Source organism: Methylobacterium sp. 092160098-2, from assembly GCF_028920805.1.
Classification (GTDB): Bacteria; Pseudomonadota; Alphaproteobacteria; order Rhizobiales; family Beijerinckiaceae; genus Methylobacterium; species Methylobacterium fujisawaense.
In genome coordinates, this window is the sequence record NZ_JAQPZJ010000001.1 from 3,428,506 (window position 1) to 3,484,305 (window position 55,800).

53 protein-coding genes, 1 tRNA gene and 1 pseudogene (2 of these 55 cut by a window edge) are annotated in these 55,800 nt (G+C 68.2%); 28 read left to right on the plus strand and 27 right to left on the minus strand.

Going from position 1 to position 55,800, the window contains the following annotated elements; genetic code table 11:
• The 4 genes from PQI07_RS16095 to PQI07_RS16110 form a co-directional block, all read left to right on the plus strand.
• Positions 1-631, plus strand: the 3' portion of a protein-coding gene (locus PQI07_RS16095; protein WP_274926963.1) for a transporter substrate-binding domain-containing protein. 167 nt of this gene lie to the left of the window's left edge; only the last 631 of its 798 coding nucleotides appear in the window; its start codon lies off the left edge, out of view; its stop codon occupies positions 629-631.
• Between the two features lie 71 nt (positions 632-702).
• On the plus strand, positions 703-1,383 hold the full coding sequence (locus PQI07_RS16100; protein ID WP_053610065.1) for a GntR family transcriptional regulator: 681 nt from the start codon (positions 703-705) through the stop codon (positions 1,381-1,383).
• A 26-nt stretch (positions 1,384-1,409) separates the two neighbouring features.
• Positions 1,410-2,576 carry a M24 family metallopeptidase gene (locus tag PQI07_RS16105; RefSeq protein WP_274926964.1) on the plus strand — a complete coding sequence of 389 codons (1,167 nt, stop codon included), beginning with the start codon at positions 1,410-1,412 and terminating at the stop codon, positions 2,574-2,576.
• A 543-nt stretch (positions 2,577-3,119) separates the two neighbouring features.
• Entirely contained in the window at positions 3,120-3,257 is a 138-nt protein-coding gene (locus tag PQI07_RS16110) for a hypothetical protein (RefSeq protein WP_170867468.1), read from the plus strand.
• Positions 3,258-3,653: 396 nt separating this feature from the next.
• Here the strand turns inward: PQI07_RS16110 and PQI07_RS16115 are convergent, their stop codons facing one another.
• The 5 genes from PQI07_RS16115 to PQI07_RS37870 all read right to left on the minus strand — a co-directional run bounded on the left by PQI07_RS16115 (position 3,654) and on the right by PQI07_RS37870 (position 8,250).
• On the minus strand, positions 3,654-3,836 hold the full coding sequence (locus PQI07_RS16115) for a hypothetical protein (protein WP_043347259.1): 183 nt from the start codon (positions 3,834-3,836) through the stop codon (positions 3,654-3,656).
• A gap of 27 nt (positions 3,837-3,863) precedes the next feature.
• A complete protein-coding gene (locus tag PQI07_RS16120) occupies positions 3,864-4,565 on the minus strand; it encodes a GntR family transcriptional regulator (protein ID WP_274926965.1) in 702 nt (233 codons plus the stop codon).
• A gap of 288 nt (positions 4,566-4,853) precedes the next feature.
• Positions 4,854-6,155 carry an oxalate/formate MFS antiporter gene (gene oxlT / locus PQI07_RS16125; protein WP_051044668.1) on the minus strand — a complete coding sequence of 434 codons (1,302 nt, stop codon included), beginning with the start codon at positions 6,153-6,155 and terminating at the stop codon, positions 4,854-4,856.
• 64 nt (positions 6,156-6,219) lie between these two features.
• Positions 6,220-7,500 (minus strand): IS66 family transposase, encoded by a 1,281-nt coding sequence (gene tnpC, locus PQI07_RS16130; protein ID WP_043387809.1) that lies wholly within the window; start codon positions 7,498-7,500, stop codon positions 6,220-6,222.
• A 12-nt stretch (positions 7,501-7,512) separates the two neighbouring features.
• Positions 7,513-8,250, minus strand: a complete 738-nt coding sequence (locus PQI07_RS37870; protein WP_446720956.1) for a pirin family protein — start codon at positions 8,248-8,250, stop codon at positions 7,513-7,515.
• 213 nt (positions 8,251-8,463) lie between these two features.
• On the opposite strand from PQI07_RS37870, the gene PQI07_RS16140 reads away from it, so the two are divergent.
• On the plus strand, positions 8,464-9,099 hold the full coding sequence (locus tag PQI07_RS16140; protein ID WP_274926966.1) for an NAD(P)-dependent oxidoreductase: 636 nt from the start codon (positions 8,464-8,466) through the stop codon (positions 9,097-9,099).
• Between the two features lie 99 nt (positions 9,100-9,198).
• Positions 9,199-10,629: an 8'-apo-carotenoid 13,14-cleaving dioxygenase gene (locus PQI07_RS16145; RefSeq protein WP_043758600.1), complete on the plus strand. Its 1,431-nt coding sequence runs from the start codon at positions 9,199-9,201 to the stop codon at positions 10,627-10,629.
• A gap of 253 nt (positions 10,630-10,882) precedes the next feature.
• Here the strand turns inward: PQI07_RS16145 and PQI07_RS16150 are convergent, their stop codons facing one another.
• Together PQI07_RS16150 and PQI07_RS16155 are read right to left on the minus strand one after the other, a co-directional pair.
• Positions 10,883-11,611, minus strand: a complete 729-nt coding sequence (locus tag PQI07_RS16150) for an SDR family NAD(P)-dependent oxidoreductase (RefSeq protein ID WP_043758599.1) — start codon at positions 11,609-11,611, stop codon at positions 10,883-10,885.
• Complete coding sequence (locus PQI07_RS16155; RefSeq protein ID WP_043347239.1) at positions 11,608-12,243, minus strand: DUF938 domain-containing protein; 636 nt, start codon at positions 12,241-12,243, stop codon at positions 11,608-11,610. Before PQI07_RS16155 ends, PQI07_RS16150 begins: the two co-directional genes overlap by 4 nt.
• 456 nt (positions 12,244-12,699) lie before the next feature.
• Between PQI07_RS16155 and PQI07_RS16160 the strand changes: the two genes are divergently transcribed.
• Entirely contained in the window at positions 12,700-13,707 is a 1,008-nt protein-coding gene (locus tag PQI07_RS16160; RefSeq protein ID WP_053610063.1) for a formylglycine-generating enzyme family protein, read from the plus strand.
• Positions 13,704-16,235, plus strand: coding sequence for an arylsulfatase (locus PQI07_RS16165; protein ID WP_274926968.1), 2,532 nt, complete (start codon positions 13,704-13,706; stop codon positions 16,233-16,235). The genes PQI07_RS16160 and PQI07_RS16165 overlap by 4 nt, the downstream gene beginning before the upstream one ends.
• Before the next feature lie 467 nt (positions 16,236-16,702).
• On the opposite strand, the gene PQI07_RS16170 is transcribed toward PQI07_RS16165, so the two are convergent.
• The 9 genes from PQI07_RS16170 to PQI07_RS16210 all read right to left on the minus strand — a co-directional run bounded on the left by PQI07_RS16170 (position 16,703) and on the right by PQI07_RS16210 (position 25,104).
• On the minus strand, positions 16,703-17,716 hold the full coding sequence (locus PQI07_RS16170; protein WP_446720980.1) for a SphA family protein: 1,014 nt from the start codon (positions 17,714-17,716) through the stop codon (positions 16,703-16,705).
• Positions 17,717-18,116: 400 nt separating this feature from the next.
• Positions 18,117-19,385, minus strand: coding sequence for an MSMEG_0569 family flavin-dependent oxidoreductase (locus tag PQI07_RS16175; protein WP_274926970.1), 1,269 nt, complete (start codon positions 19,383-19,385; stop codon positions 18,117-18,119).
• Positions 19,386-19,422: 37 nt separating this feature from the next.
• A complete protein-coding gene (locus PQI07_RS16180) occupies positions 19,423-19,704 on the minus strand; it encodes an MSMEG_0570 family nitrogen starvation response protein (RefSeq protein ID WP_274926971.1) in 282 nt (93 codons plus the stop codon).
• Complete coding sequence (locus tag PQI07_RS16185) at positions 19,697-20,872, minus strand: MSMEG_0565 family glycosyltransferase (RefSeq protein WP_274926972.1); 1,176 nt, start codon at positions 20,870-20,872, stop codon at positions 19,697-19,699. Before PQI07_RS16185 ends, PQI07_RS16180 begins: the two co-directional genes overlap by 8 nt.
• Entirely contained in the window at positions 20,869-21,864 is a 996-nt protein-coding gene (locus PQI07_RS16190; protein ID WP_274926973.1) for a sll0787 family AIR synthase-like protein, read from the minus strand. Before PQI07_RS16190 ends, PQI07_RS16185 begins: the two co-directional genes overlap by 4 nt.
• Complete coding sequence (locus PQI07_RS16195) at positions 21,864-22,409, minus strand: MSMEG_0567/Sll0786 family nitrogen starvation N-acetyltransferase (RefSeq protein ID WP_111473721.1); 546 nt, start codon at positions 22,407-22,409, stop codon at positions 21,864-21,866. Before PQI07_RS16195 ends, PQI07_RS16190 begins: the two co-directional genes overlap by 1 nt.
• Positions 22,406-23,509, minus strand: a complete 1,104-nt coding sequence (locus PQI07_RS16200) for an MSMEG_0568 family radical SAM protein (RefSeq protein WP_043758590.1) — start codon at positions 23,507-23,509, stop codon at positions 22,406-22,408. Before PQI07_RS16200 ends, PQI07_RS16195 begins: the two co-directional genes overlap by 4 nt.
• The gene (locus tag PQI07_RS16205) at positions 23,463-24,539 is read right to left on the minus strand and encodes a Nit6803 family nitrilase (protein WP_274926974.1); all 1,077 of its coding nucleotides are present in this window, start codon (positions 24,537-24,539) and stop codon (positions 23,463-23,465) included. Before PQI07_RS16205 ends, PQI07_RS16200 begins: the two co-directional genes overlap by 47 nt.
• A gap of 82 nt (positions 24,540-24,621) precedes the next feature.
• Positions 24,622-25,104, minus strand: a complete 483-nt coding sequence (locus tag PQI07_RS16210) for an MSMEG_0572/Sll0783 family nitrogen starvation response protein (RefSeq protein ID WP_012317268.1) — start codon at positions 25,102-25,104, stop codon at positions 24,622-24,624.
• Between the two features lie 356 nt (positions 25,105-25,460).
• On the opposite strand from PQI07_RS16210, the gene PQI07_RS16215 reads away from it, so the two are divergent.
• Both PQI07_RS16215 and PQI07_RS16220 read left to right on the plus strand, forming a co-directional pair.
• Complete coding sequence (locus PQI07_RS16215; RefSeq protein ID WP_179696936.1) at positions 25,461-26,900, plus strand: aminotransferase-like domain-containing protein; 1,440 nt, start codon at positions 25,461-25,463, stop codon at positions 26,898-26,900.
• 93 nt (positions 26,901-26,993) lie between these two features.
• Positions 26,994-27,113: pseudogene (locus PQI07_RS16220) on the plus strand (IS3 family transposase); the annotation flags it as partial.
• Positions 27,114-27,968: 855 nt separating this feature from the next.
• Here PQI07_RS16220 and PQI07_RS16225 read toward each other — a convergent pair.
• Positions 27,969-28,046, minus strand: a tRNA-Gly gene (locus PQI07_RS16225).
• A 130-nt stretch (positions 28,047-28,176) separates the two neighbouring features.
• Between PQI07_RS16225 and PQI07_RS16230 the strand changes: the two genes are divergently transcribed.
• Together PQI07_RS16230 and PQI07_RS16235 are read left to right on the plus strand one after the other, a co-directional pair.
• Complete coding sequence (locus tag PQI07_RS16230; protein ID WP_274926975.1) at positions 28,177-29,634, plus strand: tyrosine-type recombinase/integrase; 1,458 nt, start codon at positions 28,177-28,179, stop codon at positions 29,632-29,634.
• A gap of 142 nt (positions 29,635-29,776) precedes the next feature.
• Positions 29,777-30,322, plus strand: a complete 546-nt coding sequence (locus PQI07_RS16235) for a metallophosphoesterase family protein (RefSeq protein WP_274926976.1) — start codon at positions 29,777-29,779, stop codon at positions 30,320-30,322.
• Here PQI07_RS16235 and PQI07_RS16240 read toward each other — a convergent pair.
• From PQI07_RS16240 to PQI07_RS16270, 7 genes are all read right to left on the minus strand, one after another.
• The gene (locus PQI07_RS16240) at positions 30,300-30,659 is read right to left on the minus strand and encodes a hypothetical protein (RefSeq protein ID WP_274926977.1); all 360 of its coding nucleotides are present in this window, start codon (positions 30,657-30,659) and stop codon (positions 30,300-30,302) included. The two genes, PQI07_RS16235 and PQI07_RS16240, sit on opposite strands and share 23 nt — an antisense overlap.
• Positions 30,660-30,954: 295 nt before the next feature.
• Entirely contained in the window at positions 30,955-31,797 is an 843-nt protein-coding gene (locus tag PQI07_RS16245; protein ID WP_274926978.1) for an HIRAN domain-containing protein, read from the minus strand.
• Positions 31,787-32,314, minus strand: a complete 528-nt coding sequence (locus PQI07_RS16250; RefSeq protein WP_274926979.1) for a hypothetical protein — start codon at positions 32,312-32,314, stop codon at positions 31,787-31,789. Before PQI07_RS16250 ends, PQI07_RS16245 begins: the two co-directional genes overlap by 11 nt.
• A 14-nt stretch (positions 32,315-32,328) precedes the next feature.
• The gene (locus PQI07_RS16255; RefSeq protein ID WP_274926980.1) at positions 32,329-32,856 is read right to left on the minus strand and encodes a hypothetical protein; all 528 of its coding nucleotides are present in this window, start codon (positions 32,854-32,856) and stop codon (positions 32,329-32,331) included.
• Positions 32,853-33,059, minus strand: coding sequence for a hypothetical protein (locus tag PQI07_RS16260; protein WP_274926981.1), 207 nt, complete (start codon positions 33,057-33,059; stop codon positions 32,853-32,855). The genes PQI07_RS16255 and PQI07_RS16260 overlap by 4 nt, the downstream gene beginning before the upstream one ends.
• On the minus strand, positions 33,056-33,313 hold the full coding sequence (locus PQI07_RS16265) for a helix-turn-helix domain-containing protein (protein ID WP_274926982.1): 258 nt from the start codon (positions 33,311-33,313) through the stop codon (positions 33,056-33,058). The genes PQI07_RS16260 and PQI07_RS16265 overlap by 4 nt, the downstream gene beginning before the upstream one ends.
• A complete protein-coding gene (locus PQI07_RS16270; RefSeq protein WP_274926983.1) occupies positions 33,310-33,663 on the minus strand; it encodes a hypothetical protein in 354 nt (117 codons plus the stop codon). Before PQI07_RS16270 ends, PQI07_RS16265 begins: the two co-directional genes overlap by 4 nt.
• Positions 33,664-33,932: 269 nt before the next feature.
• On the opposite strand from PQI07_RS16270, the gene PQI07_RS16275 reads away from it, so the two are divergent.
• Together PQI07_RS16275 and PQI07_RS16280 are read left to right on the plus strand one after the other, a co-directional pair.
• Positions 33,933-34,832: a hypothetical protein gene (locus PQI07_RS16275; protein WP_274926984.1), complete on the plus strand. Its 900-nt coding sequence runs from the start codon at positions 33,933-33,935 to the stop codon at positions 34,830-34,832.
• Positions 34,833-34,888: 56 nt separating this feature from the next.
• Positions 34,889-35,470, plus strand: coding sequence for a hypothetical protein (locus PQI07_RS16280; protein WP_274926985.1), 582 nt, complete (start codon positions 34,889-34,891; stop codon positions 35,468-35,470).
• A gap of 142 nt (positions 35,471-35,612) precedes the next feature.
• Here the strand turns inward: PQI07_RS16280 and PQI07_RS16285 are convergent, their stop codons facing one another.
• Positions 35,613-35,900, minus strand: coding sequence for a hypothetical protein (locus PQI07_RS16285; RefSeq protein WP_274926986.1), 288 nt, complete (start codon positions 35,898-35,900; stop codon positions 35,613-35,615).
• A gap of 807 nt (positions 35,901-36,707) precedes the next feature.
• Here PQI07_RS16285 and PQI07_RS16290 point away from each other — a divergent pair.
• The 9 genes from PQI07_RS16290 to PQI07_RS16330 all read left to right on the plus strand — a co-directional run bounded on the left by PQI07_RS16290 (position 36,708) and on the right by PQI07_RS16330 (position 47,920).
• The gene (locus PQI07_RS16290; protein WP_179698149.1) at positions 36,708-38,099 is read left to right on the plus strand and encodes a sodium:solute symporter family protein; all 1,392 of its coding nucleotides are present in this window, start codon (positions 36,708-36,710) and stop codon (positions 38,097-38,099) included.
• Between the two features lie 60 nt (positions 38,100-38,159).
• Positions 38,160-39,017: a helix-turn-helix transcriptional regulator gene (locus tag PQI07_RS16295; RefSeq protein WP_029357547.1), complete on the plus strand. Its 858-nt coding sequence runs from the start codon at positions 38,160-38,162 to the stop codon at positions 39,015-39,017.
• Positions 39,018-39,145: 128 nt separating this feature from the next.
• Entirely contained in the window at positions 39,146-42,121 is a 2,976-nt protein-coding gene (locus tag PQI07_RS16300; RefSeq protein ID WP_274926987.1) for a xanthine dehydrogenase family protein molybdopterin-binding subunit, read from the plus strand.
• On the plus strand, positions 42,118-42,981 hold the full coding sequence (locus PQI07_RS16305; protein ID WP_070999602.1) for an FAD binding domain-containing protein: 864 nt from the start codon (positions 42,118-42,120) through the stop codon (positions 42,979-42,981). Before PQI07_RS16300 ends, PQI07_RS16305 begins: the two co-directional genes overlap by 4 nt.
• The gene (locus PQI07_RS16310; RefSeq protein ID WP_029357551.1) at positions 42,969-43,502 is read left to right on the plus strand and encodes a (2Fe-2S)-binding protein; all 534 of its coding nucleotides are present in this window, start codon (positions 42,969-42,971) and stop codon (positions 43,500-43,502) included. Before PQI07_RS16305 ends, PQI07_RS16310 begins: the two co-directional genes overlap by 13 nt.
• A complete protein-coding gene (locus tag PQI07_RS16315; protein ID WP_274926988.1) occupies positions 43,495-45,054 on the plus strand; it encodes an AMP-binding protein in 1,560 nt (519 codons plus the stop codon). Before PQI07_RS16310 ends, PQI07_RS16315 begins: the two co-directional genes overlap by 8 nt.
• A 35-nt stretch (positions 45,055-45,089) precedes the next feature.
• Positions 45,090-45,896, plus strand: a complete 807-nt coding sequence (locus PQI07_RS16320; protein ID WP_029357553.1) for an enoyl-CoA hydratase/isomerase family protein — start codon at positions 45,090-45,092, stop codon at positions 45,894-45,896.
• Positions 45,897-46,071: 175 nt separating this feature from the next.
• Positions 46,072-47,421 (plus strand): MFS transporter, encoded by a 1,350-nt coding sequence (locus tag PQI07_RS16325; protein WP_274926989.1) that lies wholly within the window; start codon positions 46,072-46,074, stop codon positions 47,419-47,421.
• 31 nt (positions 47,422-47,452) lie between these two features.
• Positions 47,453-47,920, plus strand: coding sequence for a TIGR02444 family protein (locus PQI07_RS16330; RefSeq protein WP_029357555.1), 468 nt, complete (start codon positions 47,453-47,455; stop codon positions 47,918-47,920).
• 7 nt (positions 47,921-47,927) lie between these two features.
• Here PQI07_RS16330 and PQI07_RS16335 read toward each other — a convergent pair whose 3' ends face one another.
• On the minus strand, positions 47,928-48,500 hold the full coding sequence (locus PQI07_RS16335) for a UbiX family flavin prenyltransferase (protein ID WP_029357556.1): 573 nt from the start codon (positions 48,498-48,500) through the stop codon (positions 47,928-47,930).
• Positions 48,501-48,608: 108 nt separating this feature from the next.
• Positions 48,609-49,532, minus strand: coding sequence for a LysR family transcriptional regulator (locus tag PQI07_RS16340; protein ID WP_091861411.1), 924 nt, complete (start codon positions 49,530-49,532; stop codon positions 48,609-48,611).
• Positions 49,533-49,708: 176 nt separating this feature from the next.
• On the opposite strand from PQI07_RS16340, the gene PQI07_RS16345 reads away from it, so the two are divergent.
• The 5 genes from PQI07_RS16345 to PQI07_RS16365 form a co-directional block, all read left to right on the plus strand.
• Positions 49,709-51,094 (plus strand): UbiD family decarboxylase, encoded by a 1,386-nt coding sequence (locus PQI07_RS16345; protein ID WP_029357558.1) that lies wholly within the window; start codon positions 49,709-49,711, stop codon positions 51,092-51,094.
• Between the two features lie 4 nt (positions 51,095-51,098).
• Entirely contained in the window at positions 51,099-52,805 is a 1,707-nt protein-coding gene (locus PQI07_RS16350) for a GMC family oxidoreductase (protein ID WP_274926990.1), read from the plus strand.
• On the plus strand, positions 52,802-53,596 hold the full coding sequence (locus PQI07_RS16355; protein ID WP_274926991.1) for an alpha/beta fold hydrolase: 795 nt from the start codon (positions 52,802-52,804) through the stop codon (positions 53,594-53,596). Before PQI07_RS16350 ends, PQI07_RS16355 begins: the two co-directional genes overlap by 4 nt.
• Before the next feature lie 577 nt (positions 53,597-54,173).
• Positions 54,174-54,788 carry a 2,3-bisphosphoglycerate-dependent phosphoglycerate mutase gene (locus PQI07_RS16360; protein ID WP_274927735.1) on the plus strand — a complete coding sequence of 205 codons (615 nt, stop codon included), beginning with the start codon at positions 54,174-54,176 and terminating at the stop codon, positions 54,786-54,788.
• Between the two features lie 183 nt (positions 54,789-54,971).
• Positions 54,972-55,800 carry the 5' portion of a YeiH family protein gene (locus tag PQI07_RS16365; protein ID WP_029358182.1) on the plus strand. Its footprint extends 233 nt past the window's final position, so only the first 829 of its 1,062 coding nucleotides appear in the window; its start codon is at positions 54,972-54,974; its stop codon lies off the right edge, out of view.

Below are 55,800 nucleotides of genomic sequence, written 5' to 3' on the forward strand. Positions count from 1 at the left end.
GCTCGACGGGCTGGAAGTCCGGGTGATGCGCGAGGTCTGCCGCCGGCTCGGGCTCGCGTACAGTCCGGTCAACATCAAGTTCGATGCCCTGCTGGTGGGCCTGATGGCCGATCAGTACGACATCACCAGCGAATCGATGGACATCACTCCCACCCGGCAGAAGCAGGTCGCCTTCGCGGACGGCTGGCTCGAATCCGGCGCGCGGATCGTCACCCGCAAGGATACCGGCATCAAGGGGCCGGAGGATCTCAAGGGCCGCAATGTCGGCGCGCTCTCGGCCTCGACCTTCGGCAAGCTCGCCGAGGAGCACGGCGCCACCCTGAAGAGCTACAAGACCGCCGCGGACGCCATGCAGGACCTCGTCGGCGGCAACATCGACGCGGTGATCAACGATGCGGTGGCCGGCAACTACGCCATCAAGGCGCGCAAGCTGCCCCTGGTGATGATCGAGACCCCGCTCAGCACGGTCCAGAAGGGCTTCGCTATCAAGAAGGGCAAGCCGAACCTGCACGCTGCGGTCAACAAGGCCCTGGCCGAGATGGTCGCCGACGGTACCTACGCCAAGCTCATCACGCCGTTGATCGGCTATGACCCGGCCCCGAAGGCGCCGATCCGCACGCCCGCCATGTAGGCGGGCGCGAGGTCGGCGCCGGAGAAAAAGAAAACGGGGAGCAGCCTGGCCGGCTGCTCCGGGAGGACACGATGAAAACCCTCGACGCCGCGTCGTACACGACGGCGCTCAATGCCCGGCGCGAGCAGAGCCTCGGCCAGATGGCCTACGACCGGCTGCTCGACATGCTCGTCCGCCGCGACCTTCCGGCCGGCACCGTGCTGCACGAGCGCCGCCTCGCTGAGATGCTCGACATCTCCCGGACCCCGACCCGCGAGGCGATGTCACGGCTGGAGACCGAGGGGCTGATCGAACGGCAGCCCGGGGGGATGCTCGTGGTCAAGGAATTCTCCCTGCGCGAACTGGTGGAGATCCTGCATGTCCGCCGTCTGCTGGAGCGGGAGAGCGTCATGCTGGCCACCGGCCGGATCGCCGACGCGGTGCTGGCGGATCTGCAGCGGCAGATGGAGGCGCTGCTGACGGCGGGCGACCCGGACGCGCCGGGCAACTGGGAGGTCGACCGGCGCTTCCACGACCTGATCGCGGATCACAGCCACAACGCGATCCTCGCCAAGACGATCAAGGATCTGCGGCTCAAGACGCAGATGTTCAACCTGAGCCGGATGCCTGAGCGGTTCGAGGCGGTCCATCGCGAACATCTCGCGGTGGTTGCCGCCCTGCGGGCGAGGGACGCGGCGGCGGCGGCGGACGCCATCGCGGCCCATCTCGAGAATTTCAAGCAGGGCATCATCCGTCGCCTGAGCGAAGTCTGAGCGGAGTTTGGGGCGAGGGCGGCGCGATGCACGAATTCACAGGCCTGCGCGGCCGCGAGGCGGCCTTCCCGGAGGCGGAGTTCGCCGCCCGGCAGGCGGCGGCCCGGGCCGCCATCGCGGCGGCCGGCCACGACGCCCTTGTGGTGACCGGCCCGGAGACGATCTACTGGCTGACCGGCCGCCAGACGGCGGGCTACTTCGCCTTCCAGGCCCTCCTCGTACCGGTAGAGGGGAACCCGGCCCTCCTGGTCCGGCAGCTCGAACTGCCGGGCGCGGCCGCCAACACTTGGCTCGACGACATCCAGGCCTATCCGGACGGCGCCGACCCGGCCGAGGCCCTGGCGGCCCTCGTGCGCGGGCGCGGGCTCACCCGGCCGGCCCTGGAGCGGGACGGCTGGTTCGTCTCGCCCTTGCTCGCGGGGCGGATCGACGCCGCGCTCGGAAGCGGGCCGCTGCTCGACGGCTCCGGCCTCCTCGCCCCCTTGCGGGCGGTGAAGTCGGCGGCTGAGCTGGAGGCGATCCGGGCCGCCGCCCGATACGCGCAGGCCGGGCTCGCCGCAGGACTCGACGCCTGCGCGGCGGGCACCGACGAGAATGCCGTCGCCGCCGCCATGCTGGGGGCCGCGATCGCAGCCGGGTCCGAAGCCGTGGCGATGGAGCCCCTGGTCGCGTCGGGCCCGCCCAGCGGGCTGCCGCACATGACGTGGAGGCGCCGCCGGCTGGAGCCGGGCGACGCCGTCTTCCTCGAACTCGCCGGCAGTCACGCCCGGTACCACGCAGCGCTGATGCGCAGCGTCTGGATCGGTCCGCCGCCGGCCGAGGCGTTGCGGATGATGGATTGCGCCCTGCGCGCCCTCGACGCGGCGCTCTCGGCGATCCGCCCAGGCCATCCCTGCGCCGCCCCGCACGCGGCGGCACAGGCCATCATCGATGCGGCGGGCTACGGCCCGGCCTTCCGCAAGCGGATCGGCTACTCCATGGGTGTCGCCTTCGCCCCGGACTGGGGGGAGGGCGGCCTGCTCTCGCTCTTCACCGGACAGGACCGGCCCATCGAGCCCGGCATGGTTTTCCACCTGCCGGCGACCCTGCGCTCTTACGGCGCCTGGACGGTCGGCGCCTCGGAGACGGTGATCGTCACCGCCAACGGGGTCGAGCCCCTGTCCGACCTCCCCCGCACCCTGTCGCTGCGGTGAGGCTCACCCCATCATCGCTTTCTGTAAGGGCATGACGTGAGGTCGGACCGTCTGCAGCGTCAGCGACCGAACTGATCCTGATCCAGCAGGGCGTAGGCTGGCCGAACGTGTAACGGCCGCTTCGGAGAAGACCGGTCGAAAAGGCGGGCAACCTCCTATCAATCCATGCCGGCCGCGCAGACTGCCGCGAACAGGTTCCGAAATTGGCTGTCCGTCGGCCGTTCTGCAACGTCGACTTGGGGTAGATTGGTACGAAAAGCCCGCGTGTTATACTTTCACAGTGATGCGACTGACCGCCAAGTGAGGCGGGAATGAAAGCAGATGATCCGATTATCGCAAAGCGAATAGAGCTCCTGTTGTCGCCTCGACGGGCCGCCTTAGCGTCACCCCGACTTGACGCTTCGCATGAAGTCACTCGGCAGACACCTGTCATCCCGATCTGCTCATGCAATCTCTGCATATCGGGTTTGAGGTATGTGGCATACCAGAAAGTGCGTGCAGTGCGATATCGCTTCTTGCGCACCGCACAACAGGACGCCGCCGATGACCTTGCTCGCCGCTCTCGCTCTCCTCCCCGTTGCCGCCATCGCCAACTTCGCAGTCGTGGTCGCGCTCGCCAATCACTTCGATGGCGACAAGCCGGCCGCGGGCTTCACCGGCCCGGTCCCGACCCTAGCCTGAGCCATGACGGGCCGCGTCACGCGGCCTCGCTTGAGGATGTCCCGGAGTTCGGTTCGGCCGGCAGGTGAGGCTCCGGGATTCATTCGCCCGCCTGCGTGACCACCTCAGCGAATGCCTGGGGCGTCAACGGACGAGAGGCTGCCCGTGCACGGAAGCCGCTTCGATCCTGGCCGTTCGCGTTTGTCCCCGACGAAGCACCGTTGGTCTCCACAGGAGGCGCGGAGACGCCGTCCGCTTCAGGGCATGTCTGTCCCGAAAGCGGTGTAACGGACATCTCACTCCGCAGACGCCGGAAGGCCCTTCAGACGTATCGGGAGCAGACTGATCGACCGTCGGAGGCACTGGGCTGGTTCGCTGCCGCACGCGAAGAGGCCGATCCTGCTTGCGCTGTGTCTGTCATTCGGCGAGCACGAAGGCGAGGCCGAGGATCGCCACAAGCACCGCTCCGCCCGCGAGTTCCTCACGCGGCTCTTCTGCAAAACGCGGCGACCGGCTTGCGCTGGCAACGCCCGCTCCGACGAGTCCGATGATCAGGAAGCCGAGGCCGAGCAGGTCGGTGGTCTGAACGGACGGTAGCATGGGTCGATCCTCCGTCAGAGATGTCCCTTATTCTTCTGGCCACGCCCAATGTGCTTCGACGTGGGCGATCAAACCAAGTGCATGATCGCGAACGAGGACCGCAGCCTGATCGGCGTCGCGTTCCTGCAGCGCGGTGATGATGGCGGCATGCTCGCGCATCGAGACTTCATACCGCCCCGACCGATGGAGGAAGGCTGATCGAACCGCCCGCATGTGGATGAACAGGTTGGTCGTCATCTCGACCATCAATCCACAGCCGCCGAGACGAATGATCATCTGGTGAAAATCGAGGTTGGCTTCCTCATAAGCGGTCAAATGAACAGGCAATGCCGAGGGATCGAAATCCTGGAAGACTTTGCTCAGGTCGCGGAGATCGGCGTCCGTGGCGTGCGTGGCGGCGGCATGAGCTGCCGAGCCCTCCAGCGCGGCCCAGACCCTGATCATCTCGATGACTTCGCGCTTGGTCTTGCGCGTCACGAAGAGTCCGCGGCGTGGCACCGTGCACACGAAGCCCTCCCGTTCCAGAAGCGTCAGGGCTTCTCGGACTGGCGTCCGGCTGATGCCGAGATCTTGCGCAATTTGGTGTTCGTTCAGCCGGATCTGTGCCGATCCGTCGTAGAGATCCATCGCGAGGATCGATCGCTTGATGCGGTCGTAGGCCTGCTCACGCAGGCTCACGGTCTGTCCGATCGAGATTAGACCCAAAGAGGTCTCAGGTGGCTGCAGCACAGTCGAGCTCCGAGAGCGCCGAAAAATCAATCTTGGCATCAAATCCGAGGAACGCGCCGGAGCGCACCTGGGAGGTCGCTTGAAAATGGGGGGCCTGGAAAGCGGTGCCTGACGCGATGGTGGCTGGAGGCCCGAGTGTTCCGGGCTGTCTGCGACGCGCATGCGTCCCGGAGATGCGATAGGCATGCGGATGTCGCAACTTGGCCGGTCAGCACGACCCCGGCTCCGGAATTCCGGAGCCGGGGCCTTGCGGCTTTCGCCGGGCCTCGGCGTGGCCGAGCCCGACGTTCAGGCGTGAGCCAGCGCCAGCTTGGGAGCCGCCGCGTCGTTGTTTGCCTTGTGGTGCTGCTTGAGCATCGGCCGCAGCACCGCGATCGCCAGCAAGGCGGCGATCAGGTCCATGCTCGCCACCGTATACAGGACCGTGGCCCAGGTGCCGGTCGCCTGCATGATCAGGTTGCCCACCGGCACGAACAGCGCCGCGAAGCCTTTGGCGCAGTAGAGCACGCCGTAGATTTTGCCGATGTGCTTGGAGCCGAACGTGTCGGCAGCGGTGGCGCTGAACAGCGAGTAGACCTCGCCCCAGGCCAGGAACACCACCCCGGACAGGATGACGAAGGCCCACGGATTGGAACCGAAATAGCCCAGTGCCACGATGCCGATACCCTCCATCGCGAACGCGATGAACATGGTCTTCTCCCGTCCGATCCGGTCCGAGATGAAGCCGAAGAGCGGGCGCGAGATGCCGTTCATGATCCGGTCGAGCATCAGCGCAAAGGGCAGCGCCGCCATGGCAAAGAAGTACAGGTTGACCTGGAAGTTCTTCACCCCGAGATCCTGCGCGATCACGCCGAGCTGGGCCACCGCCATCAGGCCGCCCGTCACCGTGCAGGTGAACATCAGCAGCATCACATAGAAGACGGGGGTGCGCAGCGCCTCGGCCAGCGTGTAGTCGCGCCGCGACTGAAGGACCTTGGTGGAGAATGGCACCTGGTTCTTGAGTGGCGCGCGCATGGCGATGGCGGCGGCCATGATGATCGCGCCCTGGATCAGACCGAAGATGAAGAAGGCCTGGGCGTAATTGCCGCCGTCGATCATCTTGGCGATCGGCAGGATGGTGAGTGCGGAGCCGGCGCCGTAGCCGCCCGCCGTGAGGCCGACCGCCAGGCCGCGCTTGTCGGGGAACCACTTGAGCGCGTTGTTGACGCAGGTGGCGTAGACGCAGCCGACGCCGATACCGCCGGCCACGGAGCCGAGATAGAAGCCGCTCAAGCTCGTGGCGTAGGAGTTGATGACCCAGGCCAGGCCCGTCATCAGACCGCCGAACATGACGACGCGGCTGGGACCGTACTTGTCGATGAAGTACCCCTCGATCGGGGTCAGCCAGGTCTGGACGACGACGAAGATCGTGAAGGCGACCTGGATCGCGGCGCGGTCCCAGTTGAAGGTCTTCTGGATCTCTGGGACGAACAGCGTCCAGGCATACTGGATGTTGGCCGCTGCAACCATGCAGATCACGCCAAGCACAATTTGTAGCCATCGATTGGTATTGGGCGTTGCCGTACCCGGCACGGCATCTGGCATGGCCATGAGCTTCCTCCCTCGTCCCTGCGCTGACATTCGGCGTAATTACCCAGGCCTGTGATGGCTGGGCTCAGGCGCCGATGGTTTTGAGGATGGCGCCGAAGGGACTGCTGCCTGTGAGGCGCGCGGTGTCGACGACGGTGCGAATGGCGGCCTCGCCCTCGGCCGCCCACATGGCCCGGTAGCCGTTGGTGACCTTCCGCTGCACGACAGCCGGACGCAGCAGCCGCTCGGAGCCGTTGTTGGTCGGCTCGACCTTTCCGGGATAGGCGAGGAAGACCAGGAGCTGATCGCGGGCGCGGCTGATCTTGGCCTGCAGGTCGCGGCTCAGATCACAGCGGCTCGACGTGGCGAGGATGGCACCCAGTTGCCGATCCAGGCTGCGGCGCTTGGCCGAGAGCGTCGCGGCAGCCAAGTCGGTGACGCGCTCGGCCAGGGCGAACACGCGCTGCAACCAGAGTTGCAGGCGCCAGGGCACGGGATCGTCGCTGGCCTCGACGCCATAGGCGACATCGCGGGCCAGATGCGCCAGGCAGGTCTGGTGCTCATCCGCGTGGCCCTGTTGGGCGGTGTAGCGGTCGGAGATCCACACCGCCGGTCGGTGCCCGTCCATCATCTCGCGCACCACGACAGCGCCGCGCGTCGGGGAGGCGGTGTGCACCACGGCTTGCGCCGAGTGGAACAGCCAGTGGTAAGCGTTCGAGCCCTCGATGCGCACGCCAGTCTCGTCGCAGGCGACGACCTCAGCCTTGCGCAGGGTCGCGATGGCCGCGTCGCGACCGGCACGGAAGCGGTCCTGCGCGCGCCGGAGCAGGTTCATCAGCCCGCCCTGGCTGAGGGTGAGGCCGAACAGATCGGAGAGCGCCGCCTGCAGCCGTTCGTACGAGAGCGCCTGAAAGGTCTTGAGGTACGTCGCCACCGCATGCAGCCGCGGACCGAAGGGCGTGCCGCGCGCCGCTTCGGGCGGTGGCGCGATCACGCGCGTCCCGCAGCTCGGACAACAAACGGCAAGGCGCTGGTGCTGCGTCACAATCGGCGCCACCTCAGGCAGCTCGATTTGCTCAGAGACGCTGACGATCTCTGCCGGAAGTGCGGCGTGCAGGCTGGCGCCGCAGCACGCGCACGCCTCGGGACGATGCTGGACGATCGTATCGGGATCATCGCTCAGCACCCGGCTGTGACCCTCGTGACCGGGCTTGGCGCCGCCGGGCTTAGAATGCTCCCGCTGCTCCTTGCGATCCGTCGCGGGCGGCTTGGATGAGGTGCGCGAGGTCTTCTCTGGCCGCTGCAGCCGCAGCACCAGCTCGATCAGCTCCTCGCGGCTCAGCCGTTCCAGTTCGCTGCGGCCCATCCCGCCAGGGAATCAGCGAAATCCGACCCGCGCAAGAGGCAAGCTCGTCCCGGCAAGCGGCGCAGCCGCGGGCGTTCCGCCGCCGACCGATCCACCCCGTGGGTAATTACCATTCGGCGACGTGCTGTAGTATTGGCGTGCACGTCGGCGGGTTGCTTGCCCGTGCCGGAACCATCTCGCGGGTTCCGAGATTGACTTGGCGGCATGCATTATTCTGTGTGCCAGGATCATATGGCAAGCGAAATAATTCATTTTTTGTTGTAGAAAGCGCGGGATGAAAAGTCGGTTCTGCGCGTGCATCCCGATCGGCGGTGGCGGCTCGTCAGCGTGACACGCGAAGGTCGACGCCGCGTCTTCGTGGCTCTCCGGCAGAGCGAACCCAGTCCGGATCCCGAACAGGCTGTTCGGCTTGCCGCGCGCCGTCGCCGTAATGCGCTCCGAATGGGCGACTCCGCGGCCCGCGACCATCCAGTCCAATGCGCTCGGACGGATGACTCGATCGGCCCCGGGGCGGGTCCGGCGATGGACGTCGCCGCGGCAGAGGCCGGTCACGGTGGTGAGAGCGATCTGCGGATGCGGCCAGACATCGATACCCTGGCCCGTCAGACGTGCGGCGGGGCCGGCTTGGTGGAAGACACTGCATGGCGGGACCGTGCGGCGATCCGGTGCCGGCACGGCGCGTCGAATCTCGAAGCCGCCGCGATCCCTTGCACGGAGACTGATGAGCGTCTCGGTCGCGTCGACGCCCACCCCATTGTGGCAACGCGGTTCCAGAGCTTGCTCCCGCTCATGGCGTCATACTCTCGGTCTGGTTCGGCCGCCCACGATCGTTGCCAAAGGCCTGTGAACAAGCGCGATCCCCCTTCGGGCCACTCAGACCCGACAGGCCCCGGTCAAGGGGCCACATAGCGCGGCTTCCCGCCATGCGGTCTTGTCGAACACCACGGTGGTGAGGAACCAAGCATGGCACATGTTCTCGTCATAGGCGCTAGCAAGGGCATCGGCCTGGAGACCACAAAGGCGGCTCTGGCGGCCGGGCACCGTGTTCGCGCCTTCGCGCGGTCCGCAGCCGGCATCGGTCTGTCGGATCCGAGCTTGGAACGGTTTACGGGCGACGCGGTGAATGCGGCCGATGTCGCCGCCGCCCTCGATGGCGTGGATGTCGTGGTGCAGGCGCTGGGCGTACCGACCAGGGATCTCATCAGGCCCGTCCGCTTGTTCTCTGAAGCGACCAACCTTCTCGTGCCCGCAATGGAGACCGCCGGGGTGAAACGGCTGATCGCCGTCACCGGTTTCGGTGCGGGCGACAGCCGGGATGCGATCGGACTTCTCCAGCAACTGCCATTCCGTTTGATGTTCGGACGCGCCTACGACGACAAGGACGCGCAGGAGATGCGCATCCGCAGGAGCAGCCTCGATTGGACGCTCGTCAGGCCCGGCGTCCTGACGCCCGGCGCCGCGACAGGCCGCTACAAGGTCCTGACCGAGCCCGCGTCCTGGCGAAACGGCCTGATCTCTCGAGCCGACGTGGCAGGGTACATCGTCGCCCAGATCGACCATCCGTCCCACGAGCGGAAAGCCGTCGTCCTGGTCCGGTAGGCCGGAGGTCGCAGACTTACCCGCTCCGCATCGTCGGAGCCGGGTCGCCCTCGACATGAGGGCATCTCTGCCCATGACGCACCCAAGGGATTGCTCCCGATGCCAAATCCCATTCGATCCGCCGTCCGCGCTGTCCTCGAAGGCGGCGTCGAACTGGTGGCTGCCTACAACCGGGCGCGGCTGCCAAAGACTCCGAACCCCTTCGTGATCGGCATCCACGAGCCGATGCGGGAGGAACTGACGCTGCAGGATCTCGCCGTGATCGGCTCGATACCGACCCAGCTCGACGGTCGGTACCTCAAGATGGGCGCGAACCCCGTGCGGCCCGCGTCGGGCGGTCACAACTGGTTTCTCGGCGACGGCATGGTGCACGGTCTCGCCATCAAGGATGGCAAAGCCTTGTGGTACCGCAATCGGTGGATCGGCTCGCGCACGGCCGCCGCCGCCCTCGGTCGGCCCGCCGCACCCGGCCCGCGTCGGGGCGCAAACGACACCGTCAACACCAACGTCGTCGATATCGGGGGCCGCGCCTTCGCGGTCGTCGAAGCAGGCAGCTTCCCTGTCGAACTCTCCGACACCCTGGAGACGCAACGCTACAATCCGTTCGAGGGCACGCTCGCCGGATCCTTCACCGGTCATCCGCACCGCGATCCGATCACTGGCGAGACCCACGCCATCGCCTATGACGGGCGTGTCTGGGACGCCATCCGCCACGTCGTCGTCTCGGCGGCCGGCAAGGTGGTCCGCGACGTACCGATCGCGGTCCAGCACGGTCCCTGCGTCCACGACTGCGCGATCACGGCACGCTTCGTGATCGTGCTCGACCTTCCCGTCACCTTCTCGATGCGGGCCGTGCTCGCCGGCCACCGCTTCCCGTTCCGCTGGAACAGCGCTCACCGCGCCCGGGTCGGGCTGCTTCCACGGCACGGGCGCGCCACCGACATCGTGTGGTGCGACGTCGAGCCGTGCTTCGTCTTCCATGCCGTCAACGCCTTCGACGGTGAGGATGGGCGCGTGATCCTCGACGTGATCGCCTATCCGACGATGTTCGCCTCGGAGGGCGGCGAACTCGACACGCTGGGTCGGCTTGAGCGCTGGACCCTGGACCCCACGACGCAACGCGTCGAGCGTCGCGTGCTCGACCAAGCCGCGCAGGAGTTTCCCCGCATCGACGAGCGCCGCTTCGGGCAGAGATATCGGTATGCCTACACGGTGTCCGTACCCGCAGACGGCAATCCGCAGCTTGCCGGCGCGACGACGCTCTACAAGCATGATCTTGAGACGGGTGAGCGCCGCGTGCACCCGTTCGGCGAGCATCACGTCCCGGGCGAGTTCGTCTTCGTGCCTGCAAGCGAAGGTGCTGGTGAGGACGAAGGCTGGCTGATGGGCTTCGTGATCGACACGGCGCATGAAACGACGGACTTTGCGATCCTCGATGCTCGCTCGTTCGAGGCGCCCCCCATGGCGATTGTCCGGCTCGGGCACCGGATCCCGCCAGGTTTCCACGGAAACTGGTTTCCGATGCCCTGAGCCGGACAGGCCGCACACAGGCAAGGCTTGCAGGTCCGACCGACGGCGCGAGCCGGCGTCCATGTCCCCAGACGAGACAGTGCCGACGACAACCGAGGGACCCCGGCCGCTTCAGGGTCCGAAGGAGTTCGCCTCACAAAACCGAAAGGGGCACAATCTGGAGGCGAATATGCTGGCAACACGAAGACCAGACTTCGGCGTCTGCTGATCCCCCCGGGATAAACCGTATGACGCGCGTCAGCGGGTGCCGCGCCTAGGCTGGGATACGCGTGCCGTCCCAAGCGAAGACGCCTCCGGTATCCTTCACTTCGAGGTCGCCGAGCACGCGCAGGAGATGAGCCGCACTCTCTTCGGGCTGAAAGACACCCTCGGCACTCGGGTCGGGCCGGAAGGGCCGCGACAGGTTGGAGGCGACTGTGCCCGGATGCAGGCCGACGACGATTGCGTCCGGTCGGCTGCGGGCCACCTCGATCGAGAGGGTCCGTAGGATCTGGTTCAAAGCCGCCTTCGAGGCGCGATAGGCGTACCAGCCCCCGAGCCGATTATCTTCGATGGATCCGACCCGCGCCGACAACGCCGCGAACACGCACCGTCCCTCCCGCGCCAGCAACGGCACGAAATGCTTGGCGACGAGCGCAGGGCCGATCGTGTTGATTGAAAGGACGGCGGCCATGGCGGCGGGATCGAGCACCTTGAGCGCCTTCTCGGGCAAGACGCCCTCCTGATGAAGGATGCCGGTCGCGACGATGATCAGACCGGCTGATCCGGCCGCACCGACCTTGGCCGCGGCCGTCGCGATCGATGCCTCGTCGCCCAGGTCGATCGAGTGGGTGCGGACGCCACGCGGGACTGACGGCTGCGAGCGGGAGAGCGCGAAGATCGGCGCATAGGCCTCACTCGCGGCGAGTCGGGAGACCAGGGCTTGGCCGATGCCGCCGGAAGCGCCGATCACGACCGCGCTTGTCGAGGTCGATGAGGTCAAAGCGATGCCTCCCGGACAGGCGCAGGGGATTGGCCTGTCTTACGGAAGATCAGGCTCAGATTGTTGGCCGGCATCGCGACGCGCTCGAAAAGGTGTAGCCCCTGCGCCCCGGCGGCAGCCGCGACGGCCTCGATGTCACGCACACCCCAGGACGCGTTCCTCGCTCGCAGGCTGTCATCGAACGCTGTGTTGCTCGGCGCGGTGTGGGCACCATTCTCTCGGAACGGACCGTAGAGATAGAGAACGCCCCCCGCCGGAAGCGTTGCGCCCGCGCCGGCCATCAACCCGGTGGTGGCGTCCCAGGGCGCGATATGGATCATGTTGATCGCGACGAGCGCATCGGCCCGTGCCACCGGCCATGGCGGACGGGCCGCATCGATCGCGAGCGGCGAACGAATGTTGGCCAGGCCCGAGGCCCGCGCATGGGCGCCGATGCTGCGGCGCGCCGCTTCGTCTGGATCGCTGGGCTGCCAATCGAGCGCGGGCATCGCATTGGCGAAGTGAACGGCGTGCTCACCAGACCCGCTTGCGATCTCGAGAACGAGGCCGTCGGGCGGCATGACGCGCTTCAGGACTTCGACGATGGGTTTGGCGTTGCGCGCCACGGCCGGCGAAAACAGAGCGTCTGACATGGAGCGCCTTTAGCGCCTTTCCGTAAGGGCCGCACGGCTTACCCGAACGGCGCGCCCGTTCTCCGCCGATCACGCGCGGCACCCGAAACTGCTATCGTAACACGAGGCAGCCCGCCGGATTGGGCCGAGATCCGAACGGCGGCTTTTGGGCGCCCCAGCGGGCTAGACAGACGTCCCATATCGGCCTGTGCCGCCCCTGAACGGGCCGTCGAAAGGGGCTCTTTCGATCGGGGCTGAAGCGAAGAGTATCCGGAGATCCGGTATCTCGGCCTACGGGTGCGGACCGTGGCACGCAGGCTCAGGGAAACTTCCATCAGATCTAGCCGGATGGGACAGTGCGCTTCCGAGCCGAAACCGATCCCCTGTCCCATTCGGTCAAGCTGCCGTGCGCAGACTTGATACGTTGCTGCACGCCTTCAGCAGGCATTCTCGTTGGTCCGCGTTGAGGCGCGCGCGATGCCGAGAGCTCCCATCCTCCACCGGTTCGCCATGTCATCAGATCCCTCGCCGGACATGGTGTTTGTGCCTGGAGGGACGTTCCGGATGGGTTCGGACCGGCACTATCCGGAAGAGGCCCCGGTCCATCGAGTCTGCATAGACGGCTTCTGGATCGACCGGACGCCGGTGACCAATGCCGATTTCCGGACCTTCGTGCGCGCCACCGGCTACGTGACGATGGCCGAGCGCCGGCCCGACCCGAAGGATTACCCCGGCGCGTTGCCGCACATGCTGAAGCCCGGCTCGCTCGTGTTCAAGCCGCCCAGGGGCGCGGTCGAACTGCACGATTGGAGCGCGTGGTGGCGCTTTAGATTCGGCGTGCATTGGCGGCGGCCCTACGGGCCGGGCTCCTCGATCGCCGGCCTTGACGATCACCCGGTGGTGCACGTCGCCTACGCTGACGCTGATGCCTACGCAGCCTGGGCGGGCAAGGTCCTCCCGACCGAGGCTGAGTGGGAATACGCCGCGCGCGGCGGTCTCGACGGGGCCGAGTTCGCCTGGGGCGACAAGCTCACGCCGGGCGGCCGGCACATGGCCAATACCTGGCAAGGCGCCTTCCCGCACGAGAATCTCGCCCTGGACGGCTACGAGCGCACCTCGCCGGTGACCGCGTTCCCGCCCAACGGCTACGGCCTGCACGACATGATCGGCAATGTCTGGGAGTGGACGACCGACTGGTACGCGCCAAGGCATGAGGGCGATGCGCCCAAGGCTTGCTGTATCCCGATGAATCCGCGCGGCGGATACGTGGAAGGCAGCTTCGACCCTGGTCAGCCGGAGATCAACATTCCCCGGAAGGTGATCAAGGGCGGTTCACACTTGTGCTCGCCAAACTACTGCCAACGCTACCGTCCGGCGGCGCGACATGCCGAGGCAGTCGACACTTCGACGAGCCATCTTGGCTTTCGTTGCGTCGTCAGATCCGGGCGTCGAACGCGATCGGCCTCAGCGGGAGGACTGCGATGATCAAGAAAAGCGAGCCCTCTGAGACAGCGCCGAATATTGATTTGCCGACGCCCCCCGAAGGCGCAACGTTCCGTCCAACCCGCCGTGCCCTGCTCTCCGGAACGGCCGCTCTGGCTGTGACAGGAACCGCTGTCCACGCGCAGCTCCGTGGAAGCCCAGGGGCGCCGAATGCCGTCGAGTTCCCGAGCAGCCGTGTATTGCCGACGCCAACGCCGCAATTCAGCGGCACGATCATGCCGACGGCAAAGGATAGCGTTGCCGCTTGGCCGCCCGCGGTTGCTGCCCCGGAGGGCGCGCCCAATGTACTTCTGATCCTGACCGACGACGTCGGTTTCGGCGCGCCGTCGACCTTCGGCGGCCTCATCCCGACCCCCGCGCTCGACAAGATCGCTGCGGCCGGTCTTCGATACACGGCCTTCCACACCACGGCCCTTTGCTCGCCCACGCGTGCAGCCATGCTCACGGGCCGCAACCATCACTCGGCAGGGACCGGAAATATCTCGGAAATGTCTTCGGGCTTTCCCGGATACAACTCGATTATTCCGCCGGAGAAAGCCACGGTGGCGCAGACGCTGCGTCTGAACGGTTATTCCACCGCCTGGTTCGGAAAGAACCACAATATCCCTGCGTGGGAAGCCAATCCCGTCGGCCCGTTCGGCAATTGGCCTGTCGGCATGGGCTTCGACTATTTCTTCGGGTTCGTCGGCGGCGATACGAGCCAATGGCAGCCGGGCAACCTCTTCCGCAACACAACACCGATCCATCCTTACGTCGGACGGAAGGATTGGAATCTCGGGACCGCGATGGCCGACGATGCCATCAGCCACATCAGGACGCTTGCGGCGGTCACGCCCAACCGTCCCTGGTTCATCCACTACGCGCCAGGCGGCACGCACGCGCCGCACCAGCCGCCGAAAGACTGGATCGAGACGTTCAAGGGCAAGTTCGACGCCGGTTGGGAAGCGCTTGCCCGTCAGATCTTCGACAATCAGAAGACGCTGGGCGTGATTCCGGCGAACGCGCAATTGCCGCCGTGGCCGGATTTCCTGAAGCGGTGGAATAGCCTGACGATCGACGAGAAGAGGCTCTTCACGCGGCAGGTGGAGGTCTATGCGGCCTATCTCGCCTACACCGACCACGAGATCGGCCGCGTCATCCAGGCGGTCGAAGATCTCGGACAATTCGACAATACGCTGATCATCTACATCAGCGGCGATAACGGCAGCAGTGCCGAAGGCTCCATGAACGGCACGCCGAATGAGGTCGCCTATTTCAATCTTCAGTCATTCACGGTCGAGCAGCAGTTGCCGCTGATCGAGGCCTGGGGCAGCGACCGCACCTATAATCACATGGCCGTGCCATGGACGTTCGCATTCAATACGCCTTATCGCTGGACCAAACAGGTGGCGTCGCACTTCGGCGGCACACGCAATGGTATGGCAATCTCCTGGCCAAAGCGTATCGCCGATAAGGGCGGAATACGAATGCAGTTTCATCACGTGATTGATATTGTGCCAACGCTGCTCGAAGCGATCGGCATTCCACCTCCCACCATGGTGAACGGGATTGCACAAGCGCCGGTGGAAGGCACCAGTGTTGTGTACACCTGGGACAAGCCCAACGCGGATGCGCCGTCCCATCGCAAGACCCAGTATTTCGAAATCTTCGGCAACCGCGCGATCTACCACGACGGATGGGTCGCGTGCACGACACCCATAGCCACGCCGTGGAATCCGGGCGCCCCGGTTCCCGATGATGCGATCAACGGCTACAATTGGGAGCTGTACAATCTCGCGCAGGATCCCACAGAGTTGAACGACCTTGCGAAACAGGAGCCTGAGCGACTGCGTGTCATGCAGGAGCTCTGGCTTGTGGAAGCGACCCGCTATCAAGTGCTTCCTGTAAACAATTCGGTGATCACGGGTATGATCACGCCACGACCGGGCCCGGCCGCCGGCCGCAAGCAATTCATCTATACAGCGCCGGTCTTCGGCATTCAGGCGAATTCGGCGCCCAATATCCTCAATCGCTCATATCGAATTTCGGCCGAAATCGAGGTGCCGCAGGGCGGGGCCAACGGGATGCTGATTACCCAAGGCGGCCGCTTTGCCGGCTGGGGCCTGTACCTGCGCGAGGGCAAGCCTGTGTTTACAATGAACCTGCTGGGCATGGAGCGACCGAAATGGGAAGCCGCGGTCGCGCTGTTGCCCGGTCGGCACACCCTTGTCTTCGACTGGCAGATGGACGCGAACGGCGGCCCGTTCTCGCGAGGCGGGTCGGGTACGTTTTCCGTCGACGGCCAGGAAGTGGCACGGCGTTCCCTGCCGCGTACGCTGCCCTTCACCTTTGCCTGGGATGAAACCCTGGATGTCGGTCTCGATACCGGTACGCCTGTCGATGACTCTGACTATCAGGTTCCGTTCAACTTCACCGGCAAGCTGAATCGGATCATTGTGGATCTCGGGGAGTCGAGCGTGACACCTGAAGCGCTCCGCGATTTTCAATCGCAGGCGCAAAAGCGCGGATGAACGATCTGCAAGCTCTGCCTGCGGCGGCATCAAACGCGCTGCAGGCCTTCTCACAATCTGCCCGCCCTTGAAAAAGCCAATGGTGCGGCCTTGCAGGGCATGAGTCATTCCTCCCTGGAGGCGATCGGCGCAGATATAGGCCGGGCTGCGATCGGCGTTCAGGGACGTTGTCCTTCAGCGCAGTGGCCAGCGATGCACGCTGCTCCCGCGCGGGAAGTCCGTAGGCTGCAGGCGTCCACGCAGCTTTGGCTTGTCGCCGGTCGTGTTCTGGCGCGGTCCGGGAGGCGCCAAGCAGACTGCATGCTTGGAGAACAAGCCGATCTGCACCGCACATCCGCGTTCACCCCATCGGCCGATGACGACGCCCGGTGTCTGACCCCTCACCGTCCCACTTGGCCAAATCGACCTCGGATGTGAGGCTAGCCCGTGTGGCCGCGTTCTTGGGCAGAGATAATCCGTAACCGACGTCAGAGCTTCGTCACGAGCGGCTTATGGTCCGCCAGCTGCTGTGCCGGAGCGACCCAGAGTGGCGCAGAGATTGTCAGATACGTTGCCGTGCCGGCGAAGCGGTTCTTGACATCGAACTCGCGGAAGAAGCGCACATTCGTCGAGACCGGGATTTCGCCCAGCTTGAAGGTGTAGCCAATCTGGGCACCGAGTGACGTGACACGACCTTTGAACGAGCCGATCCTGTCGCCCGAACCGCTGTCGCCGGTGAGCTGGTTGTAATAGTAGCCAACGAGACCGACCGACAGTTCCTTGCTCAAGTACTTCGAAGCCGACCATTCCAGATGGAACTCCGTGCCAGTGAGGTATTGCGTCGCTGGATTGATCCAATTGAATGTGATGCCCGGCACGACCGAGAACTCGTAGCCAAGAAGCGGATCGAGGTAAGTGAGCGCGGCGCTGAGATCGATCGCCGGGCGATTGAGCGCGATATTGGAGAGCTGGCCGTTCTCGAAACTGCCGGACGGGACGACGCCGAGGAGCGTGCCGCTCCAGTGGAAGTTGCCGGAATGCCAGCCTACGAACGAGGCGAGATAGATGTCGCCGACGGTAAAGTTGGCGTCCCGCTCGCGGCCGGCAATGATACGGTCGATGCGCGGCGAGGCGAGGACGGCCCCGGCACTGACATTGGGTGTGCCGAACGGAATAGTGATGGAAAAGCCGAGATTGCCGCCCAGGATCTCGAACGGCGTGACCCAGATCGGCGTTACGAAGTTCGCGCTCGTGTCGTTCTTGATGTTGGCGGCGACGACGCCGCCGCCCTGGAAGAGGCGGTTTCCGCCGAAGTTGCCGGAATAGTAGTAAGTCTCGCTCTCGAAGTAGAAGCCCGGCGGCGGTGTCACCCCCGCGAGGGGGCCGCGGTTGCCGAGAACGTAGATGCCTTGCGCATATTCCGCCGCCTGTGCATCCGGCGCAGCAACGAGCCCCGCGGCGCAGGCGATGGCCAAATAAAATATTCGCCAAGCCCTGCGCATCGCAACGCCCTCGGTATATTCGACGTTGCTGAAGCGTCTCACAAATCGAATACAGTGGCAATGGCCAAGCTAGGATTCTGGCGGCGCGCTCGTCGCGAAATTATTTATTTTCCTGGGGAGAGACGGATGCAAAATCTATCATCCCGCAGGTCGATATAAAATGATCGCCCGATGTGCGCGATTCGGCTCCGGGTGGCCGATCGGGCCAGGATGCTTCGTTTGCAGGAACACAGGCATCGACTGACGTGAACGTCTTTCCTTCGAGCCGCCTACGCGAATCCCGGCCCTGGCGATTTCAAGACGAATCTCTGGAAGTAGCGCGACTAAGACTTAAAAGCCGGGATGCAGCAATGTCCGCGCGTCATCGCACCGACTGTCGGAAAGCGGATGGGGTGGATGGCTACACGGCGAATTTCAGAGCGAACCGCTCGGTACCGAGGCGCTTCTGGATGGCTTGCGCGACGAACTCGGCATCGCGGCCGACCGCGCCGAAGCGGCCCGAGCCCCAGGTGTGCAGCCAGGGCAGGCCGATGAAGTAGACACCGTCCTCCTTCGTCACCCCGCGCTTGTGCTTGGGGCTTCCTGCACCGTTGAAGACGGACGCATCGAGCCACCGGAAATCCGGCGTGAAGCCGATGCACCAGATGATCGACGTGATGCCGGAGCCCGCAAGGATAAGGCCGGTGACGGGCTCGCCCGGCTCCCAAACGGAAGTGTAGGGCTCCTGAACCGGAGCCTGGATGTCGTTCTCGGCGATGTACTTGTCGATGGCCGCGTTGATGCCGTTGTACGTCCGGTCTGCCCCGTCGAGTGAGCGCTTGAGGTTGTCGCGGAAGCGCAGCGTACCGTCGTGGTAGTCGTCCAACGCGCCGTAGAGCTTCATGCCCTCGCGGGCGAAGCGGCGCAGGTCGATGTCGCGCCCGCCGTCGCGGCCGGTCACGTAGTGGTTGGTGTTGTCGCGGACGCCGTCGCGCAGCGGGTGGTTGTCGACCGTCATCTCGTAGTAGCCCATGTCGGCGAGCCACGTGACGACGTCGCGGCCCCGGTAGAACCGGGCGCAGCGCGGCGCGTCGCCGACCGCGAGATGGACCGTGCGGCCGGCGAGATGAAGGTCTTCGGCGATCTGGGCGCCGGATTGACCCGAGCCGACCACCAGAACCGCGCCCGCGGGCAGTTGCGCCGGGTTGCGGTACTGGTTCGAGTGGATCTGCGTGACCGAATCCGGCAGCTTCTCGGCCATGCGCGGAATGATCGGCGTATGATATCCGCCCGACGCGACCACGACCTCGCTCGCCGTGTAGTCGCCGTCCGAGGTCCGGACCGAGAAAAGACCATCTTCGCGGCGTTCGACCCGTGTGACTGCGACACCCTCGCGGATCGGCGGGTTCACCTTGGCGACGAAGCCCTTCAGGTAGGCGACGATCTCGTCCTTCTTCATGAACCCGTGAGGATCCGGCCCATCGTAGGGGTGCCCCGGCAGGTCACACTGCCAGTTCGGCGTGACCAGGCAGAACGTGTCCCAGCGCTGCGAGGACCATGTATGCGCCGCGGATTCCTTCTCGAACACGAGGTGCTCGATGCCGCGCTGCTTCAGGTGGTAGCTGACCGAGAGGCCGGCTTGGCCGCCACCGACGATGGCGACAGGGACGTGACGGGACGTGGACGTCATGGCTCTGACTCCGGGATGTTCCCAAGGACGCTCTGGTTCAAGGCTGGAAGGTCTCGACCGTGACGAGGCCGCCCGGGGCCTGCCGCCTCGCCGCGGCCTCGATCCGGGCGAGTTGGGCCATCGCCGACGAGCAGGCGAAGCCGTACTTCTCGCGCACCCGCTCGCTCGCGATGTTGAGGGCCGTGCGGGTCTTCTCAACGAAGTCGTCGAGGGCATAGCTCTTGCCTGGGGCGAGGAAGTCCTTCACGACGAGGGAGGGCGAGTAGCAGGCCTCGCGCCGGCCATCGGGCCAGCGGATGTGGAAATGCATCTCAGGCATGGATCGGCTCCCGTTCGACGCGGGCGCAGGCCGCGTAGGTCGCGAGGTGTCGCTCGGCGCAGGCGCGCCAGGAGTGGGTGGCGGCCCGGGCCGACCCGGCAGCGTGCAGGCCGGCGCGGGTCATCGGGGCCAGGGCGGCCGTCATGGCGTCGGCGATGTCCCGGGGATCGCCAGGATCGACGAAGAGGGCGTCGTCGCTCCGGAGATACTCGGTGAAGGGCGGCCGGCGGGAGACGATCGCCGGAAGGCCGCAGGCCATCGCCTCCAGCACGCAGAGGCCGAAGCCCTCCGTCCAGGAGGGAAAGGCGAGAACGTCCGCCGTCCGATAGAAGGCCGGCATCTCCGCCTGAAAGACCGGCCCGGTTTCGATGACTGCCTCGCCGCGCCCGACCACAAGTCCGTGGGCGCTGAGCGCGGCGCGGCAGCGGGCGCCGTAGGACGCATGATCGAGGAGCGATGCGCCGCCCACGACCACGAGCTGCGCCTGCGGGTGGCGTCTGCGCAGGAGCGCGAAGGCCTCGATGATGCCGGCGGTGTTCTTGCGCTCTTCGAATCCGCCGACGCTCAGGACGATCGGCCCGCCACCGATGCCCCAGCGCGCCCGCACGATCGCGTCGGCTTCGGTCGGCATCGCTCGGTAGATCGACAGGTCCACCCCGTTCCCGACGACGGGGATCTCCGTACCGAGATCGCCCGCGATCCGATCCGCCCAGGCGCGGCTGACGCAGAGCAGGCGCGTGGCCTCACGAATCGAGCGATCCTGCCAATCCGCCAGCACCGGGTCGGAGAAGCTGTCGAGGTGATGGACCGTGCGCACGAAGCCGGGGATCAAGCGGCGGTGCTTGAGCGTCGCGAGGGCATTGCCGCCGATGCCGCAATGGGCGTGAAAGACGTCGAAGTCACAGGCGGCGGGGGACGCGAAGTGGCGCAGGTAATCGTCGATCCGAGCCCGGACGAGGTCGACCGTCGTGCCGGCGACCGGCTTTGCCGCCACTGAGACCATCGGGCAGGCGGCAGGGCGAAAGAAGCCGCGCCCGGACGGATCGGGCGCGTGGACCACGGCCTCATGCCCGAGCGCACACAGGGCCTCGGCCAGGGCGAGGCAATGCGCGACCCCGCCCCGTGGATTCGTGGAATGCGTCAGGACGGCGATGCGCAGGGCCGTCATCGGACGGCATCCAAATCGTCATGGCCGCAGCCGATCAGCGGGCCGACCGCGAAGTCCCACACGACGGCTTCTCCGCCGGAGGCATCGCGCACCCGGGCGACCCAGCTTGCATCGAGCTGACCCACCCTGGCGACCGCGATGTTCCGCTCGGCGAACCGCGCGCACACGGCGGCCGTGCGCTCAGGGCGAACGCTCAGGAGGTAGCCGAAGCTCGGAAAGGCGTTGAGCCAGCGGGCGAGCGGTATATCCGCAGGCCGCGGGATCGCGTCGAGGTCGATGACACCGCCGACCTTCGAGCATTCCAGCAGCATCAGGGCGGTGCCGACGACGCCCGCCATGCTAATGTCCTTGGCCGCCCGGCAGAACCCGTCCTCCGCGAGGCCCGGCAGCAACGCGAGATCACCGCGCAGGCGCTCGCCCGCCGTGCCGGTCGAGGCGTCCCAGTACGGGTAGGGTTCGCGGAAGCGTCCGCGCAGGTCGATCGCCGCGACGAGGTCGTCGCCGGGCGCCGCGTCGAAGCTCGTGAGCAAACGCGGCCCGGCCCGGCCGAGCACGGCGACCGCCAGGTTGCTCGCCTGGGCGCGCGTGTTGGTGTGACCGCCGACGATCGGGACCCCGTAGAGCGTGGCAGCGGCGGACAGGCCTGCCAGGATCGGGTCCGCCGCCGCGGCATCCCGGCTCCACAGCGCGTCGACCACGGCGAGCGGCCGCCCACCCATGGCGGCGATGTCGCTGAGGTTGACCATGACGCCGCAATAGCCGGCGAAATACGGATCGGCCGCGACGAAGCTGTCGAGGAAGCCTTCGATGGCGAACAGCAGATGGCCGTCGCCATCCGGTATGGCGGCACAATCGTCACCGACCGGCACCGCGGCGCGCCGGCTGGTCAGGCCGAGCCGCGCGACCACGGCATCGATGTCGCGCTTATGGGCGACGCCGCGCGCGTCACGGATCTGGCCGGCCAGGGCCTGGAGGTCGAAGCCCGCCGTCATCACGCGGCCTTGCGGAACGTGACGAGCCCGTGCTCCGGATCGTGCATCGGCGGGTAGGCCGCGAGGTCCGCCTGCATCAGGTGATGGGCTCGCCCGTGCAAGGCGACTTCCTCGAGGCTCGTCCAGTGCAGGGCCCGGAACAACGGGACGTTCCGGTCCTGCACATGGGCCAGGAACCGCGTGCAGCCCCGCGCATGGGCCGAGGCGACCGCGACCTGGATGAGCCCGGCGCCCAGCGCGGCGGTGCCGCGGAACGGTCCGGCGACGGCCAGGCGCGAGCCCCACCACTCGCCGGGACGCTCCGATCCGTGGTGGATGCGAACGGTGCCGACGACGGCATCGGCGTCGCCGCCGAGCGTCGAGAGGGCACAGATCGGGATGGCGTGCGCGTCGACGGCGTCCCGGTCGTCTTCGGTGAAGATGCGCTGCTCCGCGCAGAAGACTTGGCGGCGCAGCGCCGCGCAGGCGCGCCGCTCCCACGCACTCGTGGCGAACTTGATGCGGAAGTGGCTTGGCCAGTACGGCGGTACGGGTTCGAGGATCATGAGGTCGCCCCCGCGCGCTCGTAGGTGGAAAGCGCCGAGCAGGCGCCGCAGCGACCGCAGCCGGCCTTGATGTCGGTCGCGCGGAGATTCGCGCCGACCAGCATGTCCGCGAGGGGTTTGAGGATGCCGTGCATGAATTCGGGGCCGGGCGCCGGGTGGCTCTCCAGCGGCGTGCCGGAGATCGGCACGAACGGCACCACGAACGGGTAGACGCCCATCCCAATGAGGCGCTCGGCCATCTCCAGGATCGCCTCCGGCGCGTCGCCGAGGCCGGCCAGGATGTAGGTCGAGACCTGGCCCCGCCCGAAGACCGGAACGGCCGCCTCGAAGGCCGTATAGTACCGCTCCAGTGGCACGCTCGCCTTGCCGGGCATGATCCGGGCCCGGACCTCGGGCGTGACCGCCTCCAGGTGCATGCCGAGGGCATCGATGCCCGAGGCCTTCATGCGCTCGAACCAGCGGTCGTCATCCGGCGGCTCGCACTGCGCCTGGATCGGCAGGTCGACCGCGGCTTTGACGGCGAAGGCGCTCGCGCAGAGGACGGCGGCGCCCCGGTCGGTCGCGTTCGGGGTGCCTGTGGTCATGACCATGTGCTTGACGCCGTCGAGGAGCACGGCCGCGCGGGCGACCTCGGCGAGCTGTTCGGGCGTCTTGTGCGCGACGGTGCGACCGGCGGCGAGGGACTGGCCGATGGAGCAGAACTGGCAGGTCTTCGTGCGACTGGCGTAGCGGATACAGGTCTGGAGCACGGTGGTGGCGAGCACGTCCCGCCCGTGCAGAACGGCGATCTTCGCGTAAGGCACGCCGTCGAGGGTCGAGAGCGCGTAGAAGCGCGGCTTGCCCGGGAAGGTCGCCTGCCCGATCACCACGCCGTCATGCTCGATCGCCGAGACCCCGTTGGCGTCCGGGTGACGGACCAGGAAGGGCGAGTCGAAGGCGGCCTCGGTGTGGACCGGCACCATCACGGTGCGGCCCGCGATGGTCATGGCCTTGTGGTCCGACGGTCCGGCCCCGCCCCGACGGCTCGGCGCCCCGGCGCGGGTGTCGGCGAGCCTAACGCCGTAGGACTGCAACGCGTTGATCAGCCGCTCCGTCGGCATCCCGACCAGTCCCGCTACCACCGGCGGACACGCGGGACGGCTCGTCGGAAGCGGAGAACGGCTCATGGTCGAGGCTCCGGAAATCGGTCTGGGAATGGATCGGCTGGTGCACGAACGAGGCCGGCCGGTCGTCGTGGAGGAGGCTGAGGAGTTCGGGCCTCGCGTAGTGGCCGACCGCGTCCATCATCCGCTTGCGCTTGGTCACCAGCGCGAGGTCCATGTCGGCGACGAGGATGCCTTCGCCGGGCCCGAGGGGATCCGCGAGGTGCTTGCCCTCCGGCGAGACGATGGCGGTGCAGTTGCCTCCCCGGCAGGCGCCGCGCAGGCGCTCGTCCGGGCACACCTGCGCCACCTGCGCGTCGGTGAGCCAGCCGGTGGCGTTGACCACGAAGCAGGCCGCCTCCAGCGCGTGGTGGCGGATCGTCACCTCCATCTGATCGGCGAAGATCTGGCCCACGAGCGAGCCCGGGAACTGCGCCGCGTGGATTTCCTCGTGGCGCGCCATGAGGGCGTAGCGGGCGAGGGGGTTGTAGTGCTCCCAGCACGCCAGCGCGCCGACGCGGCCGACCGCCGTCTCGACCACGGTGAGCCCGGCGCCGTCGCCCTGACCCCAGATCATGCGCTCGTGGTAGGTCGGGGTGATCTTGCGGCGCTTGAGCTTCAGCGTGCCGTCCGCATCGAAAATCAGCTGCGCGTTGTAGAGCGAGCCGTGGTCGCGCTCGTTGACCCCCAGCACGATCACGGCGCCGTGGCGGCGCGCGGCGGCCGAGACGGCCTGCGTCACGGGTCCCGGCACGGCCACCGCGCGCTCGTAGAGGCGGAGGTGCTCGGCGCCCTGCAGCGCGGGCGGCAGCACGAAGGAGAAGTAGGGGTAGTAGGGCACGAAGGTCTCGGGGAAGACCATGAAGCGCGCGCCCTTCGCGGCGGCCTCATCGATGGCGTTCAGCACCCGCTCCAGGGTCCCCTCCGGCCGGTCGAGATCCGGCGCGATCTGGACGGCGGCGGCCCGCACGATCCGGTTCTCTGACATGGTTGAACCTCCGGCTGTGACGGCGGCCACGTCCCGCATGGCCGCCGGATGCGACGTCCCGGATTGGGGGCCGAGGGCCCGGTCAGACGGTCCAGGTGTCGATGATCACGGCGTTGTCGCGCTTGTGCAGGAGGATGCAGTCGAGGACGTCGAGGGGATTGATCATGCGGATGCCTTCGATGAAGGCGGCCTCGCCGTGTCCGTAGAGCGCCTGGGTCGAGAACCGGCAGGCATAGACCTTGCCGCCCTCGGCCATGAACTTCTCAAGCTGGTTGTTGAAGTTGAGGTGACCTGGAAAGGCCTCGTCGCCGAGCCTCGGGAAGCCGCGCTGGACGCCCAGCGTAATGCCCGGGCCGTAGAGAAGGATGGACGTCTCGAAGCCCTTGCGCTGCAGGCGCGTCGCCTGAAGCAGGTTGACGAGGCCGATGGAGCCCTCGAACGCGACGGTGTGGAAGGTGACAAGCGCCTTCTGGCCCGGCTCGGCTTTGACGTCCTCGAAGACCTTCTCCTCGTAATCGACCAGGACATCGCCCTTCTTGTGAGGCTCGCGGTTCACAGCAGGCATTGATCGTTCTCCTCGATGGATTGAACCGCGGCAGACTGATCTTCGAGCGGTCGCAGTCCATTCATGGCAAGCGGTGTGCCAGAGGGCTTCGATCAATGGGCCATACAAAGCGCGGGTGTTATATTCATACAATAATGCGATCAATAATCACGGCTTAGGTTCGCTGGATCTGTATCCGGGGCCTACCAGATGGGCGGGACGTGGACAAAAAATCGCCAACGCGTGCGCATTCGCGGATCTGCGATTATATGGATTGTATGGAAATCACCCAGGGAATGTTCGAGGTATGGCCGCGGTATGGCTATTGCTAGCCATACAATCACGCATTGATCGCATCATGATCTGGGCCGCCACGCATGACTTCGCCGGAGCGAGACGCACGACCCAACCCGCAGACGGGTGGGGTCGGACTCTGGGTGCCGGATCTGAAGCGGTGGGGTAAGCCTCGTTACCTCGCCATTGCAGAGGCGTTGGCCGATGACATCCGGACCGGGCGTCTGACGGCGGGGACGCGCCTCCCGACCCAGCGCGCACTCGCCGAGGCGCTCGACCTGAACTTCACGACGATTTCGCGCGGCTACGTCGAGGCCCACAAGCGCGGGCTGATCGAGGGGCGCGTCGGCCAGGGGACCTTCGTGATCGATCCGGCGCGTCCGCCCCGTTCGAGCGGTGCGGCGGCAGCGCGTCGGATCGGGCCGGTCGACTTCACCATGAACCTGCCCCCAGAGCCCGACGCGCCGGCCCTGCAAGCCCGCATGCAAGCCGCGTTCGTGGACCTGTCCGGCGATCTCACCAGCCTGCTGCGCTACCAGGGCTTCGGCGGCACCGAGGAGGATAAGGAAGCGGCTCTGCGCTGGCTGAAAGGCCGCGGAATCGTCCCGCCCCGGGAGCGTCTGCTGATCTGCCCCGGTGCGCACAGCGCCCTGTCCAGCATACTGGGTCAGGTCGCCCAGGCGGGCGATACGATCTGCGCGGAGCGGATCACCTATCCGGGCATCCGCGCGCTCGCCGCGCATTTGCGGTTGCGCCTCGTCGATCTGCCCATGGACCGATTCGGGGTCGACCCGGATGCTTTTGCCGCCGCCTGCACCAAAGTCGCACCGAAGGCCATCTACCTGAATCCGTTGCTGCAGAACCCCACCACCGCGACCCTGCCCAGGGCGCGGCGCGAGGCCATTATCGCGGTTGCGCGGCGATACGCCGTCACCATCATCGAGGACGACGCCTACGCGCGCATCTGCCCGACTCCGCCACCGAGTTTTGCGGAGCTTGCTCCGGAGATCACCTACTACGTGGCGGGTCTCGCCAAGTGCCTGGGCGCTGGACTTCGCCTCGCCTTCCTGGTCGCCCCGAGCGCCCGTTCCGCCCTGCCGCTCGGTGGCGCACTCCGAGCCGCGACCGTGATGGCCTCGCCGATCGCGACGGCCTTGGCGACGCGCTGGATCATGGATGGCACGGCGGAGGCCATCGTCCAGTTCGTTCGCGAGGAATCGGCCGCGCGCCAGCGCATCGCGGCCGCGATGCTTCCAGCCGGGACCTATACTGCCGACCCGCATGCCTTCCACGTTTGGATCACGCTGCCGGAGGGCTGGACGCGCTCGGCCTTCGCCAGCCAAGGTCGGTCGGCCGGGCTCGGCGTCATCGGCAGCGACCCGTTTTGCATCGCGGGGACGCCGCCGGAGGCGGTGCGTCTCTGTCTCGGCGGCCCCTCGACCCGGCAGCAGATCACGCACGGATTGGAAGTGCTCGCCCACGCGCTCGAAGGCTCGCCGGCCCTGGCCTCCGCCTATATCTGACCCGTCCGAGCCGCGCACAGGTCGAAGTGACCTGACCGGCCGGCTTTGGGCCGGGCTGATTGAGGGGATCGGCCAGGACCGGAGGAGTCGGACATGCGGCGAGGCCAGAAGACGAGCGCGCAGCAGATGGTGCTGAAGCTGCGCCAGATCGAGGTTCGGACAGTCCCAGGCAAGAGCTTGGTGCCGGCGAGCAAGGAGATGGAGATCTCCGCGTAGAGTGATAACCGCTGGCGCAAGGAGTGAGGCGTCTCAAGAAACCGGCTGCGGCCCTCGTCGAGCGCCGATGGGTGTGCGCCATCGGCTTTCCGGGATCCGGCTTGCTTCGACGTCGCGCTCAGCAAGCATCGCTGGCGCGATCACCCGGACGATGATAGGCTTGCCGAACTTGTTCCGCCCGACGCTGACAGTCCAGCGCACCTGGTCAGGAAATACGGAGTTGATGGTCGATCGAAACTGACCATCATCTTTCGGATAGGCGGCAGGTGATCCAAAAGATCCCCTATTGCCGACATCGGCCCACGAGCGCGATAAAAATCTGGTCGCTGTACTTCGTTCGTATCGATAAACAATCGGCGTCGCGAATAAGATCTAAGAACTGACTTGGTCGTCTCGACTTTCAACCAAGCCTTCGTTCCGGCAGGAAGGCCTGCCGTCCCATTCTCCGGCGTGCGGAACCTTCCGGGCTAGCTTTCCTACTTCCGGCTCGAAACAATGGCGCCAGCCTTCCCGCGGAACGAACGAAGGTACGAAGTCAGGATGACCGAATGCTTTGAAGGAACGGGCTGGCAGTTGAGGGGAGGGGATTGCTGCAGCCTCGCGTCCGGTCAGACGATCAGCCACGGCCCTCGCGCGGCTCCTTTGAGCCCGGTGGTCCCTCAGGCCCATCGGACGATGGTTATTCCTTCGCGGGACGTGCCTTGCCGCCGCCGAACATTAGCAGCTACCCCAGACGAAATGCCGCACTGAAGAGGCTGGGTCTATTGTCCAATCGTTGTAAGAGAACAGTCGCCGGCTGATGAGCAGCGAACGACGATGCTGCCTGATACCTTGGACAAGTGAAAAAATCTTTGGAGCGGGCGATCGGGATCGAACCGACGACATTCAGCTTGGGAAGCTGACACGAATCGCCTGGGGCGCCGCGGCCGCCCTTAACCACAGCCGCACAAACCCCTCTCACGCCAAAGAATTCCGGTGCCCTGCGTAGCCACGCGGGTTGACCCGGCATGCCCGGCCGACGTGGTATCGCAGTGGTATCACATCCACGGTCGGCGGCGGCATGGCGTACGCGAGGGAACGGTCGAAGCTGACGGGCGAGCACGTGAGGCGGGCGGCCGCCCTCGTCGCCGCCGGCAAGGTGCCCGGGCGGGGCATCGACCATGCCGACGTCGGCTGCCCGGGGCTGATCCTCCGGACCACGCCGCTCGCCGTGACCTGGCTGTACAAGTCGAGGGTCTCGACGGTCCGGCTCGGCGCCGGCGACGAGCTGACGCCGGCGGCCGCCCGGGAGGCCGCGACGCGCGCCCGCCTGGCGCTGAGGGACGGGGCGGATCCCCGGCAGGACATCGCCATCCTCGGCCACGCGCTGCGGTCGGGCGCGACGGTCGCCGACGCGATGGACGCGGCCTTCCCCGAGGAGATCGCCGTCCCTACGGACGAGGAGCGCCGGCGCCGCGGCCCCTGGCAGTGGCGGGACCTCGTCGACGAGCACCTGGCGGCGAAGCTCCCGAAGCTCCGGCCGCGGTGGGCGGCGCAGTACGAGCGGCACCTCCGCCGGTCCGCCGACGGCGCGCTGGCGAACCGGCTGGTCTCGCTCGTGACCCTCGATGACCTGGTGGGTGTCCGGGACCGCATCTCCAAGTCGGGGGCGCCCAGCGCGGCCGCGGATACGGTCGAAGCGATTAAGGGCGCGATGGACTGGGCCTGGCAGCACCACGCCCCTCGGGCCGGGCTCGGCCGGGTCGAGTTCCCCTGGTGGCGGGAGCGGCTCAGCATGGACTGGACGTCGACGCCGCGGACGCACACGCCCCGGCTCGACGAGCTCGCCCGGACCCTCGTAATCGCGGAGCGGCACAAGGCGCTGGGCGGCACGGCCAAGGAGGTCTCCCCGGGGATGCTGGCGGCGCTGTGGGCCCTGGTGCTCACGGGCCAGCGCGCCGGGGCCCTGACGGGCACGCTGCGGGCGAACGTTGTCGCATGGGAAGGGCGGCCGGGCTGGCAGATCTGGACCTGGCCGGGCAGCGCCATGAAGGGGAGCCGCCCCCACGGGATCCCGGTCCCGCCCGAGGCCGTCGCCGCCATCGCCCGGCAGGGTGCGGACCCGACGAGCCGGTTCCTGTTTCCGAGCCGGGTGCCCGGCAAGAGCGCGACCCCTGTCGGCATGACCCAATGGTTCGACCGGCTGCGCGGCAAGCCCAAGGCGGGGCGTGACGGGATGGCGGTCCTGCGCCCCGAGGACGACCTCTTGGGAGCCGCAGGAATCCGGCCGTGGACGCCCCACGACGTGCGCCGGACCCTTGGCACCTATCTGGATCTGGAGCGGCTGGGCGGGGCGGGATCCGCCATCCTGGCCCACAAGCCGGCGGCCGCCCGGGGCGAGCAGGCGGAGCGCGAGCTCGCGGAGGCGATCACGCTCCGGCACTACGTCCACAGCCAGCGCCTCGATCTCAAGGCCGAGGGGATGGAGGTCTGGTGCAGGGCGGTCCTCGATGCCTACGAGCAGGCCCGCATGGGCTGAGCTCAGGGATCGCTTAACCCGCCTGTGCTAGGCTCAAGATTCGATCCGGAGATTCAGCCATGAAACGCGCGACCGCCGCCCTTCCCCGATACTAGGAGGACGTGACGCTGCGCGCGCCGGTCTCCTCGCATAGGAGGCCTCGATGGCCACATGGTTCACCGCCGACACGCACTTCGGCCACACCCGGATCGTCGACCCCACCTTCGGGACGCCGCGCGCCCAGTTCGCCTCCATCGAGGCGCACGACGAGGCGCTGATCGCCAACTGGAACGCGGTGGTCGCGCCGGGTGACACGGTCTGGCACTTGGGGGACTTCAGCTACAAGTGCCACCCGCGCCGCGAGCGGGCGATCTTCGACCGGCTGCACGGGGTCAAGCACCTCGTGCGGGGCAACCACGACCGCGACGCGGGCCTGCCGTGGGCCAGCATCCGGGATGTCGGTCAGGTCGTCGTCGAGGGCACTGGGATCTGGCTCTCGCACTACGCGCACAGGACATGGCCGAGGCTGCACCGGGGCGACCTGCACCTCTACGGGCACTCGCACGGGACGCTGCCGGGAGATACCAAGTCCCTGGATGTGGGCGTGGACTGCTGGGAGTACCGGCCGGTGTCGCTCGCCGAGATCCGCGGACGGATGGCGGCGAGCGATACGGTTCCGGTAGGGCTCAGAACTCCGGCGGCGGGTTAGGAAACCGATCACTCCGCCAGCCGGTCGACGAGCGTCCATGCCGCCGGCTGTGATATGCGATCTCCCAGATCGCGTATCCGAGGCGCTCGTCTGAGTGCTCGTAGACGCCGTCCCAGCCGCACCATGCGATCCGTCCTGTGCGTGGGTTCCTGCGCTTGAGCAGGACGCCGCAGCAATAGTCCGGGTCGCGCGGATCCAGGATCTCCCACACCTGCAGGATCTCGTGGGGATCCTTCGGCGTGACATCCAGAGATAGGGGATTTTCCCCGTACTGGATCCGGCGGATTGTGTACGGGCCGCCCGTCCCCTCGGCATCGTCCCGGTATTCGGGAGGCACGATGGCTCGCGCGTGCCTGACGGCAGTGTACCGGAGGGGCGGCGGGTGCAGCGCGGCCGTCTGGGTGCGAGTACGGCCGTGAAACAGGTCGGGGGTGTTTACACAGGGCTCCATCTTACGGTCTCCAACCGGCGCCGGTATTGGCGACATTCAGTGGAGTGAGTGTTGATCGGACTACTACATGAATACTTGTAGAGCCGTCGCCTCGGAGACTGATCCTGTTATACCCGGATCCTCTGAATCCTTCGTTAAGCGGACCTGGGCGCTGGTTTTTGCCCGCGCCCAGGTCCGTGGGTCACCGCAGGGAGTACCGCGTCCGGGGCGCGGCCGCCCACGCCCGCATCGCCGTGATAAGTTCGGGCGTGAACTCGACGGTGGCGGTGTCGCAATACCAGCCGCGGTGATGCAGCCGGGACTCGACGCCGGCGGCGCGGGCGAGCCGGAACGCAGTCGAACGCAAGCAGCCCAGCGCGTCCTGGATCGCGAATACCTCGCGGACCGCACCGACGGGCGGCGGCTCGATCTCGATGGGGAGCATGGCGAACGTGTTGACCGCCTGCTGCAGGCGATCCCTTCGCCGGTCCCCCTGCTCTCGGGCGAAGGCCTGCGCCCGCTCCCGGGACGGCCGGTCCTCGCGGACGTGACGAGCCCGCTCCTCGTCCTCCCACCGCCAGAACGCGGCATCCACGACGTGCTGGATGTACCGACCATGGAAGGCCTCGGCCGCCGGGCCGACGAGCAGGGCCCGGGCGGACCAGGCCTCGCCGTTCCCGCCGTGCGCCACGTACGCCCGCAGCGCGACGCCGGCATCGAGCGGCCCGGCCACCTCGGTCGCCACTTGCCGGGGCAGGAGCCCGAGCCTGATGCCGTTCCGCCACCACACCTCGATGGCGTTCTGGTCGTGGGAGTTCTCCGGCTCCCGCACGAGGGACAGGCGGTCGCCGGCCGCCGGGATCAGGGGCGCGCCCGTCAGCTCGTCGATGCCCGCGTAGTCGTAAAACTGCAGGCCGGCGATGGACGAATCGATCCACGGCTCGCCCCGCCGCAGGGCCTCGATCTCGACGCCGGCGTCGGTGTCGGCGAGGCCCGTCAGATCGGGCAGGAGGTCGGGGGAGACGGCCTGGAACTCAGCGCCCATCGCCGTCCTCCTGGTCCATGCCGTCGATGGCGTGGGCGAGCTCGCGCAGGTGGCTGCCCACCGGCTCGACCGGCCGCCCGAGCTCGGACGTCGACACCGCCTTGCAGGCGCCGCGCACGACTGCCCGGGCCTCGGGTTTGCGCAGCTTCGGCTCGTGCCGGATGCGGCGCCACTCGCCCGGCGCCGGGGGCTGTGGGTTCAGGCTCTGGAACCGAGGATGCCGGCGACGAGCGCGGCCGCGCTCGTCGCCGGCATCGCCCTCTGCCCGGTCGGCGAGGAACTCGATGCGGGCGGGCGGCTCCACGGTGTGAATGTCGCCGCACTCGTCCCGTCGCAGGCCGAGGACGGCCAGGATGGGGGCCGAGATGGGCCGGCGGCCGAGGACCGCGCGGGACACCATGCTCTGAGCACCTCTCGACGAGGGGTGGCCCAACCGCCTCGCGAACTCGGTCTGGCCGCCGACGGCGTCGACGGCCGCGGCCAGCTTGATGCGGGCCTGGCGTTCTGTGAGCCTCATTGGGGTTCTCCTTGTCACCACGGGATGTCGTCGTCGGCGGGATCGATCGCGGGCGGCCGCTTGCTCTCCGTCTGCCTGGGCAGCGGCCGCGCGCGGGGGATGGGCGGCCGCGCCGGGGCCGGACGCTCCGCGGGCTCCGGGGGCTCGGGCGGTCCCTCGTCCGCCGGCGGCGCCTTCCTGAGCGCGCCAAGCCGGCCGGGTCCCGGTGTCGGAGGGCGAAGCGCCGGCGGTGCGACCGGGATGGGCGCGGCGGCGGGAGCTGGTACGCGGCGGATAGGCGGGCGCGGCGCTGGGGCTGCGGGCCGGGGCGCCACCGGGGCGGGCTTCTCCGGAGCGGGCGGGTTCATGGCGTGGACCAGGGCATGCACGCCGTCGCGCATCGCGCGGACGACGTGGCCCTCGATGCCGGCGACGAGGGCATGCATCGGGTCGCTCTCGTCGCCGGCAACGGACGCCAGCGCCGCGGCGCGTGCCTCGATGAGGCGCTGACGCAGCGCGGCGCCGGTCAGGCCATCGAGGCCTTTGAGGAGGTGGTAGCTCACGGGCGGGGCTCCTCGTTGGCGGTCCAGTAGGGCGCGCTGAACCGGACGAGGCCGGCGCGGCGCAGGCGCTGGAGGCTGTCGCTGACGCGGCCGACCGTCTCGCCGATGCGGGGCGCGACGGTCATAGGCAGAGCTCCGAGGCCGCCCATGGCGCGCAACTCGGCCAGCACGGCGGCGTCCCGCGCGGAGGAGGCGGCGCTCACAGGCACCCCCGCACGTAGGCGCGGCCGATGCCGAGGGCTTGCAGGATCCGCGTACCCGGCGGCCGGCGGCCGGAGAGGACATCCGCGAGATAGCCGGGACCAACGCCGTGGCGGCGAGCCCAGCCGGCGGCGGAGCCCTGACGCGCGATGGCGGCGCGGAGCTCGTCGAGCACCGTCTCCGGCGCAACGACCCGGGCGGCTTCCTCGCGCGTGAGGGCCGCGGCGTCGCCCGATTCGTCGGGGTGCCAGCTCACGAGCAGGCCCCCCGCAGGGCGGCGCGGCCGGCGGGATCCGTCGGCAGGCCGATGTAACGGGCGCGGGCGAGGAGCGAAGGCGACGTCACGCCGAGCGCGGCGGCCGCGGCACGGAGTGAGAGCGGCCCCCGGATCGCGCCCTCGACGTCGGCGTCCGTGACGCGCTGGCTCCACACGTGCCGCGCCGTCGCCGGCCGGATACGGACGCCGGCGAACCGCGAGTATTTGCGCGCCGTATTGCGCGACACTCCGAGCCGGCGCGCGACAGCATCGACCCCGATGGTCGACGCAACGACGCCCCTCACGTCCGCGAATTTCAGGCCGCATCCGACCTCGTCCCGCCGCCTCATGACAGTCTCCGAATCCGCGCGCGACAGCCGCGTGCCCCGGTGTTTGAGCACGTTCGTCAAAAGACGGAAGGGTCTGCGAGCGACAAAGTTAATCGGGACGGCTTTGAACACTGTTCAAAGGCCGCGGTATCAACCCTGCATAAGGTACATATGCTTTCTGGCGTCCCCAATATTGACGTTAAGACGAAGAAACTTCTTGCCGGCGTCGGTGCGGGTGCTAGCATTCGTCATGAGCCGAATGCCGGCACGGCGATCAGGGTGAGGACGCGATGCCGTACGAGACGAGGACGACGGAGCGGTGGCAGGGACCGCCGGAGGGGCTGGCGCTGACGTGGAAGCCGGCGCCCCGTGAGCTCCGCGTGTCGGGGGAGCTCAAGGCGCTGTGGACTGCCGAGGCGGCCTCGCAGGACTATGACGACGCGCTCGCCAGCCAGGAGGGGCGGCACCTGCGCACCGTCGGCTACAGCTACGACCGCCTCAGCGGGCTCCCGGTTTTCTGGGAGGGGTCTCACCTCGACCGCGCCGCCGCGCAGGTCCTCGTCAACACGGCCGCGGTCGGCCTGCCAGCGTACCGCGAGAAGCTGGCCCGGCAGCGCGCCGACGCGGCCGAGCGCGAGGCGTTCGAGGCGGCGAACCGGGAGCGCCAGGCGGCCGAGGACCTCGACCTCGCGACCCGCGCCATCGCCGCCGCGCGGGCGTCCCTCGAACGTCACGAGTGGGCGTGGGCCCTGGCCGACGACGTCACCCGGGCCAAGCGCCTGATCCTAATCCAGCCCGCGCAGCTGGAGCGGCGCCTGGCTTGGGCGCTGGAGATGTACGTCGAGCGTGCTCAGGCAAACATCGACCGCGCGATGGCGGCTATGACGGCGATCTACGAGCCCGAGGCCGAGCGGGCTGCCATCGAGGACGTCCGGATCGCGGCGCTGGAGGGCTGCCGGCTCCTGACCGCTCGCGACAGCGACCGGGCCAGCGTCATCAACAGGGCTGGCTGGGGCCGGACCACGTCCGTGAAGGGGCATGTGCTCGCGTCCCACGAGGCCTTCGACACGATCCTCGCGAGCCACGCGCTCCGGGCCCTGCGCACGCACCGGCGCCAGCTGCCGCGGGATCTCGATGTCCGGCTCTTCGGCCTCGACGCCGCGGCGTGGGTCGCCGCATCGGCGGCGTGATTGTGCCTTGCCGGGGCGAGGCGATCATCGAGGCTTCACACACCAAGGAACCCCCAATGCGTTTCCTCGCTCGCCTCGCCGCCATCTTCGCCGCCTTCGCTCTCGCCCCCGTCGCCATGGTCTGGGACGGGGCGCGCTGGATCCGCCGGCTCGTCTCCCGACCCGATCCCGTCCTCCCAACCGCCGCGGCCGCGGAGGACTACCTCGATGCCGCCGCGGCGGCCGCCCCCGCCGCTCCGGTGCCCGAGGGGATCCGCGCCTGTCATCCAGTCGGCATGGCACTCGTCCTCCACGCCCGGCACGTGACCGCGGGCGGGGATCCCGTCGATCTCGCAGGCCTGCCGGCCGACGTCGCGACGTGGCTGCACAGCCTGGCGCCGGACGAGCTCGCCGTGCTGGCCCGGACGATGCCCCATCAGGCTCAGGCCCTCACCGCTGGCACCGGTCGCGTCCCGGGGCTCGCTGGCCCCTACGAGGTGGATATGTCCGCGGCCCTGGGGACGCATCCGCACGAGGATGCGGACGTGTCCGAGCCCGCCTTCTCGCGGCCCTACCGCGGTGCGCCCGGGGACAGCGCCATGCGCGATCTCCTCGCCCACGTCGAGGCGATCAGGGTCCGGCAGGTCCGGGTCGCCTGAGCCGCCCCATCCCCCTGAAATGACGAAGCCCGCCAGGATCACTGGCGGGCTTTTTTGTGGGCGAACGTGCGTACGTCGTCGGCCTACGTGCGTCCCCTGCGGGACGCAAAAGGGCGCACAGGGCAAGCCGCAAGCGAAATCGTCACGCGCGCCGGGCGACCGGGATCCGGGCTTCCGCCTTGTGGGCGCGGATCCGGAGGCCAGCAACCTCCGCCCTGGCGGCGGCAAGCTGACGGGCGAGCTCGGCCTCCCGGGCGCGGCTGGCGAGGAGGGCCTGGCCGAGGCGGTGAACGGCATCCTCCGAGCGTGCCTCGGCCCTATCCCAGGCGGCCTGCTCACGAGCAGCGCGCAGGCCGGCGTCGATGGCCAGGAGGGCGCCGCCCAGGCCGGCCGACACGCCGTCATGGAGGTTGTCTACGTGCCGGGACATGCTGGCCTCCGTCGCTCTGGGAAGCCTATAGATTCAGCTCGCCAGGCCGCCGTCCAGCTGATCGTCACTGCAGGGTTACCGAATCCCTGGGCGCGGATTACCGAGTGACACGTCCGCAGTACTTGTGGACCTGGACGGATGACGTCCCCCGTTACTTACCTGAAGAGGAACGGAAACCCAAGCGGACGCGGCGCATGGATCTGACGGGGGGCAGAAGCCGACATTCCGCTTGGCGCCCATTACTGCCACTCAGCCGAACCGGGCAGCAACCTGAAAGCAGACGTTCTATCGGCAGCTGAGCGATGGCCTGGTTGTCGATGTATCCGACGGTGCATCGCCGTAGGGAGGCTTCGCAGGTGCCTTCACGAATTAAGCTCCGAGGCGCACAATCCCCCGGTGGACCTTTGACGACACCATCGTTGAGGTCAGCCTCGCCCTCGTGCCGTCACCAACGGCCTACGCCCTTTCGTGTCCCAAGCTAAGCTGATTTTGCTCAACTGCCGCGAAAGACCGCTATCGGGATGCGCCAACTCCGCCCGAGATGGCAGACATGGGTCACTGAGACTATGTTAGCTTTTTAGGCTAGAAAGATGCGTTTTATATTAATTATAGTGCTGAATCAGATAATCTGATGGCGCCGATCAAATCAGAATATTTGTCCGCTTCCTCTTCAAAATCTAATTTTCCCCGCAATGGCCGTTGCTTCTCGTTCCTGCGAGGAAAGCTGCGGCCCCGAATGATTTCGGAGGAAACATGCTGGGGTCCCTTGGCGCTCAGGCGCTACGGCATCGCCGTTAGGCCGCACCCATGCAGCCAAACTGGATCGTTCTCTCCCTGACCCTGGCCTACATGGCGGCGATGGGGCTGATCAGTTTCTCTGTGCGACGCCATGCGAGGAGCGCGGGAAGCTTTACCTCCGGCGGCACGCGCTATCCGGCGTTCCTGATCGGCTTTCTGCTGATGTCGGAATTCATCGGGACTGCGACGAGCGTCGGTACCACACAGACGGCCTACAGAGTCGGCGTGTCGGCAGCCTGGAACGTCCTCGCCCTCGCCGTCGGATTCGTTCTTTACGCCATCCTGCTCGCGCCCCGCTTCAAGGAACTCGGCGAGAATACGATCTCCGGGGCGTTGAATAAGGCCTACGGTCGTCCGACCAAGCTCGCGACCTCAATCATCATGATCTTCGCTCTTCAGATCGTCGCAGTCTCGACCTATGCGGGCGGCGGTACGATCCTGGCAGGCCTCCTTAACGTCGATCGGACCAGTGCCATCGTCATCACGGGTATCGTCGCGACGCTCTATGTCAGTGTCGGGGGGATGCGCTCGGTCATCTACACGAATGTCCTCCATGCCGTCGTGAAGTATCTTGGCATCCTCGCGGCCGTCGCCTTCGGATTGTCTCAGGTCGGCGGCCTCGCGAACCTGCGGGTCCGCGTGCCCGAAGCGATGTTCGCGGTCGATACGGTCGGCTGGTCGCAGATCTTCGCGTGGATGGTCGCCGGCATCGGCGCGGTCTTCTCGACGCAATACGTAATCCAGGCCATCAATACCGTGCAGGACGGGCGCACGGCGAGGCAGGCCAGCTTTTATTGTGCCTTCCTGCTCGTGCCGTTCGGCATCGGCGCCGCCCTGGTCGGTGTCTGCGCGGCGGCGCTGCTGCCGGGAATCCCCGCGATCCAGGCTTTGCCGGGCCTGATCGCCCGGATGGACGATCTACTGGCCGCCATCGTGGTGGCGGGATTGGCGGGGTCCCTGTTCGGCACGATCTCGGCCCTCAGCATCGGCGCCGCCACCCTGCTGTTCAAGGATTTCTATCATCCCCGCCGTCTGAGCGAGGATGGGACATCGTCCCTGCGGTTCGTCCGCAGCATGACGGTGCTCGTGGGTCTGATCCCGATTCCCCTGGCGATCTTCGCGCCGGATATCCTGAAGGTGACCTTCCTCGCGAAATCCCTGCGGGCGACGCTGGCGGTCCTGGTCGTCTTTGCCTTCTACGCTCCGCGCTTCGGCACCCCGCGGGCCGCCGTCGTCAGCATCCTGGTTTCCCTCGTCCTGACGATCGGCTGGTTCCTCGCCGGCGATCCCGGGGGAATCGACAACGCCTATGTGGCCCTCGTCATTCCCCTGGCGGTGATGGGTACCGCCGAACTCCGCAAGAGGACCACGCTCCGGAACGAACCGGTTGCGGCGCCTTGACGGGACGGTGGGCCCGGCGGCGATCTAGCTGCCACCCGCGGACCATGCTAAATAGTGCAGATGTCCGAGGCTCTTGAGATCGCCCATGGCGCCTTCGGCCGCGTCGCGCTCCTCGACATGGACCGCAGCCTCGTCCGTCACGCGCACCCGCATTGCCATGTGCTCCTGAAGGTCGAGGGAGACGACACGCAGTTCCTCGTCGGCGATCAGGTTGTCGCGCTCACCGACGATCAGGCTGTCCTGATCAACGCCTGGGAGACCCACGCCTACCTGCACGATCCCCAGCGGGCCAAGGCGATGATCCTGGCTCTGTACATCGAGCCCGACTGGCTCGGCGCGTTCCGGCGGAATTGGGCTGCGAGCGGGGCGCCCGGTTTCTTCGGACAACCGTCGGGCGCCGTCACACCAACGATTCGCCGGCTCGCCCACGACCTCGCCGCCGAGATGGTCTACGCGCCGCTTTCCTCCCACATCCAGGACGAGTTGCTGTCGAACCTGATGGTCGCCGTGATCGAGCGGTTCACGGCCTGGCGCGAGGAGCCCCTCTCCCTCCGCGCCGCCGCCCGGCGCAACGCTGGCGACTGGCGCATCCGACGCACCATCGCGCGGGTGCGGGCGGAGCCCGGCGCCATGCTGGGCACCGAGGCGCTGGCACGCGAGGCGGGCCTCTCCCGCGCCCAGTTCTACCGCCTGTTCGAGCAATCCACCGGGGCCCCGCCGCATGTCTTCCTGAACGCGATCCGGATCGAGCAGGCCGTCGAGGCCATCGTGAGTAGCGAGGAGCCCATCACCGCGATCGGCATGCGCCTCGGCTTCGCCGCGCCCGCACATTTCTCGCGCTTCTTCCGGGACCACGTCAGCGTACCCCCGAGCATCTTCCGCGGTATCGTCCGGCGGGGCGGGCAGCCCGCTGCCTGACGGCGCCGTCATCAAAGAATGAGACGTTTCGGTAAGTCGCGAGACGCCTCGGCATCGCCGCACCCACACGGAGCCGCCATTCTCCCCGAGATACGGACCCCATCGAGAGGTCCGGCGGAGGAAACGGCTTGGGCATCGTGTCATCGAGCTATGTCGGACGGTCCGTGGAGCGCGTCGAGGACGCCGCCCTGCTCTCCGGGCTCGGCCGCTACATCGACGACCTCGGCACGCGGCCCGGCACGCTGCACGCGGCAATCCTGCGCTCGCCCCACGCCCATGCGGACATCCTTGGCATCGACGTCCAGGTGGCCAAGGCGCTGCCCGGCGTCACCGCCGTGGTCACGGGCCGGGACCTCGACGCCGTCACGACCGGCCTCGTCCCGGCCTTGCGGGCGGCCGTCGATGCCCGCGCCATCGCGGTGGACCGGGTGCGTTATGTCGGCGAGCCCGTCGCCATCGTCGTCGCCCGCGACCGCTACCTCGCGGAGGATGGCTGCGACCTGATCGAGGTGCAGTACCGGGTCCGCCCGGCGGTGGTCGACCCGCTGTCGGCCCTCGCCCCCGACAGCGAGATCCTGCACGAGGGCGTCGGCGCCAATTGCGTCAGCGACCGCCGCTTCCGCTACGGCGACCCCGAGGCGGCCTTCGCGGACAGCCCGCACAGCCTGTCCGTGACCGTGCGCTACCCGCGCAACACCGGCTCGCCGATGGAGACCTACGGCGTCGTCGCCTCCTACGATCCCACCGACGATTCCTACGACGTGCTGGCGAACTTCCAGGGGCCGTTCAGCATCCACGCGGTGGTGGCCCGGGCGCTGAAGGTGCCGGGCAACCGCCTGCGCCTGCGCACGCCCCCCGATTCCGGCGGCAGCTTCGGAGTGAAGCAGGGCGTCGCGCCCTACGCCGTGCTGATCGCCGCCACGGCGCGCCTCGTGGGCCAGCCGGTGAAGTGGATCGAGGACCGGCTGGAGCACCTCTCGGCCTCCGTCTCCGCCACGAACCGGGTCACGACCCTCCGGGCCGCCTTCGACGCGGATGGGCGCGTCACCGCGCTCGACTGGGATCAGGTCGAGGATTGCGGCGCCTACCTGCGGGCGCCCGAACCCGCCACGCTCTACCGGATGCACGGCAACCTCACCGGCGCCTACGCCATCCGCAACGTCGCCGTGCGCAACCGGGTGGTGCTGACCAACAAGACGCCGACCGGCCTCGTGCGCGGCTTCGGCGGGCCGCAGGTGTACTATCCGCTCGAACGGCTGATGCAGCGCATCGCGCTGACGCTAGGCCTCGATCCCTTCGCGGTGATCCGCCGGAATCTGATTCCGGCCGACGCCTTTCCCTATCGCACCGCGACCGGCGCCCTCTACGATTCCGGCGATTACCAGCGCGCCCTCGATGAAGCCGCCCGGGACGGCGGGCTCGATGAGCTGAAGCGGCGGCGGGACGCCGCCCGCGCCGAGAGCCGCCTCTATGGGATCGGCCTCACGGCGGCGGTCGAGCCCAGCGTCTCCAACATGGGCTACATCACCACCGTGCTGACGGCGGAGGAACGCGCCAAGGCCGGGCCCAAGAACGGCGCGCAATCGACCGCCACCATCACCCTCGATCCCGTCGGCTCGGTGACGGTGCAGGTCGCCTCGGTGCCGCAGGGCCAGGGGCACCGGACGGTGCTCGCCCAGGTGGTGGCCGACGTGCTCGGCCTCCCGATGGAGCAGGTCCGGGTCACGGCCGACCTCGACACCGCCAAGGATGCGTGGTCCATCGCCTCGGGGAACTACGCGAGCCGCTTCGCCGCCGCCGTGGCGGGGGTCGCGCACCTCGCCGCCACCCGCCTGCGCGACAGGCTCGCGCGGATCGCGGCGGCGCAGCTGAACCTGCGTCCCGAGGATTTGCTCTTCGCGGGCGGTCGCATCGCCTCGCGATTGAACCCGGATGCGGGCCTGCCCTTCGCGCGGGTGGCCGCCACGAGCCACTGGTCGCCGGGCCTCGTGCCCGAGGATCTCGGCGCGGTGATCCGCGAGACGGTGTTCTGGACACCCCCGGAACTGACGGCGCCGGACGCCGAGGACCACATCAACTCCTCCCTCTGCCACGGCTTCATCTTCGACATCTGCGGCCTGGAGATCGACCCGGTCACCGGCAAGATCATCATCGATCGCTACGTCTCGATGCACGATTGCGGGCGCATCCTGCACCCGGGCATGGTCGAGGGGCAGGTGCGCGGCGGCTTCGCGCAGGCGCTCGGCGCGGCGGTCTTCGAGGAACTCTCCTACGGCGACGATGGCGCCTTCCTGTCCGGAACCTTCGCCGATTACCTGCTGCCCACCGCGACCGAGGTGCCGGATCTACGCATCCTGCACGTCGAGAGTCCGTCGCCCTTCACGCCGCTCGGCGCCAAGGGAGTCGGCGAGGGCAACTGCATGTCGACTCCGGTCTGCCTCGCCAACGCGGTGGCCGACGCCCTCGGGCTTGAGGCCATCGACCTGCCCCTGACCCCCGCCAAGCTCGCTGCCCTCGCGGCGGGCGGGGAGGAACGAGCGCCCCCCGCCGGCCACTCTGCCCCGAAGCCCGCCACGAAGGCGGGCGACCGCACCTTGCGTGGGGAGGGCTCGGCCACCGTCACGGCTCCGCCGGAGACGGTCTGGGCGATGCTCCTCGACCCGGACGTGCTCGCCTCCGTCATCCCCGGTTCGCACGGGGTGCGGAAGCTCTCCGGCACACGGTTCCAGGCCGACGTCACCCTCGGCGTCGGCCCGGTGAAGGGCCGCTACAAGGCCGAGGTCACCCTCAGCGATCTCGATGAGCCCCGGGCGGTGACGCTCACCGGCACGGTGACGGGTGGCCTCGGCAGCGGCGGTGGAACCGGCCGCCTGACCCTGGAGCCCGACGGCGCCGGGGGGACGCGGATCGCCTACGTCTACGAGGCGGCGGTGGGCGGCAAGGTCGCGGCGGTGGGCGGGCGCCTCCTCGACGGGGCCGCGCGGGTGATCATCGGCGGATTCTTCACCGCCCTGGCTCGGCGAGCCGGCGGGTCCGGCGAGCGCAGGCTCCGCCTCCCGGCCGCCCTGCGACGGCTCCTCGCACGCCTGGGAGTGTCCGCATGAAGCCCGCGCCCTTCGCCTATCTGCGCGCGACGTCCCTGGACGACGCCTTGGAAGCCCTGCGCCAGCACGGCCCCGAGGCTCGGATCATCGCGGGCGGCCAGTCCCTGATGCCGATGCTCAACATGCGGCTGACGAAGCCCGCCGTGCTCGTCGACGTGATGCGCATTCCCGCTCTCAAAGAGCCCCGTCTCGACAAGGGGGCTCTCGTCATCCCGGCGGGCGTGCGGCAGGCGATCCTGCTCGACCGGCCGGGGCTCGCCCGGGACCTGCCGCTGCTGGCCGCCGCCCTGCCGTGGGTCGGGCACATCCAGACCCGGGCACGGGGGACGCTGTGCGGCTCCGTCGCCCATGCCGACCCGAGCGCGGAAATCCCCCTCTGCCTCGTGGCGCTGCAGGGCGAGATTCACCTGCGCAGCCGCCGGAAAGTCCGGCGCGTGGCGGCCGAGGACTTCTTCACCGGCATGATGGTCACCGACCGGGCCGACGATGAGATGATCGAGGCCATCGCCTATCCCCTCCGCCGGGAGGGCGCCGGCACCGCCTTCGCCGAGGTGGGGCGTCGGCACGGCGACTACGCCATCGTCGCCTGCGCGGCGGTCGTGGACGGCACCCGGATGCGGCTCGCCGTCGGCGGCGTCGCCGACCGGCCCACCGCCCGTGACTTCCCCCATCTCGCCGGCTCGGCGCTGGACGATGCCCTCAACGCCTTCGCCTGGGACCTCGGCGCGGGGGACGATCTCCACGGCACCGCCCGCTACCGCCGCGACCTCGTGCGGAGTCTCGGCCGCCGGGTGCTGGAGGAAGCGGCCAGGGCCGCAAGAGGCGACACCCATCAGGAGGCCGTGCCATGCCACAGCTAGACGCGAAGGGCCGTCACACGGTGGCCTTCACCCTCAACGGGCGCGAGACCACGGTCGAGGTCGAGACCCGCACCCTGCTGACCGACGCCCTGCGCCACGGGCTCGGGGCCACGGGCACGCATGTCGGATGCGAGCACGGCGTCTGCGGCGCCTGCACGGTGTCCATCGACGGGGTGCCCGCCCGGGCCTGCCTGACGCTGGCCGTGGGGGTCGAGGGTTGCGCCGTGCGGACCGTCGAGGGTCTGGCTCCCGAGCCCGGCCGGCTCGGAGTGCTGCAGGCGGCCTTCCGGCGGCGGCACGCCCTGCAATGCGGCTTCTGCACCGCCGGCATCCTGATGTCGCTCGATGCCTATCTCGTGCTGCGGCCGAACCCGTCGCGCCGGGAGATCACGGAAGTGATCGGCGGCCATCTCTGCCGCTGCACCGGCTACGCGCCGATCATCGAGGCCGCCCTGGAGGCGGCTGCGGAACTCAGGGGCGACATCCCGGCCCCGTCATCCCCGGAGGCCGCCCATGCTTGATCTCGGCACCAGCTTCCTTGCGAGCGTCTCCCGCGATCCCCGCGCCCTGGCCCTCGTCGACGGGGAGACCCGGCTGACCTACACGGAGTGGTTCGCGGTGATCTCCGCGACCGTCGCGGGGCTCGACCGGCTCGGGCTGAAGCCCGGCGACCACCTCGTCACGGTCCTTCAGAACCGGCACGAGGCGGCGACCCTGCACTGGGCCTGCCAGTTCGCGGGTATCGTGATCACGCCGATCAACTGGCGGGCCAAGGCCGAGGAGATCGATTTCGCGATCGAGAACGCGCAAGCCCGCGCCATCGCCTACGAACCGGTCTCGACCGGGAGCCTGCGGGATAGCGCGGCGTCGCAGCGGATCCCGCGCATCGCCGTCGGCACGCCACCCGGCCCCGGCGAGACCGCCTTCGCCGACCTCACCGCCACCGAAGGCCCCCCGGCGACGCCCCGGGTCGACGCGGAAGCGATCTCGCTGATGCTCTACACCTCCGGCACCACCGCCAAGCCCAAGGGGGTGCCACGGCGACACCGGGCGGAGCGGGCGGCGGCGCTCGCCCACGTGGCGCAGAACCTCTACGGGCGTGGCGAGCGGACGCTCGGCGTCATGCCGCTCTACCACACGATGGGCGTGCGCTCGCTCCTTGCCATGTCGCTGATCGGCGGGACCTTCGTCTGCCTGCCGCGCTTCGACGTGGCCGGGGCGCTGCGGCTGATCGCGGCCGAGCGGATCACCAACCTCTACCTCGTGCCGACCCTCTATCACGACCTCGTGCACCACCGGGATTTCCCGGCGACCGACACGACCTCCGTGCGCAAGCTCGGCTTCGCCGGGGCGCCGATGACGGACGGCCTGCTCGCCCGCCTGACCGAGGCGTTCCGGCCGGACCTGTTCGTCAACCATTACGGCTCGTCGGAGGTCTACACCTTCACGATCAACCACGAGGCGGCGGTGAAACCCGGCTCGGCCGGGCGGGCGGGCCTCAACAGCATGGTGCGCGTCGTGCCCATGGGGGGCGACCCGGACCGGACCGCCGCGCCGGGCGAGGAGGGCGAGATCGCCGTCATCGCCAAGGGCGACGAAGCCTTCGAGGGCTACTGGCATCGCCCCGAGGCCGACGCCAAGGCCTTTCGCGACGGCTGGTACTTCACCGGCGACACCGGCTTCGCCGACGCCGATGGCGACCTCTACGTCACCGGCCGGGTCGACGACATGATCATCACCGGGGGCGAGAACGTCTCGCCCGTCGAGATCGAGAGTCGCCTGTCCCTGCATCCGGCCGTGTCCGAGGTCGCCGTCGTGGGCCTGCCCGACGAGCGCTGGGGCCGGATCGTGGCGGCCTTCATCAAGCGGAGCGGCAGCACCGACGAAGCGGCGCTCGACGCCCATTGCCGTGCGGGCGGCCTGCCGAGTCACAAGCTGCCGCGCCGCTACGTCTTCGTGGACGAGATCCCGAAATCGCCGGTCGGCAAGCTGCTGCGCCGTCAGCTCGTGGCCGGCGAGTACGTGCCCGAGGGCGAGGCCGAGCCCCGCGCCGAAGGCCACGAGGCCGCCTGACACCCCCCAACGAATTTCAGCGAGAGCCCTGCCCCATGACGAGTGACACCCCCACCATCGACCCGCGCCTGACGAACCTCGACGGCTTCCGCGTCGAGATCGACGCCGAGCGCGAGCGTGCCGACGTGATCCTGGCGCGGCCGCCGATGAATGTCATCGCGATGCCCCAGCGCGACGAGATCCGGAAGGTGTTCGAGGCGCTGGACGAGGATCCCCGCGTGCGGGTCATCGTCCTGCGGGCGGAGGGCGAGCACTTCTCGTCGGGGGGCTACATCAAGGGCTTCCTCGACGCCTCGCCCGAACACGTCTCGAAGCTCGCCTGGAACATGGCGGCGCCGGCCCGCTGCTCGAAGCCCGTCATCGCCGCCAACCGTGGCTACACGTTCGGGGTCGGCTTCGAGATCTCGCTGGCCTGCGACTTCCGCATCGTCTCCGAGACCTGCCGCTACGCGCTTCCCGAACAGAAGCTCGGCCAGATCCCCGGTTCCGGCGGCTCGGCCCGGCTCCAGAAGATCGTCGGTATCACGCGGACGAAGGACATCGTGATGCGCTCGAAGCGCATCCCCGGCCGGCAGGCCCTCGACTGGGGCATCGCCACCGAATGCGTGCCCGACGCGGACCTGGAAAAGGCCACCGACGCCCTCGTGGAGGAGCTGCGCGCCTTCTCGCCCATCGCCCAGCGCACCGCCAAGAAGCTCCTCAACGACACCGAGGACGCGAGCCTGTCCATCGCCATCGAGCTCGAGGGACACTGCTACAGCCGCCTGCGGCAGGCCGACGACTTCCGTGAGGGCGTCGAGGCGTTTCACGCCAAGCGCGCCCCGCGTTTCACCGGCTCCTAAACCCACCACGCCGGGGGGGGCTGCAGGGCAGCTCCCCCCACCCCCGTGACCCCCACGGCACCGCTTCGATCCCGCCCCGGCGGGACACGATGGCGCGCGCCCTGATGGCCCCCGTCCCGACCCAGAGCCCGAACCGGCCCACCGCGGCAACGACCGCATCCCCCGGAGGAACCCCATGCAGACCGCCGCAACCTTCGCATCCGATCCCCCCGCTCACGCCAAGCCCACGGGCCGGCAAACGGCGACGGCCGCCATGGCCTCGCTGTTCGGCTGGGGGCTCGATCTCTTCGACCTGTTCATCCTGCTCTACGTGGCGCCCGTCGTCGGCGCCCTGTTCTTTCCGGCCGACAAGCCGATGCTGTCGCTGGCGGGAGCCTATGCCTCCTTCGCGGTCACGCTGCTGATCCGGCCCCTCGGCTCGGCCCTGTTCGGCTCCTATGCAGACCGGTTCGGCCGGCGCCGCGCGCTCATGGTGGCGGTGACCGGGGTCGGCCTGTCGACGGCGGTCTTCGGCCTCCTGCCGACGGTCGGCCAGATCGGATGGCTCGCCACCGCGATCTTCCTGATCTTCCGCCTCGTCCAGGGCATCTTCGTCGGCGGCGTGGTCGCGGCGTCTCACACGATCGGGACGGAATCCGTCCCGGAGCGGTGGCGGGGGCTGATGTCCGGGGCGGTCGGCGGTGGCGGCTCGGCCATCGGCGGCCTGCTTGCCTCCCTGGTCTTCTACGTCGTCTCGCTCATGGCGCCGGGAGAAGCCTTCACCGACTGGGGCTGGCGACTGATGTTCTTCTCGGGTCTCCTGACCTCGGTGATCGGCCTGATACTCTTCCGCAATCTCGAGGAATCCCCGATCTTCAAGGATCTCCAGGCCCGGAAGGCGGCGCTCCGGGCAGGCGCTCCGGCGGAGGCCTCGCCGATCCGCTCCCTGTTCTCACCGTCCAACCGGGGAAGCTTCGCGGTCGCGACTCTCATCTCTTTCGGCGGCGGCGCGGCCTACTACCTCACGTCCGGCTACCTGCCGACCCTCCTCAAGCTCGTGAACGGCGTGCCGAACGCCACCGCCTCGATGATCCTGATCGGCGCCAACGTCGCGGCGGCGATCGGCGCCTGCGGCATGGGCGAACTAAGCCAGCATATCGGGCGCAGACGGTCGTTCCTCGTCATGGGCGTCGTCCGCCTGCTCGCCTTTCCCGCCCTGTTCCTGACCATGGCGAACACGACGAGCCTCGTTGGGGTCGCGGCCTGCGCCTTCCTGCTGGCGCTCATCGCCAACGCCAGCTACGGGCCGCTGTTGATCTTCCTCAACGAAAAGTTCCCGACGGCGGTGCGGGCCACGGGGACGGGCCTGACCTGGAACATCGGCTTCGCGCTGGGTGGAATGCTGCCGACGCTCGTCTCCCTCGTCGCCGACGGGCCGACGCAGATCCCGATGGTGCTGGCCGTCGTCATGACCGGCGTCACCCTGGTCTATCTCGTCGGTGCCTTCCTGACCGACGAGACGCAGGGCAATCTCGACCGGGCCTGACGATACGGTTCTGCGCGGGCGGAGGCCTCCCATGACGAGTGATCCCCTCTGGACCTTCGCCTGCGCGTTCTACGGCCGGCCCGGCGTCGCCGCGGCCTGCCTCGCGCTCCAGGACGAGGGCGGCGCCGATGTGCCCCTGCTCCTGTACCTGATCTGGTGCGGGAGGACCGGACGAAGGCTGGACGCCTCGGCGCTCGCCGGAGCGGAAGCCCGGATCGGCCCCTGGCGTGGGCAGGTGATCAGTCCCTTACGGGCGATCCGCCGGGCGATGCGGTCGGACATCCTTTCGGGCCAGACGACGGAGGCGCTCCGGGAGCGGATCAAGCTCGCGGAGATTGAGGCGGAGCGCCTCGCCCTCGCGGCTCTCTTCGAGGCCGCGCCGGTCCCGGATATGCCGGCGAGTTCGGGCGGCGAGGCCCTGGCCCTCTATGCCGCGCATCTCGGCCGGACCTGGCCGGAGGCACCGCTGCGGGTTCTCGCGACGGCGCTGGAGGGCTGAGCGCCGGTCAGCCTTCTCCGCTCCGCCAACGCCGGACGCCGGGTGCGTCGATGTCGAACAGGTCGAGAACCCGCCCGATCGTATGGTCCACCATGTCGGCGAGGCTCTCCGGACGCGCGTAGAAGGCCGGAACCGGCGGGGCGATGATCGCCCCCATTTCCGAGAGCGCCGTCATGGTGCGGAGGTGGCCGGTGTGGAGGGGAGTCTCCCGCACCATCAGGACGAGGCGGCGGCGCTCCTTCAGGGTCACGTCGGCGGCCCGCGTCAGCAGGCCGGATGTGACGCCGGTCGCGATCTCGGCCTGACTCCGCATGGAGCAGGGCGCCACGACCATGCCGCGGGTCCGGAAGGATCCGGAGGCGATCGAGGCGCCGATATCCCCCTGGGCGTAGGTCTTGGCGGCCAGGGCGCGGACGTCGGCGACCTTGAGGTCGGTCTCATGGGCCAGCGTCACCTCGGCCGAGCGCGACATCACGAGATGGGCCGGGATCGCGAGGTCGCGCAGGATTTCCAGGAGACGGATCCCATAGATCACCCCCGAAGCACCCGAGATGCCGACCACGAGGGGCAGCGGTGTCATCGTTCCTCCCGGCCGCAACGGGCGCGGCGACGTTGCCGGTGACAGTATCGGGGTGTGCTCGCCCGTGTCGAATAACGTCGGCTGATCGCTGCCATCAGTCCGGGGGGCTCAACCGGTGATGATATGGGCCTGGAGTGCGGCCGCCGCCGCGTTCAACTCCTCCTCGAGGATGCCGATGAGGAGCTGCGCCGCGTGGCTGAGCGGTTTCTGCGGATGGTGGATGATCACCAATTCGCGGGCGATGCGCGGCGCGACGATGCGGTAGGCCTTGAGGGACCCGTCGGCGAGCTGTCGGCTGACGGCGATGCTCGGCAGCACAGTGAAACGCGTCGAGCGCGCCACGAAGTCCGCGATCGCGGGGGGCAGGTCGAGTTCGAGCTTCGGGCACAGGGTCACGTCCGCGGCGGCGACACGGCGGTCGAGTTCGACGCGCAGGCCGTGGCGGGTCGACGGCAGGATCAGGTCGAGGGCGGCGAGGTCCGCCATCCGGAGGGGCAGGGGCACCGGCAACGGTGTGTCGCGCCCGCCGACCACGACCATTTCCTCGTCGAGGAGGGGTGCCATGACGAGGCCGAGGCGGCGGGCCGGCCGGTTGATCACCGCGAGGTCGAGGGCGCCGCTGCCGACGCCCTCGATGAAGGTGCTGCTGTAGCCATCGGCCAGCGACAGCTCGACCTCTGGGTAGGCCGCCGCGAAGCGAGCGAGGACGCTGGGGATCACGCTCATCGACAGGGACGACAGGATGCCCGCCGTGACGCGGCCCGACACGGTTTGGGACAGGCGCGCCATGGCCGCCCGGGCCTCGGCGACATCCCGCTGGATCGGGTGGACCAGCCGGTGCAGCGTCCGGCCGGCGGCTGTCGGCACCATGGCCTTCGGCTGGCGGTCGAACAGGCGCTGGCCGAGTTCCCGTTCCAGCTTGGCGATCTGCATGCTGAGCGCGGGCTGGACGACGTTCATCCGCTGCGCGGCGCGGGTGACGCTGCCCTCCTCGAACAGGGCGACGAAGTAGGAGATCTGACGGAGATCCATACACGGGACCCGGGCGACACGAGCAACGCGCCAGAGGACCATGTGCGGGCCGGTCGGCGCAATTCAAACCGGCTGATGGGCGGCATCACCAATCGTTATTTTTCCCGCCTGCGGGAAGAGCTTAACGCTTCCTCCCCTGGCAAGCTTGGTTCAGACGACCCCGCCGTGAGGACAGCATGAACGCGCCCACTCCCGTTCGTTCCCTCCGCGACTGGCTCGATCGGCTGTCCGGGGATGGGCGCCTCGCCATCGCGCGGCCGGGAATCGGCTTGCGCCACGAGGCGGCGGCGGTGGCGAACCGCCTCGACGGCCGGCAGGCCAGCCTGTTTCCGCAGCCCGGGGGGCATCCGGGCACCATCGTCTCGGGCCTCGTGTCGAGCCGGGCCTGGATGGCGGAAGCCCTCGGCACCACGCAGGATCGCCTCGTCGCCCATTTCCAGCAGGCCGCCGCCCAGCCGCTCCCCTGGCACGAACGCCACTCCGCCCCCGCGCAGGAGGTCGTCCACCGGGAGGGACTCGACATCCTGAAGCTCCTGCCGGTGCCGACTCTGAACGAGCACGACAGCGGCCCCTACATCTCGGCGGGCCTGATGATCTCCCGGGACCCGGAGACCGGCCTGCAGAACGTCGCCATCCTGCGCTGCCAGATCAGCGGTCCGGACAGGATCGGCGTGCTGGTCCTGCCCCGGCATACCGACAATTTCTACCGCAAGGCCGAGGCCCAGGGCCGGGGCCTCGAAGTCGCCCTCGTGGTCGGCGTCGATCCCGCCTGCCTCCTCGCATCCCAGGCCATCGTGCCCCTCGGCCACGACGAGTTGGAGATCGCCGGGGCGCTCACCGGCCAACCCCTCGACGTGGTCAAGTGCCTGACGAACGGCGTGCGCGTTCCGGCGAACGCAGAGATCGTGATCGAGGGCCACCTCCTGCCTGAAATCCGCGAGCCCGAAGGGCCGTTCGGGGAGTTTCCGCAATATTACGGGGAGCGGGCCAAGCGGCACGTCATGCGGGTCGATGCGGTAACGCACCGGCGCGACCCGATCTTCCACATGATCGTCGGGGGCGGTCTGGAGCATCTGTTGCTGGGGGCGATCCCCCGCGAGGCCACGATCCTCGCGACGCTCCAGCGCAGCTTCCCCGGTGTCGAGGACGTGCATCTGTCCCTGGGGGGAGTCGGCCGTTACCACCTCTACGTCCGCCTGCGGAAGACGCAGGAGGGCGAGGCCAAGAACGTGCTGCTCGGGGCCTTCGCCGCCCACTACGACATCAAGCACGCCGTCGTGGTCGATACGGATGTCGACATCCACGCCCCGCAGGAAGTCGAATGGGCGATCTCGACGCGGTTCCAGGCGGACCGAGACCTCGTCGTCATCCCTCACGCCCAGGGCTCGAAGCTCGATCCCTCGGGCCGCGAGGGGGTCGGCGCGAAGATGGGTCTCGACGCGACCGTTCCCCTCGACGCGCCCCCCATGAAATTCAAGCGCATCCGTGTTCCCGGCGAGGCCGAGGTCGATCTCGACGCGGTGCTCGCGTCCGGCGCCGACTGGCGCGCGGCGATCGGCTGATCCCGTGAACGCCTTGCCCGAAACGGTCGACGTGTTGATCGTCGGCGGGGGCTCTGCCGGCTGCGTGATGGCCCACCGGCTCTCCGCCGACCCGCGGCGCCGGGTGCTCCTCGTCGAAGCCGGCATCGATACACCGCCGGGCCGGGTGCCGGCGGAGATCCTCGACAGCTATCCGATGCCGCTGTTCCATGGCGACACCTACATCTGGCCGGGGCTCGACGCGGCGGTCACCCGCGACTCCCGCGGTCGCATGCGGCGGCGGGCCTACGAGCAGGGCCGGGTGATGGGCGGCTCGTCCAGCATCAACGTCCAGGCGGCCAACCGCGGGCTGCCCCGCGATTACGAGGCCTGGGCCGCGCTCGGCGCCGAGGGCTGGGCCTGGGACGACGTGCTGCCGTATTTCCGCAGGCTCGAGACCGACCTCGATTGCGGCGGTCCGCTGCACGGCCATGATGGGCCGCTCCCGATCCGGCGCATCCTGGAGCCCGCATGGCCCCCCTTCGCCCATGCGGTCGCCCGCGCCTTCGATGCGACGGGGCTGCCCCGGCGCGTCGATCAGAACGGCGAGTTCGAGGACGGGATCTTCCCGCCGGCCTTCTCCAACCGGGACGACGCGCGGGTCTCGGCCGCCGCCGCGTATCTGGACGTGGGGACGCGGGCCCGGCCGAACCTCACCATCGCCGCCGGCCTCGAGGTCCGTTCGCTGGTGATGGACGGGCGCCGCGCGACCGGGGCCGTGCTGCGGCGGGGCGACGGATGCGAGCAGCAAGTGAGCGCCGCCTCCGTGGTCCTGTGCGCCGGCGCTCTTCAATCGCCGGTGCTGCTCCTGCGTGCCGGGATCGGCCCGGGCGATGCGCTCTCCGCCTGCGGGATACCCGTCCGGCTGGCCCGTTCGGGCGTCGGCGAGAACCTGCGGGACCATCCCGCTTTGACGATGGCCCAGGTCCTTCCCCGCTCGCTCCGGCTACCCGAGACCTTCCGGCGCGCGAGCTTGCTGGCCCTGCGCTATACGTCCGGCCATCCCGGAGGCGGCGCCTCCGATATGTATCTCACCGCCTCCGCCCGTGCCGGCTGGCACGCCCTCGGCGGACGCCTCGCGCTCTACTTCCTCTGGGTGAACCAGCCGCACTCGGTCGGGCGCCTGCGTCTCGATCCGGCGAACCCATCCGGCCCGCCCGACATCGACCTCGGCCTGCTCTCGGATCGCCGCGATCTCGAACGCCTCGCCTCGGGGATTCGGCTGCTCAGCGACCTCGTGGTCTCGCCCACCCTGAACCCCCGCTCAGACGACCTCTTCCCCGCGAACTATTCGCCGCTGATCCGCCGGTTGAGCGCCGTCTCCCCTCGCAACCGGCGGCTCACCGGCCTCCTCGCCCCCGTGTTCGATGCACCGGCCATGCTGCGCGCCCCGCTGCTGCGCGCCGTCCTAGGCGGCCACGCCTGGGCGACAGTGCTCCAGGACGATGGCGCTCTCGACGACTTTGTCCGGGACAACGTCTTCGGGGTCTGGCATGCGAGCGGTACGTGCCGCATGGGCCGGGCCGACGATCCCGGCGCGGTGGTCGATCCGGGGGGGCGCGTCATCGGAACCGAGAACCTGTCCGTCGCCGACGCATCGGTGATGCCCCGCCTTCCTAGCGCAAACACGAACGTCCCGACCTTGATGATTGCGGAAAAGATCGCGGAGAGGATGATGGTGGAGATGGGATGATCCCTCTCGACACATTCGGCACCTTTGCGGTGGCCGACCTACGGCTGGAATACCGTTTCGTCGGTCCGCAGCCGGACTTGGCGCCGACGCTGGTGTTGCTTCATGAGGGTCTCGGTTCTGCCACGCAGTGGGGCCCGCTGCCGGAAATTCTGGTCGAGACGACCGGATGCGGTGTCCTGGCCTTCTCGCGGCAGGGTTACGGGGCCTCAAGCCCGGTGCCTCTGCCCCGCCGGGCCGACTTTCTCGAACAGGAAGCTTGCACCATACTTCCCCAGGTCTTCGACCTCGCGGGACTGCGAAGCGGCCTGCTGATCGGCCATTCCGATGGCGCCTCGATCGCGGCCCTCGCGTTGGCGGAGGGCGACACCCGCGTGCGGGGCGGCGTCCTCATCGCGCCCCATTTCTTCGTCGAGGAGGCGACGCTGGCCGGGGCCCGACGGGCCCGGGACGCCTACGACAAGGGCGATCTGAAGGTCCGTCTCGGTCGTCGGCATACCGATGTCGAGGGCGCCTTTCGCGGCTGGAACGACGCTTGGTTGGATCCGGCTCGGCGCGGATGGACAATCGAGACAGCCCTCACGCGATGGACCGTCCCGGCACTCATCATCCAGGGAACGAAGGATGCTTACGGAACCAAGGCCCAGATTGCTGCCGCTCGCAGACTTTGCCCCGCCGGTCTGCTGACTGTTTATGAGATGCCGAATGTTGGGCATCACCCACATCGCGAAGCGTTGGCAGAAACTGCCGACGTCATCGCCCGCTTCGTCACCCATGTCTTGAACAGAGATTAAGTCTTCCCAAGACAAGGTCTGATTGGCCTTGACACACACACTGTCGCGAGGCCGGGTGCCGGCCCCTGTCCCGTGGGGAGGGGCAGGAGGCGGTCTTAGGTTCGTTGACAGGGTTATTTGGACTCACCTGCCTCCCAGGCCTCACCCAGATCGAGCTTTCCGGATCCGGGCGAGGACCAAGCCCAGCCGTGGTACTGGGCCCGTTCGCCCACGTTGCCGCCCGACAGCTTTCGGCGAATTCACGTCCTCGACGGAATGACCGGATTGGATCGGGTAAGACGCTGTCCGTTTTTCCAGCAAGCCCCCTCCAGAGCGGACCGGCCGCTTTCGGCCAGTGTCGGTCTCACCGGTAGGCCCGTCGGGATGACTGGGGTGGGTGGGAAGCAGCTTGGCTGCTTTCGGTCGCAAGACGTTCTAAAGCGGACCTAGGCTGAATCGCCGTCTCCGGATGGACGGTCCAACCCATCTCAGGGTCGAAGTTCGTAAAAGCCGGATGCCGTTTTCATCAGAGGCGATGCGACCGACGCGAAAGTGCGTTGCCTTGGGAGACAGAGTGATTCACGATCGCAAAGCCCCAATCACGCGACGTCTCGTGCTGGTCCGGCATGGCCAGAGCGTAGCCAACCGATCCGGTCTGTTCACGGGATTGCTGGACTCGCCCTTGACCGAGCAGGGTCGGATAGAAGCCGTGGCAGCCGGGCGGCGTTTGGCCGAGCGCAGCTGGCGCTTTTCCGATGCCTTCACCTCGACGCTGACGCGGGCCGTCGTGAGCGGCCGGCTTATCCTCGATACGCTCGGGCAACCCGGATTAATCCCTCAACGCTTCGCCGCGCTCGACGAGCGAGACTACGGCGACCTCAGCGGGCTCGACAAGACCGCCGCCGATGCGCGCTGGGGGGCGGAGCGGATCGAGACCTGGCGGCGCTCCTACGCCGAGGCGCCGCCGAACGGTGAGAGCCTGCGCGATACCGTCGCCCGCATCGTGCCATGCTACCTCCGATCCATCCTACCGGCGGTCATGGGCGGGGACGTGCTCGTCGTCGCCCACGGTAATTGCCTGCGGGCGCTCGTTATGGCGCTCGACGACCTCAGCCCGGCGGAGGTCCAGCACCTCGAACTCGCGACGGGCTCCGTCAGGATCTATGAGTTTGCTGCGGACACGACGATCGAGGCCCGCTGGATCGACGGTTGAATCCGCCTGTAGGCCCCCAAGAATGGGTCGCCTCACGCTTCGAAGGGATCCCCATTTGATCTAATTAAGTGATGGGAATTATCTAATCATTCCGTTGGAGTGAATGAAAGGGAAGTGGGATTCTCCGGCATCACATCGGAGCCACCCATGTCCGCCCCCAGACTTGTCTCCCACCCTCGATCGATGCGTGCCCTGGCCGGCACGAGAGCCATCCTTCCAGGACTGGGCCTCTGCGTGGCAGTTACCGCCGCAGCGGTCGGCTTCGAAGCCGTCGAGACGCACCTGTTCGGTCGCGCTTGGCTCGAAGCCCTGGTGCTGGCGATCCTCCTCGGGAGCGCGATCCGCACCGCCTGGACCCCGTCGCAGCGTTTCTTTCCCGGCATCGCCTTCGGGGCCAAGACCGTGCTGGAGATCGCGGTCGTAATGCTAGGCGCGTCGCTCAGCCTCGCGACGATCCTCGCCGCCGGCCCGGGCCTGCTCTTCGGCATCGCGGGCGTCGTCGTGGTCGCGATCCTGTCGAGCTACGGCATCGGCCGGGCGCTCGGACTGCATTCGCGCATGGCGATCCTCGTCGCCTGCGGCAACTCGATCTGCGGCAACTCGGCGATCGCCGCCACCGCCCCGGTGATCGGCGCCGACGGCGAGGACGTCGCCGCCTCCATCGCCTTCACCGCGGTGCTGGGCGTGCTGGTGGTGCTCGGCCTGCCGCTGCTGGTGCCGCTGCTCGGCCTGTCGCCGATGCAGTACGGCGTGCTCGCCGGCCTCACCGTCTACGCCGTGCCGCAGGTCCTCGCCGCCACCGCGCCGGTCGCGGCGCTCAGCGTCCAGGTCGGAACCCTGGTGAAGCTCGTCCGGGTGCTGATGCTCGGGCCGGTCGTTCTGATGCTCTCGCTCGGTGCGAGCCGGCTGCGCGAGGAGACCGACGAGGCCGCCCCCGGCGTCACCGCCGGTGACCGCCCGGCCCGCGGCGGCCTCGCGATCCAGCGCCTGGTGCCGTGGTTCATCCTCGCCT

Excerpts from the sequence above, each read along its gene's own strand:
- PQI07_RS16330 (WP_029357555.1), top strand. The coding sequence starts at position 47,453 with ATGACGAGTGATCCCCTCTGGACCTTCGCCTGCGCGTTCTACGGCCGG.
- PQI07_RS16285 (WP_274926986.1), bottom strand. The coding sequence starts at position 35,900 with ATGTCCCGGCACGTAGACAACCTCCATGACGGCGTGTCGGCCGGCCTG.
- PQI07_RS16185 (WP_274926972.1), bottom strand. The coding sequence starts at position 20,872 with ATGACGGCCCTGCGCATCGCCGTCCTGACGCATTCCACGAATCCACGG.
- PQI07_RS16165 (WP_274926968.1), top strand. The coding sequence starts at position 13,704 with ATGATCAAGAAAAGCGAGCCCTCTGAGACAGCGCCGAATATTGATTTG.
- PQI07_RS16105 (WP_274926964.1), top strand. The coding sequence starts at position 1,410 with ATGCACGAATTCACAGGCCTGCGCGGCCGCGAGGCGGCCTTCCCGGAG.
- PQI07_RS16205 (WP_274926974.1), bottom strand. The coding sequence starts at position 24,539 with ATGTCAGAGAACCGGATCGTGCGGGCCGCCGCCGTCCAGATCGCGCCG.
- PQI07_RS16340 (WP_091861411.1), bottom strand. The coding sequence starts at position 49,532 with ATGGATCTCCGTCAGATCTCCTACTTCGTCGCCCTGTTCGAGGAGGGC.
- PQI07_RS16270 (WP_274926983.1), bottom strand. The coding sequence starts at position 33,663 with ATGAGGCGGCGGGACGAGGTCGGATGCGGCCTGAAATTCGCGGACGTG.
- PQI07_RS16115 (WP_043347259.1), bottom strand. The coding sequence starts at position 3,836 with ATGCTACCGTCCGTTCAGACCACCGACCTGCTCGGCCTCGGCTTCCTG.
- PQI07_RS16200 (WP_043758590.1), bottom strand. The coding sequence starts at position 23,509 with ATGCCGACGGAGCGGCTGATCAACGCGTTGCAGTCCTACGGCGTTAGG.
- PQI07_RS16325 (WP_274926989.1), top strand. The coding sequence starts at position 46,072 with ATGCAGACCGCCGCAACCTTCGCATCCGATCCCCCCGCTCACGCCAAG.
- PQI07_RS16215 (WP_179696936.1), top strand. The coding sequence starts at position 25,461 with ATGACTTCGCCGGAGCGAGACGCACGACCCAACCCGCAGACGGGTGGG.
- PQI07_RS16335 (WP_029357556.1), bottom strand. The coding sequence starts at position 48,500 with ATGACACCGCTGCCCCTCGTGGTCGGCATCTCGGGTGCTTCGGGGGTG.
- PQI07_RS16245 (WP_274926978.1), bottom strand. The coding sequence starts at position 31,797 with ATGGGCGCTGAGTTCCAGGCCGTCTCCCCCGACCTCCTGCCCGATCTG.
- PQI07_RS16100 (WP_053610065.1), top strand. The coding sequence starts at position 703 with ATGAAAACCCTCGACGCCGCGTCGTACACGACGGCGCTCAATGCCCGG.
- PQI07_RS16310 (WP_029357551.1), top strand. The coding sequence starts at position 42,969 with ATGCCACAGCTAGACGCGAAGGGCCGTCACACGGTGGCCTTCACCCTC.
- PQI07_RS16210 (WP_012317268.1), bottom strand. The coding sequence starts at position 25,104 with ATGCCTGCTGTGAACCGCGAGCCTCACAAGAAGGGCGATGTCCTGGTC.
- PQI07_RS16140 (WP_274926966.1), top strand. The coding sequence starts at position 8,464 with ATGGCACATGTTCTCGTCATAGGCGCTAGCAAGGGCATCGGCCTGGAG.
- PQI07_RS16345 (WP_029357558.1), top strand. The coding sequence starts at position 49,709 with ATGAACGCGCCCACTCCCGTTCGTTCCCTCCGCGACTGGCTCGATCGG.
- tnpC (WP_043387809.1), bottom strand. The coding sequence starts at position 7,500 with ATGGGCCGCAGCGAACTGGAACGGCTGAGCCGCGAGGAGCTGATCGAG.
- PQI07_RS16145 (WP_043758600.1), top strand. The coding sequence starts at position 9,199 with ATGCCAAATCCCATTCGATCCGCCGTCCGCGCTGTCCTCGAAGGCGGC.
- PQI07_RS16315 (WP_274926988.1), top strand. The coding sequence starts at position 43,495 with ATGCTTGATCTCGGCACCAGCTTCCTTGCGAGCGTCTCCCGCGATCCC.
- oxlT (WP_051044668.1), bottom strand. The coding sequence starts at position 6,155 with ATGGCCATGCCAGATGCCGTGCCGGGTACGGCAACGCCCAATACCAAT.
- PQI07_RS16305 (WP_070999602.1), top strand. The coding sequence starts at position 42,118 with ATGAAGCCCGCGCCCTTCGCCTATCTGCGCGCGACGTCCCTGGACGAC.
- PQI07_RS16355 (WP_274926991.1), top strand. The coding sequence starts at position 52,802 with ATGATCCCTCTCGACACATTCGGCACCTTTGCGGTGGCCGACCTACGG.
- PQI07_RS16295 (WP_029357547.1), top strand. The coding sequence starts at position 38,160 with ATGTCCGAGGCTCTTGAGATCGCCCATGGCGCCTTCGGCCGCGTCGCG.
- PQI07_RS16190 (WP_274926973.1), bottom strand. The coding sequence starts at position 21,864 with ATGACGGCGGGCTTCGACCTCCAGGCCCTGGCCGGCCAGATCCGTGAC.
- PQI07_RS16180 (WP_274926971.1), bottom strand. The coding sequence starts at position 19,704 with ATGCCTGAGATGCATTTCCACATCCGCTGGCCCGATGGCCGGCGCGAG.
- PQI07_RS16320 (WP_029357553.1), top strand. The coding sequence starts at position 45,090 with ATGACGAGTGACACCCCCACCATCGACCCGCGCCTGACGAACCTCGAC.
- PQI07_RS16175 (WP_274926970.1), bottom strand. The coding sequence starts at position 19,385 with ATGACGTCCACGTCCCGTCACGTCCCTGTCGCCATCGTCGGTGGCGGC.
- PQI07_RS16230 (WP_274926975.1), top strand. The coding sequence starts at position 28,177 with ATGGCGTACGCGAGGGAACGGTCGAAGCTGACGGGCGAGCACGTGAGG.
- PQI07_RS16250 (WP_274926979.1), bottom strand. The coding sequence starts at position 32,314 with ATGAGGCTCACAGAACGCCAGGCCCGCATCAAGCTGGCCGCGGCCGTC.
- PQI07_RS16170 (WP_446720980.1), bottom strand. The coding sequence starts at position 17,716 with ATGCGCAGGGCTTGGCGAATATTTTATTTGGCCATCGCCTGCGCCGCG.
- PQI07_RS16275 (WP_274926984.1), top strand. The coding sequence starts at position 33,933 with ATGCCGTACGAGACGAGGACGACGGAGCGGTGGCAGGGACCGCCGGAG.
- PQI07_RS16110 (WP_170867468.1), top strand. The coding sequence starts at position 3,120 with ATGACCTTGCTCGCCGCTCTCGCTCTCCTCCCCGTTGCCGCCATCGCC.
- PQI07_RS16290 (WP_179698149.1), top strand. The coding sequence starts at position 36,708 with ATGCAGCCAAACTGGATCGTTCTCTCCCTGACCCTGGCCTACATGGCG.
- PQI07_RS16280 (WP_274926985.1), top strand. The coding sequence starts at position 34,889 with ATGCGTTTCCTCGCTCGCCTCGCCGCCATCTTCGCCGCCTTCGCTCTC.
- PQI07_RS16160 (WP_053610063.1), top strand. The coding sequence starts at position 12,700 with ATGCCGAGAGCTCCCATCCTCCACCGGTTCGCCATGTCATCAGATCCC.
- PQI07_RS16195 (WP_111473721.1), bottom strand. The coding sequence starts at position 22,409 with ATGATCCTCGAACCCGTACCGCCGTACTGGCCAAGCCACTTCCGCATC.
- PQI07_RS16155 (WP_043347239.1), bottom strand. The coding sequence starts at position 12,243 with ATGTCAGACGCTCTGTTTTCGCCGGCCGTGGCGCGCAACGCCAAACCC.
- PQI07_RS16235 (WP_274926976.1), top strand. The coding sequence starts at position 29,777 with ATGGCCACATGGTTCACCGCCGACACGCACTTCGGCCACACCCGGATC.